This window comes from Burkholderia sp. Tr-862 (assembly GCF_011753085.1).
GTDB classification, from domain to species: domain Bacteria; phylum Pseudomonadota; class Gammaproteobacteria; order Burkholderiales; family Burkholderiaceae; genus Burkholderia; species Burkholderia ambifaria.
This window is the reverse complement of sequence record NZ_VWWG01000020.1, coordinates 1-57,290: the sequence shown is the minus strand read 5'-3', so window position 1 is coordinate 57,290 and position 57,290 is coordinate 1. Positions and strand designations below refer to the sequence as shown.

Below are 57,290 nucleotides of genomic sequence, written 5' to 3'. Positions count from 1 at the left end.
TCAGGCGTTCTTGCTCCTAAACCTTGGGCCGGGGCCGAGAGGCCGCCGGCTGCTCCATCATGTGACGAGTTCGCTGCTGCGGGTTATTCCCAGGACAGCGCGCCACCCGTCTGATACTCGATCACACGCGTCTCGAAGAAGTTGCGTTCCTTCTTCAGGTCGATCATCTCGCTCATCCACGGGAACGGGTTTTCCTCGTTCGGGTACAGCGGATCGAGGCCGATCTGCTGGCAACGGCGGTTGCTGATGAAGCGCAGATAGCTCTTGAACATCGACGCGTTCAGGCCCAGCACGCCGCGCGGCATCGTGTCCTCGGCGTAGCGGTATTCGAGTTCGACAGCCTGCTTGAACAGCTCGCGGATCTCGGCGCGGAATTCCGCGGTCCAGAGATGCGGGTTCTCGAGCTTGATCTGATTGATCAGGTCGATGCCGAAATTGCAGTGCATCGACTCGTCGCGCAGGATGTACTGATATTGCTCTGCAGCACCCGTCATCTTGTTCTGGCGGCCGAGCGCGAGGATCTGCGTGAAGCCCACATAGAAGAACAGGCCTTCCATGATGCAGGCGAACACGATCAGCGACTTCAGCAGCTTCTGGTCCGCTTCGAGCGTGCCGGTCTTGAAGGCCGGATCCGTCAGCGTGTGGATGAACGGGATCAGGAATTCGTCCTTCGCGCGGATCGACGTGACCTCGTGGTACGCGTTGAAGATCTCGCCTTCGTCGAGACCGAGCGATTCGACAATGTATTGATACGCGTGCGTGTGGATCGCCTCTTCGAACGCCTGGCGCAGCAGGAACTGCCGGCACTCGGGCGCCGTGATGTGGCGGTACGTGCCGAGCACGATGTTGTTCGCGGCGAGCGAATCGGCCGTCACGAAGAAGCCGAGGTTGCGCTTGACGATGCGGCGCTCGTCCTCGGTCAGACCGTTCGGGTCCTTCCACAGTGCGATGTCGCGGGACATGTTGATTTCCTGCGGCATCCAGTGGTTCGCGCAACCCGCCAGATACTTTTCCCACGCCCACTTGTATTTGAACGGCACCAGCTGATTGACGTCAGTCTGGCCGTTGATGATGCGCTTGTCCGCAACGTTGACCCGCGCTTCCGAACCGCCAGCGGGAACAGCCGATGCTTGCGGCGGCACCGCAAGATCGCCTTCGAAAATGTCGCGGACCTGATGGGCGGCAGGCGCTGCCGCCTGCATTCCGACAGCCATCCCTGCGGAGGTGCGCAACGCGTTCTGCTGCGCTCCGCTCGCGGGGGTTACGGCAGTCTTCTCGTCATCCCAGTTGAGCATAAATTCTCACCATCAATTTAGAACGGTTTGTACCATCTTTTCCTGAGCGATAAAAGGGTTCGCTCACGAAAAATCCTTTTTTCGATTCGCGTTGCGACCTCGATACAACACTTTGAGCAACGCATCGTCGTTCATGCAGCGCGCGACGCGTGTCGCACGTGTATCGCGAGGTGCGCTCGACGCATCGAACGCTGATCGAAACGCGACGTCGTCGGGGATGTTTCGATCGCTCGTCACTGCCTGCAACGCGAGTGTCGCGTTACAGATTCCTTATCATTTTTTTAGTTGAGAGCGGCGCACACTTCAACCTCGATCGGTTGTCATGCGCGCCGCACGAACCTCAGGTCATACGCGCTGCGTTACTGGCAGGCTTCGCACTCGTCGAAACCCGCATCGCCCGGACGCATCGTGCACACCGGACCGTCTGCTTCGACCGGCGCCAGCGCCGCTGCCGCATTGACCGCGCCCGACGATGCATCGCCGCCTGCCGCACCGAAGCCGCCTGCCGCGCCTTGCGCGCCGCCGCTGCTCGAGCCGCCGCCTGCACCGCCCGTCGGCACTGCGTTCAGCGCGCCGTGCGCGACCGTCGACTTCTCGACGTGCGTCGCCGCCATCGTGCGGAGGTAGTAGGTCGTCTTCAGACCGCGCAGCCACGCGAGCTTGTAGACCTCGTCGAGCTTCTTGCCCGACGCGCCGCCCATGTAGATGTTCAGCGACTGCGCCTGGTCGATCCACTTCTGGCGACGCGATGCCGCTTCGACCAGCCACGTCGGGTCGACTTCGAACGCGGTCGCGTAGATCGCGCGGAGGTCGGCCGGGATGCGGTCGATGCGCGACAGCATGCCGTCGAAGTACTTCAGGTCGGCGACCATCACTTCGTCCCACAGGCCGCGTTCCTTCAGGTCGCGAACGAGGTACTCGTTGACCACCGTGAACTCGCCCGACAGGTTCGACTTCACGTACAGGTTCTGGAAGGTCGGCTCGATGCACGCCGACACGCCGATGATGTTCGAGATCGTCGCCGTCGGCGCGATCGCGACGCAGTTCGAGTTGCGCATGCCGTGTGCCGCGATCCGCGAGCGCAGCGTCGTCCAGTCGAGCGACGCCGACGTGTCGACCTCGACGTAGCCGCCGCGTGCTTCCGTCAGCAGCTTCAGCGTGTCCTGCGGGAGGATGCCGCGATCCCACAGCGAGCCGCGGTAGCTCGAGTAGCGGCCGCGTTCCTCGGCCAGCTCGGTCGACGCGTAGTACGCGTAGTAGCAGACCGCTTCCATCGAACGATCGGCGAACTCGACCGCCGCGTCCGACGCGTACGGCGTGCGCAGCAGGTGCAGGCAGTCCTGGAAACCCATGATGCCCATGCCGACCGGACGGTGCTTCAGGTTCGAGTTACGGGCCTTCGGCACCGCGTAGTAGTTGATGTCGATCACGTTGTCGAGCATGCGCATCGCGACGCTGATCGTGCGCTTGAGCTTGTCGTGGTCGAGCGCGTAGCTGCCGTCGGCCTGCTTCACCAGGTGGGCGACGAGGTTCACCGAGCCCAGGTTGCACACCGCGATTTCGGTGTCGCTCGTGTTCAGCGTGATTTCCGTGCACAGGTTCGACGAATGGACGACGCCGACGTGCTGCTGCGGCGAACGCACGTTGCACGGATCCTTGAACGTGATCCACGGGTGGCCCGTTTCGAACAGCATGCCGAGCATCTTGCGCCAGAGTTGCTGCGCCGGGATCTTCTTGAACAGCTTGATCTCGCCGCGCGCGACCTTGTCTTCGTAAGCCGTGTAAGCCGCCTCGAACTCCGCGCCGAACTTGTCGTGCAGGTCCGGGCAGGTCGACGGCGAGAACAGCGTCCAGTCGGTGCCTTCCATCACGCGCTTCATGAACAGGTCGGGAATCCAGTTCGCCGTGTTCATGTCGTGCGTGCGGCGGCGATCGTCGCCGGTGTTCTTGCGCAGCTCGAGGAACTCCTCGATGTCGAGGTGCCACGATTCGAGGTACGCGCACACCGCGCCCTTGCGCTTGCCGCCCTGGTTGACCGCGACGGCCGTGTCGTTGACGACCTTCAGGAACGGCACCACGCCTTGTGACTTGCCGTTCGTGCCCTTGATATGCGAGCCGAGCGCACGCACGCGGGTCCAGTCGTTGCCGAGACCACCGGCGAACTTCGACAGCAGCGCGTTTTCCTTCAGCGCTTCATAGATGCCGTCGAGGTCGTCCGCGACCGTCGTCAGGTAGCACGACGACAGCTGCGAGCGGTGCGTGCCCGAGTTGAACAGCGTCGGCGTCGAGCTCATGAAGTCGAAGCTCGACAGCACGTTGTAGAACTCGATCGCGCGCGTTTCGCGGTCGATCTCGTTCAGCGACAGGCCCATCGCGACGCGCATGAAGAATGCCTGCGGCATTTCGATGCGGGCGCCTTCGACGTGCAGGAAGTAGCGGTCGTATAGCGTCTGCAGGCCGAGGTAGCCGAACTGCAGGTCGCGGTTCGCGTCCAGCGCTTCGCCGAGACGCTTCAGGTCGAACTGCAGCAGCTTGTCGTCGAGCAGGCCGGCATCGACGCCGCGCTTCAGGAACTGCGGGAAGTATTCCGTGTAGCGGGTCGACATCTCGGCCTGGAGCACTTCCTCGCCGAGGATCTCGCGGCGGATCGTGTGCAGCAGGATGCGGGCCGTGACCTGGCTGTACGCCGGGTCCTTTTCGATCATCGTGCGCGCCGCGAGGATCGCCGAGTCGTAGACCTGGCTCATCGGCACGCCGTCGTACAGGTTCTTCACCGTCTCCGCGACGATCGGCTCAGGGTTAACCGCAGCGCCGAGACCGGCGCATGCCGACACGATCAGCTCGCGCAGCGCGTTCATGTCGAGCGGGCGCGTGACGCCGTTGTCGACGACGTTGATGCCCGCGCTCGCCTCGCCGCCCGCTGCCGCCGCTTCTTCGCCCGCATGCTGGCGCTCGAGGTGGCGCTTCTCGCGATACAGCACGTACGCACGCGCGACGTTGTGCTCGCCGCCGCGCATCAGCGCGAGTTCGACCTGGTCCTGGATGTCTTCGATATGGAACGTACCGCCGTTCGGACGGCTGCGCACGAGCGCGCGCACGACGCTGTGCGTGAGCTGCTCGACCTGCTCGCGCACGCGCGCCGATGCCGCGCCCTGCCCGCCGTTGACGGCCAGGAAAGCCTTGGTCACCGCGATCGCGATCTTCGAAGGCTCGAACGAGACTACGCTGCCGTTGCGGCGGATCACCTTGTAGTCGGCGAACGTGGCCTGCGGCGCGAGCGCCTTCGCGCCCTGTTCGGTCCCGCCGAGCGGACGGCTCGAGGCGCTCTCGTACTGGGACGTCGCGTTGTCGGTGGTTTGCATGTGCAAAGCTCCTGGTGTTGGATGGTGCGGAGAGAACCGCGGATTAAAACGAACGCTGCGCGATGGAGTGCGCGAGCGGTAAGAGGCGAGCGATGCGGCGGGGAAGCCGGTGCGGTCGATGCGCGACAACCGGTCCGGTCGTGTGCTTCGTCATGTGTACCCTGCCCCGTCGAAGTTCGCTGCGCTTGATCGCGACGCCCGGACCGTCCGGCCCTGGCGCGCCGCCCTGAGAACCCTGTCCGCCGGCGTTGGCCGCCGGCCGGTGCCGCTCGGGTTTCCCCTGCGACACACACTATATCTAGTACAGAACCGCTCAACTGGCACCAAGTATAGTGGACATTCGGACGAGGTCAAAACGGATAATTTGCGCTGAAGGTATTGACATCACCCCCGCCCCGCGCAGGCGCAGACGTGACAAGGCATTGGTCGGAAAAAAAATTTTCGCGGGCTCGAAAACCCTGCGCTCAGTGCTGACGGAAAGGAAAGTATTCGGCCGAAAAGCCGGCATCGCCTGCGAAGCGTTGCCAATCGAAATGCGGACCCGGGTCGGTCTTGCGGCCCGGCGCGACGTCGGAATGCCCGGCCACCGCATCGATCGGGTAGCGCGCGGCGAGCGTGCGGGCGAGCACGCCGAGCGTCGCGTACTGCGCCGGGTCGAACGGCACGTCGTCCGCGCCCTCGAGCTCGATGCCGATCGAGAAGTCGTTGCAGCGCGGCCGGCCGAAGAACTCCGACGAGCCCGCATGCCATGCGCGCTCGTCGCACGACACGAACTGCACGAGTTCGCCGTCGCGGCGGATCAGGAAGTGCGCGGACACGCGCACGCCGCGCAGGTGGCTCTGGTAGTAGGGATGCGCATCGCAATCGAGGCGATTCAGGAACAGCGACTCGATCGCGTCCCCGCCGAACTCGCCGGGCGGCAGGCTGATGTTGTGGACGACGACGAGCGTCGGCACCGCGCCCGCGGGCCGCGCCTCGAAATTCGGCGACGGCGCGTGGCGCGCTTCGCGCACCCAGCCGTGTGCGTCGACCGACAGCAGCACTGCGTCGCTCATCGCGCGTCGTGGCCGCTCGCGCGTGCGCCGTGGCGCTGCGCATGCTCGGTGCTGCAGAAGTATTCGCCACCCGCTGCGACGGCGTCGCCCTTCGGCGCATGCACGCCGCATTCGGCGCAGCGCACCATCGGTTCGGGCAGCGAGCGCGTGCCGTCGTTCGGGCGTGCCGCACCCGCGCCGGCGTGACCGGGCGCGCTGTCGGAGCCGTCACCACGGCCGGTGCGCGCCTGCGCTTGCTCCTGGGCCTGGCGCAGCTTGCGCGCGAGCCACGAGCCCGCGAAGAAAAGAAGAATCAGGAGAAGAATCTGTCGCATCGGACACCTGCGTTCAAACCACGGAGCGGTGCAGCAGCACCTCGAAAACGAACCGGCTGCCGACATACGCGAGCAGCAGCGCCGCAAACGACACGAGCACCCAGCGCGCGGCGCCGCGCCCGCGCCAGCCCGACGTCTTGCGGGCGACCAGCAGGCCGCCGAACATCAGCCACGACAGCACCGCGAACACGGTCTTGTGATCGAGCCGCAGCGCGCGTGCATCGACCTGCTCGCTGAACAGGATCCCCGATGCGAGCGTCAGCGTCAGCAGCACGAAGCCGGCGCCGATCAGGCGGAACAGCAACTTCTCCAGCGTGAGCAACGGCGGGAGCGTTTCGAGCCAGCTCGCGATCCAGCCGGTCGAACCGTCGCGCCCGCCGCTCCTCAGCGACTGCAGGCGCCGCTCGACCATCAGCATCAGGACCGCGTGCAGCGCGGCGATCGCAAAGAGGCCGTACGCGATGTTCGCGATCAGGAAGTGCATCTTGAACAGCGGCGCTGCGGCATAAGGCAGCACCCGCACGCCGCCGAACACGAGCGGCAGCAGCGACGCGACGCACGCGAGCGGCAGCACCAGCAGGCGCAGGCTGTCGAGCGGGAAGAAGAAGCTCTCGATCCAGTAGATGCCGGCGCCGAGCCAGAACATCGCGGACAGCGCGAACGCGAACCCGAAGATCATCGCGTCGTGCGGGAAGATCGTCGTGTGCAGCAGCACGCCGTGCGCGACGAGCGCCGCGAACAGCAGCCCGCGGCCGGCCGCGCTCATCCCCGACGCGGCGGACGCCGGAACCGGCACGGCCGGCACGCTCGCGACGAGCGGCGTCGCACCCTGGCGGTGCGTGCGCCAGCCTGCGACGGCGAGGCCGCCGTACAGGAATGCGGTGAGGGCATACAGTACAATATCCATGTTCGAAGTTTACACTAGGCCCCCTCCCCGCGACGGCTCCCTTTGTTCGGTTCCGTTGCGCCTTCGGGCCCCACTGTCCATCGCTCCCCATGCTCGACAATCTCACTCAACGGATGGCACGCGTCGTCAAGACGCTGCGCGGCGAGGCCCGGCTTACCGAGGCGAACACCCAGGAAATGCTCCGCGAGGTGCGTCTCGCGCTGCTCGAGGCCGACGTCGCGTTGCCCGTCGTCCGCGAATTCATCGCCAAGGTCAAGGAAAAGGCGCTCGGCGAGGAAGTGATCAGCAGCCTGTCGCCGGGTCAGGCGCTCGTCGGCGTGGTCCAGAAGGAGCTGACCGCCGTGATCGGCGGCGACTACGAAGGCAAGGCCGCCGAGCTGAACCTCGCGGTCACGCCGCCCGCCGTGATCCTGATGGCGGGCCTGCAAGGCGCCGGCAAGACCACGACCGTCGGCAAGCTCGCGAAGCTGCTGCGCGAGAAGCACAAGAAAAAGGTGCTGACGGTCTCGTGCGACGTGTATCGCCCGGCCGCCATCATGCAGTTGAAAACGGTGAGCGAACAGGTCGGCGCCGACTTCTTCCCGTCGACGCCGGACCAGAAGCCCGTCGACATCGCGGTCGCGGCCGTCGACTGGGCGAAGCGCCACTACCATGACGTGCTGATCGTCGACACGGCCGGCCGCCTCGGTATCGACGAGGCGATGATGCAGGAAATCGCCGCGCTGCACGGCACGCTGAAGCCGGCTGAAACGCTGTTCGTCGTCGACGCGATGCTCGGCCAGGACGCGGTCAACACCGCGAAGGCGTTCAACGACACGCTGCCGCTCACCGGCGTCGTGCTGACCAAGCTCGACGGCGATTCGCGCGGCGGTGCCGCGCTGTCGGTGCGCCACATCACGGGCAAGCCGATCAAGTTCGTCGGTGTCGCCGAAAAGCTCGACGGCCTCGAGGTATTCCACCCGGATCGCATGGCGAACCGGATCCTCGGCATGGGCGACATCCTCGCGCTCGTCGAGGAAGCGCAGCGCGGCGTCGACGTGCAGGCCGCGCAGAAGCTCGCCGACAAGGTGAAGAAAGGCGGCGACTTCGACCTGAACGATTTCCGCGCGCAGATCTCGCAGATGAAGAACATGGGCGGCCTGTCGTCGCTGATGGACAAGCTGCCAGCGCAATTTCAGCAGGCGGCGGCCGGCGCCGACATGGGCCAGGCCGAGAAGTCGATCCGCCGGATGGAAGGCATCATCAGTTCGATGACGCCCGCCGAGCGCGCGAAACCCGAAATCATCAAGGCGACGCGCAAGCGCCGCATCGCAGCCGGCGCGGGCGTGCCGGTGCAGGAAGTCAACCGGATGCTGAACCAGTACGACCAGATGCGTACGATGATGAAGAAGCTGAAGGGCGGCAACATGCAGAAGATGATGCGCGGCCTGAAGGGCATGATGCCCGGCATGCGCTGATTCCGCCCATCGGCCGGCGCGCGGGTTTTTGCTGTAGCGCGCGCCGTCCGTTCTGCTTCATTCTTATTTGTATACCGACTGCTCGCCAGAACACATGAACCGCGAAGAAGCCCTCCACATTTTCGACCACTCCGAAGAGATCGTCTCGGCTGACGCCGTCAACGCCTCGATCTCCAGAATGGCCGACGCGATCCGCGCCGAGATCGGCGACGCGTTCCCGCTCGTTCTTTCGGTGATGGGCGGCGCCGCGGTGTTTACCGGGATGCTGCTGCCGCATCTCGATTTCCCGCTGGAATTCGACTACATCCACCTGACCCGCTACCGCAACACGACGCAGGGCAGCCCGGAGATGCACTGGCGCGTCGCGCCGCGCGAATCGGTGAAGGACCGGATCGTGCTCGTGCTCGACGACATCCTCGACGAAGGCGAGACGATGGCCGCGATCCGCGACCGCATCCTCGACATGGGCGCGAAGCGCTTCATGTCCGCCGTGCTGTGCGAGAAGACGCTCGCAAAGTCGAAACCGCTGCATCCCGACTTCTGCGGCTTCCCGGTACCGGACCGCTACGTGTTCGGCTGCGGGATGGACGCCAAGGGCTACTGGCGCAACCTGCCGACGATCCGCGCGCTGACCGCGAACGTCTGACCGCCCTGCCCGCCTTAAAGAAAAGCGGCGCTCCGGTTTCCCGGAGCGCCGCTTTTTTTCGTCGGCCGCGCCACCCGTGCTACAGCTGGTGCACGAACGCCCGGACGCCGGCCAGCAGCATCTCGACCGAGATCGCGACGAGCACGAGGCCCATCAGCCGCTCGAACGCCGCGACGGTCCGCTCGCCGAGCCACTGCTGGATCCGTTCGGCCAGCACCAGCGTGATCGCGCAGACGATCATCGTGACCGTCAGCGCGCCGACCCACTCGAACATCTTGCCCGGCGCCTGCGACGTCAGCAGCATCACCGTCGCGAGCGCGGACGGCCCGGCGAGCGCGGGAATCGCGAGCGGCACGATGAAGGGTTCGCCGCCCGCGCGCGGATCGCTGCCGAGCGCGCCGTCCGGATGCGGGAAGATCATCCGCAGCGCGATCAGGAACAGCACGATCCCGCCGCCGAGCCGCAGCGACAGGTCGGTGAGGTTCATCATCCGCAGGAAGCGGTCGCCGACCACCATGAAGAACAGCAGGATCACGAACGCGATCCCCACCTCGCGCAGGATCAGCTTCACGCGCCGCTCGCGCGGCACGTCCCGCATCGCCGTGATGAACAGCGGGATGTTGCCGAGCGGATCCGTAATCAGCACGAGGAGCACGGTGGCCGACAGGAAGGTGTATTCCACCGTGTCCCCCGGTCGCAGCGCTTAGTGCGCGAGCGCGGCGCGGATCTTCTCCGTCACCGTCGCCGCAGCTTCGTTCGCCGGCAGCAGCGTCGCTTCGGCGTCGCGGCGGCCCTGGTACTCGATCTTGCCTTCCTTCAGGCCGCGCTCGCCGATCACCAGGCGATGCGGAACGCCGATCAGTTCCCAGTCGGCGAACATCACGCCCGGGCGCTCGCCGCGATCGTCGAGGATCACGTCGATGCCGGCGGCGACCAGTTCCGCGTACAGCTTGTCGGCGGCCTCGCGGACCATGTCGCTGCGATCGTAGCCCATCGGGCACAGCACGACCTCGAACGGCGCGATCGACTCGGGCCAGATGATGCCCTTGTCGTCGAAGTTCTGTTCGATTGCCGCGCCGAGAATCCGCGTGACGCCGACGCCATAGCAGCCCATCAGCATCGGCTGCGGCTTGCCCGATTCATCGAGGAACGTCGCGCCCATCGCTTCCGAATACTTGGTGCCGAGCTGGAACACGTGACCGACTTCGATGCCGCGGCAGATGTCGATCGTGCCCTTGCCGTCCGGCGACGGATCGCCCTTCTTCACGTCGCGCACATCCGCGACTTCCGGTTCCGGCAGGTCGCGGCCCCAGTTCACGCCCGCGATGTGATAGTCGACCTCGTTCGCGCCGACGACGAAGTCGCTCATGTTCGCGACCGTGCGATCGGCGATCACCTTCACCGGCTTCTTCGTGCCGACCGGGCCGAGATAGCCCGGCGGCGTGCCGAACCAGTCGACGATTTCCTGCTCGGTCGCGAAGCGGTGGTTCTTCAGCCCCGGCAGCTTCGACACCTTGATCTCGTTCAGGTCGTGGTCGCCGCGCAGCATCACGAGCCAGATGGTCGGCTCGGCGCCTTCGTTCTCGGTGGCGAGCACGATCGACTTTATCGTGCGCTCGAGCGGGATCGCCAGCAGTTCGGCGACCGCTTCGCACTTCGCCTTGCCGGGCGTCGCGACCTTCTCCATCGCTTCGGCCGGCGCAGCACGCTCGGCGATCAACGGCAGCGCTTCGGCCGCTTCAACGTTCGCCGCGAAGTCGGACGTCGGGCAGTAGGCGATCGCGTCCTCACCGGTATCGGCGATCACGTGGAACTCGTGCGAGAAGTTGCCGCCGATCGAGCCGCTGTCGGCCGCGACCGCGCGGAACTCGAGGCCGAGGCGCGTGAAGATGCGAACGTACGCGTCGTACATCTTGCGATACGACTCGTTCAGGCCGGCCGTGTCCTTGTCGAACGAATACGCGTCCTTCATGAGGAATTCGCGGCCGCGCATCACGCCGAAGCGCGGACGGATCTCGTCGCGGAACTTCGTCTGGATCTGGTAGAAGTTCACCGGCATCTGTCGGTAGCTCTTGATCTGGTTGCGCGCGATGTCGGTGATCACTTCCTCGTGCGTCGGCCCGATCACGAAGTCGTTGTCCTTGCGGTCCTTGAAGCGCAGCAGCTCGGGGCCGTACTGTTCCCAGCGGCCCGACTCCTGCCACAGTTCGGCCGGCTGCACGGCCGGCATCAGCAGCTCGATGGCGCCTGCCCGGTTCATTTCCTCGCGCACGATCGCCTCGACCTTGCGAATCGAACGCAGGCCGACCGGCAGGTAGTTATAGATGCCGCCGGCGACACGACGGATCATGCCGGCGCGCACCATCAGCTTGTGGCTGACGATCTCTGCGTCGGCCGGTGCTTCTTTGAGGGTGCCGATAAAGAAACGGGAAGCTTTCATGCGGACGGTTCCAAATACGGCGCCCCCAGGCGGGGCGCCCGAAAAAGTTTCAAGGTGAAAAAGCTGCGCGCGACGAACGACGATGGCGCAGATGACGTAGCAGACAAATCAGGGACAATTCAGCCGCCGTACCCCGCGCGGATTCGCTCCGTCACGGTGCGCAGCGCCCGTTATCTGTTTATAATCAAAGCAATTTTAAAGGATTCGAAGGTGGTTGTATGCTGGATCGTGAAGGCTTTCGCCCGAACGTCGGCATCATCCTCTTGAACGCGCGCAACGAGGTGTTTTGGGGCAAGCGGCTCCGCGAGCATTCCTGGCAGTTTCCTCAAGGTGGGATCAAGTACGGCGAGACCCCCATGCAGGCGATGTACCGGGAGCTGCACGAGGAAACCGGCCTGCACCCGGAACACGTCAAGATAATCGGCCGCACCCGCGACTGGTTGCGTTACGAGGTGCCTGACAAGTTCATCAAACGCGAAGTACGCGGCCATTACCGCGGCCAGAAGCAGATCTGGTTCCTGCTGCGGATGGTCGGACGCGATTGCGATATTTGCTTGCGCGCGACCGATCACCCGGAGTTCGATGCGTGGCGCTGGAACGAGTACTGGGTGCCACTCGATGCGGTGATCGAGTTCAAGCGGGATGTCTATCAGTTGGCGCTGACGGAACTGTCGCGCTTCCTGCGCCGCCCGGCGCAGCGAGCCGACAAGCCGCAGGGGCCGCGTCTGTCGCGCTATCCGCGCGTCATCGGCGCGCAGTCCCAGCAGACGCTGACGATTGTCGACACATCGGTAGTCTGTTCGGAGATCGAAGTGGAGGCGAGCACGCTCGATGAGATGCCGCCCCGCGAGATCGTCGGCAAATGACGAGTCGGACTGCATGACCGGGCGCGACCTTGGTGTCGCGCCCTTTTTTTACGAGGAATGCATATTGAAAGCGATTGCTCTCGCGCTCGCATCGGTTGTCGCGGCGGCCACGCTGGCCGGTTGCGCCAATTCGAAAGCGCCGTCCAACAAGGACGACAGCGAGTTCGTCTATCTGCTCGACCGTAAGGGTGAGTGGAAGGAAAACCCGGTCGAGACGTTGCCGCCGCTGCCGCAAGCGGGCGATCTGCTGCCGTTCACCGTGTCGCAGAACACGCCGCTCAAGTTCTCGGTCGATGCGAAGTCGCTCGCGGTCGGCACCGACGGCGTCGTGCGCTACGCAGTCGTCATCACGAGCCCGGCCGGTGCGCGCAACGTGAACTATGAAGGCATCCGCTGCGACACCTACGAATGGCGTCAGTATGCGGGCCTGAATTCGGATCACGACGGCTGGGATCGCACGGTCGAGAACGACTGGCGTCGCATCGAGAACGGCGAACTGAACTCGTATCACTCGGCGCTGTACCAGGACTACTTCTGCTCGAACAAGATGCCGCAGGGCACGACCCACCAGATCCTCGAGAACATCAAGTTCCATCGTACCGCGATGAGCCAGCTGCGCTGACGGCGCCACGCAGGCCGCCTGGCCGGTCCTGCTCCGCCCCGTCGCAACGAAAAAGCCCGCGCAATGCGGGCTTTTTTACTTTTTTCTGCTGTCTCGCGACGCCAGGCCGAACAGTTACACGAGCACGAGGTTGTCGCGGTGAATCAGCTCCGGCTCCAGCATGTAGCCGAGCACCGTCTCGATCTCGCCGCTCGGCTTGCGATGAATCAGCTTCGTTTCCGCGCTGCTGTAATTAGTGAGGCCGCGCGCCACTTCACGCCCGTCGGGGCCGACGCACGCGATCACCTCGCCGCGCGCGAACGCGCCCTGCACGCCGATCACGCCGATCGGCAGCAGGCTCTTGCCGCCGGCCGTCAGCTTCTCGACCGCGCCCGCATCGATCACGACGTGCCCGCGCACCTGCAGGTGATCGGCCATCCATTGCTTGCGCGCGGCCATCCGCGCGGTGCGCGCGATCAGCTGCGTGCCGATCGCCTCACCGGCCGCCAGCCGCACCAGCACGTCGGTTTCGCGGCCGCTCGCAATCACGGTGTTCGCGCCGCTGTGCGCCGCGCGCTTCGCCGCGAGGATCTTCGTCAGCATCCCGCCGCGGCCGAGACTCGAGCCTGCGCCACCCGCCATCGCCTCGAGCTCCGATGCGCCCGCGCTGGCTTCCGCGACGAGCGTCGCGTTCGGATCCTTGCGCGGATCGGCGGTGAACAGCCCCGACTGGTCGGTCAGGATGATCAGCGCATCGCCTTCGATCAGGTTCGCGACGAGCGCACCGAGCGTGTCGTTGTCGCCGAACTTGATTTCGTCGGTGACGACCGTGTCGTTCTCGTTGATGATCGGCACGACGCCGAGCCGCAGCAGCGTCAGCAACGTTGAGCGCGCATTCAGGTAGCGTTCGCGATCCGCGAGGTCGGCGTGCGTGAGCAGGATCTGTGCGGTGCGGATGTCGTGCTCGGTAAAGCGGCTTTCATAGACTTGCGCGAGCCCCATCTGGCCGACCGCGGCGGCAGCCTGCAGCTCGTCGATCTCGCGCGGACGCTTGCTCCAGCCGAGCCGCTGCATCCCTTCGGCAATCGCACCCGAACTGACGAGCACCACTTCCTTGCCCTGCGCGCGCAGCGCGGCGATCTGGGCCGCCCAGCGGCCGATCGCAGCATGATCGAGCCCCTTGCCGTCGTTGGTCACGAGGCTCGAGCCCACCTTCACCACCAATCGCTTCGAATCCGCGATGATCGAACGCATCGTGCGCCGTCTCCTGTATCTGATGCCTGCCCGGCCGGGCGCGATTGAATTCCGGCACCGGGCGCGATGCCCGGTGCGTTTCGGGTCCGCTCAGGCGTCGTCGCCGGGCGTCGCACCGCCATCGGCGGGCGGCGCATCCCGGAACCGCACGTCCGTGGCCAGATCTTCCTCTTCCGCCGCGCGATGCGCGTCCGAATGCTCGGCGAGGTAATCGTAGATTGCGTAGCACAGCGCTTCGCAGCCCTGGCCCGTCAGCGCCGAAATCTCGAACACCGGGCCGTCCCAGTCGAAACGGGCGAGGAAATCGGCGACGCGCGCCTCACGCTCGTCTTCCGGCACCATGTCGAGCTTGTTGAGGACGAGCCAGCGCGGCTTCTCGTAGAGCGCCTCGTCGTACTTGCGCAGTTCGCCGACGATGGCCTTCGCTTCCGCGACCGGGTCGACGTTTTCGTCGAACGGGGCCAAATCGACGAGATGCAGCAGCACGCCCGTGCGCTGCAGATGTCGCAGGAACTGGTGGCCGAGGCCCGCGCCTTCGGCGGCGCCTTCGATCAGCCCCGGGATGTCGGCGATCACGAAGCTCTTGCTCGGGCCGACCCGTACGACGCCGAGGTTCGGCGCGAGCGTCGTAAACGGATAGTCGGCGATCTTCGGCTTCGCGTTCGACACCGACGAGATGAAGGTCGACTTGCCGGCGTTCGGCATGCCGAGCAGCCCGACGTCGGCGAGCACCTTCAGCTCGAGCCGCAGCATGCGCCGTTCGCCGGGCTTGCCGTCGGTCTTCTGGCGCGGCGCACGGTTCGTGCTCGACTTGAAATGCAGGTTGCCGAGACCGCCGGCGCCACCGTTCGCAAGCATCACCTGCTGGCCGTGCTCGGTCAGGTCGGCGATCAGCTCGCCGGTATCCATGTCGGTCACGACCGTGCCGACCGGCATGCGCAGCGTGACGTCGTCACCGCCCTTGCCGTAGCAGTCCGAGCCGCGACCGTTTTCGCCGTTGCGCGCCAGGTGCTTCTTCGCGTAACGGTAGTCGATCAGCGTGTTGATGTTGCGGTCGGCAATCGCGTAGACGTTGCCGCCCCGGCCACCGTCGCCGCCGTCCGGCCCGCCGAACGGAACGAACTTCTCGCGGCGCATCGACGCGCTCCCATCACCTCCGTCGCCGGCGATGACTTCGATTCGTGCTTCGTCAATGAACTTCATTCGTTACTCCGACCAGTATTTCCGCTATTGTGCCGCGCGCCGGCACGCTTGAACAATCTGCCGTTCGGCCGATTGCCCGCCGTTTCGCGACAGCCGCCGGCGCGCACATGCGCCCGGCGGCCAAATAAAAAAAGGCCCCGCGAAGACTGCGGGGCCTTTCGGCTACGAAGCCCGTGGGTGCCTAACTTAGGCAGCCGCCGGGACAACGATGACCAGATGCTTCTTGTCCGCGCCCTTGGTCGCGAACTTGACGTGACCGTCGACCAGCGCGAACAGGGTGTGATCCTTGCCCATGCCGACGTTCTCGCCAGCGTGCATGCGCGTACCGCGCTGACGCACGATGATGCCGCCAGCGTTGATCGCCTGGCCGCCGTACACTTTCACGCCGAGACGTTTCGACTCGGAGTCGCGGCCGTTCCGGGAAGAGCCGCCTGCCTTTTTGTGTGCCATCTGATTGCTCCTTTACCGAGGCGCTTACGCGTTGATCGCGTCGATGCGCAGCTCAGTGTAGTTCTGGCGGTGGCCGCCGTGCTTTTGGTAGTGCTTCCGGCGACGCATCTTGAAGATGGTGACCTTGGCATGACGACCGTGCGACACAACGGTGGCCTTGACGGAAGCCCCACTGACCAGCGGCGTACCGAACTTAATCGATTCGCCTTCGCCCACTGCGAGAACCTGGTCGAGCGTGATTTCAGCGTCAATGTCAGCCGGTATCTGTTCTACTTTGAGTTTTTCGCCAACGGCAACCTTGTACTGCTTGCCGCCGGTTTTTATGACCGCGTACATTGAGAACCTCACTCTGGATCCAAATTTTCCGCACACCACGCGCGGAAAACACGTGATTATACATGGGGTTAGCACCCAAGTCAAAGCCGATCCGCGATTGCCGCGCGCAGGCCCTTGCCGGACGGCCAAAATCACGGTGCGGGCGCGTCCGACAGACCGGGATATCGCGGATTGGACTTATAATCCGCCGCATCACCCATTTCGATCATCATGTCGTCGTCCACCGCCTCCCCCACCCTCAGCGCCGCCCACCTGCTCGCCCCGATCACAAGCGACATGGAGCAGGTGAATCGCGTTATCCGGCAAAGCCTCGCGTCCGACGTGCTGCTGATCAACCAGATCGCCGAGTACATCATCGGCGCGGGCGGCAAGCGGCTGCGTCCGGCCCTGCTGTTGCTCGTCGCCGGCGCGCTCGGCGAGACGTCGCACCAGCGGCACGTGCTGGCCGCCGTCGTCGAGTTCATCCACACGGCCACGCTGCTGCATGACGACGTCGTCGACGAATCCGAACTGCGGCGCGGCCGTCAGACGGCCAACGCGCTGTTCGGCAACGCGGCGAGCGTGCTGGTAGGCGACTACCTGTATTCGCGCTCGTTCGAGATGATGGTCGGCGTCGGCAAGATGCGCGTGATGGAAATCCTGTCGGAAGCGACGACGATCATTTCCGAAGGTGAAGTGCTGCAGCTGCTGAACATGCACGACGCGGACGTCGACGAGACGCGCTACATGCAGGTGATCCGTTACAAGACGGCGAAGCTGTTCGAAGCATCGGCCCGCCTCGGCGCGGTGCTCGCGGGCGCCGATGCGCCGACCGAAGCCGCCGCGGCCGAATATGGCCGCCGGATCGGCACCGCATTCCAGATCATGGACGACTGGCTCGACTACGCGGGCACGGCCGAAGCGATGGGCAAGAACGCCGGCGACGACCTGCGCGAAGGCAAGCCGACGCTGCCGCTCATCTATCTGATCGAACGCGGCACGCCCGAACAGTCGGCGCTCGCACGCGAGGCGATCGAACAAGGCGGCACCGATCGCTTCGACACGATTTTCGACGCCATCACGCGTTCGGGCGCGCTCGACCATACGCTCGAATGCGCGCGCCAGGAAGCACAGGCCGCTGCTGCCGCGATCACTGCGTTCCCGGATTCGATCTACAAGGAAAGCCTGCTCGGGTTGTGCTCGTACTCGACGTCGCGGCAGTCGTAAGCGCGAGGAAAACACGAGGCGATATCCGGTCTCGAAAAATTTCTGCACCAAGGTATTCCCTTTTCGAAAAAACATCGCTATAGTTATGTTCTTGCTCGACGACGCAGCGGTCTTGAAGAAGACGGCGAACTCGGAAGAGTCCAAATCGGGGTGTAGCTTAGCCTGGTAGAGCGCTACGTTCGGGACGTAGAGGCCGGAGGTTCGAATCCTCTCACCCCGACCAGATTTAAAAAAACCGTGCACCGTGTGCACGGTTTTTTTTTGCCTGCTTTTTGCCTGGTCGCGCGGGCCCTCGTGCCGCGCACGACACATCACGGCCGCCGGCCTCTGCTATATTCCCTCCATCCCTGTCCTTCACTGCCCTTTCTGACGCGTGGACCAAATTCCCTTATGGGCGCAAATCGGCGCCGTCTTCCTGCTTCTCCTCTGCTCCAGCTTCTTTTCCATTTCCGAGACCGCGATGATGGCGCTCAACCGTCATCGGCTGAAACATCTCGCCGGCCAGGGCGTGCTCGGCGCGAAAACCACGCAGGGTCTGCTCACACGCACCGACCTGCTGCTCAGCGTGATCCTGATCGGCAACAACCTGTTCAACACGATCATCCCGGTCCTGACGACGTCGCTCGCGCTGCACACGTTCGGCCGTAACAACCTCGCGCTGTCGATCGCGACCGGCATCGTCGCGTTCCTGATCATTGTGTTCGCGGAAATCGCGCCGAAGATCGTCGGCGCGACGTTTCCCGAGCGCATCGCGCTGCCCGCAAGTCTCGTGATCGCGCCGCTAATGCGCGTGTTCAAGCCGGTCGTCTGGTTCGTCAACGCGCTGGCGAACGGCGTGCTCTGGGTGCTGCGCATCAATACGAAGAAGGGCCGCGACCAGCGGATGTCGGCCGACGAATTGCGCGCGATCGTGCTCGAGTCGAGCAGCTTCATGCCGACCAAGCACCGCAGCATCCTGCTCAACCTGTTCGACCTCGAGAACATCACGGTCGACGACGTGATGGTGCCGCGCCGCCAGATCGAGTCGCTCAACTTCTACGCGCCGCTCGACGACATCCTGCATCAACTCGAGACCTGCTATCACAACCGTCTGGTCGTCTATGAAGGCGACATCGACAAGGTGCTCGGCGTGCTGCATGTGCGCAAGACGCTCACAGCGCTGCACAACCAGGATTTCGACCGCGAAACGTTGCGCACGCTGCTCGCCGAGCCGTATTACGTGCCGTCGGGCACGCCGGTCGTCCAGCAGCTGCAGTATTTCCAGGAAAGCCGGCAGCGCACCGCGCTCGTCGTCAACGAGTACGGCGAACTCGAGGGGCTCGTCACGCCCGAGGACATCATCGAGGAACTGATCGGCGAATTCACGACGTCGATGCCGCGCGGCGAACGCGCGGGCGGCTGGGACGAAAACGGCGAATGCATCGTCGCCGCCAGGATGCCGCTGCGTGAACTGAACCGCTGGCTGCACCTGCAACTGCCGACCGACGGGCCGAAGACGCTGAACGGCCTGATCCTCGAGATTCTCGAGGAAATTCCCGACGGCGACGTATGCCTGAAAATCCGCGACGTGATGCTCGAAGTCATGCGCAGCGACGACCAGGCCGTGCGCACCGTCAAGCTCTTCAAGCCGCGCAGCCCGCGCGCACGCGCCGCCGCGCGCTAGCCGAACGGCCGACTGTCGGCACCGCTCGCGATACGCGACCATTGGCCGGTCACGATCAACAGGCGGCCGAGCGCCGGCTCACATGCACTTCCCACCTCCCGGGGCGCCGCTGCGCACGCAGCGGCCACCTGCCCCCACCGACGCATCGCCCGTCGACGCGGCCCATTCACTCGATGCGGCGCAACTCGACGACTCGCCCGCCGTACGGCTGCTGACTGATACGCTTCACGCCGCCCGCGTGCGCGACGCGTCCGACATCCACGTCGAACCATTCGAAGCAGGCTGGCGCCTTCGCCTGCGCATCGACGGCGTCCTGCATGAACACGCGCGACCGCCCGTCCATCTGCGCGACGCGCTCGTGACGCGGATCAAGGTGCTCGCACGCATGGACATCGCCGAGCGCCGGCTTCCGCAGGACGGCCGGCTGCGCATCACGGTCGACGGAGGCCTGCGCGGCGATTACCGGGTTAGTTCGCTGCCCACGCTGTTTGGCGAGAAACTCGTGTTGCGCCGCCTCGAAACGCTGCCGCCCGACCTCACGCTCGCGCGCCTCGGCTTCGACGCGCGGCAGGCCGCGGCAATGGAGGCCGCGATACGCGCGCCGCACGGTCTCGTGCTCGTCACCGGCCCAACCGGCAGCGGCAAGACGCTGTCGCTCTATTGCGCGCTGCAGATGCTCGATCGCGACGCGCACAACGTATGCACGGTCGAGGATCCGGCCGAGATTCAGCTCGACGGGATCAACCAGGTCGGCGTGGCGGAGAAAGCCGGGCTGACCTTCGCCACGGCGCTGCGCGCGCTGCTGCGGCAGGATCCGGACGTCATCATGGTCGGTGAGATTCGCGATGCGGAGACGGCCGACGTTGCGATCAAGGCCGCGCAGACCGGGCACCTCGTGCTGTCGACGCTGCATACGAACGACGCGCCGGCCGCGGTCGCGCGACTGCTCGATATCGGCGTCGCGCCGTATAACCTGGCCGCCGCGTTGCGCCTCGTCACCGCGCAGCGGCTCGTCCGGCGTCTGTGCGTGAGCTGCCGCGCGCGTTCGGACGCGCCGGCGCACGCGCTGCGCGATGCGGGCTGCGATTCGGCGGCACTGGCATCCGGATGGCGCCCGTTCGTCCCACGCGGCTGTGCCGCCTGTCACGGTATCGGTTATCGAGGCCGGATCGGCCTGCATCAGACGATGCCGGTTTCACCGGAGATGGCCGAACGCATCGTCGCGCGCGCAAGCGTCGGTGCGCTCACGCAATGCGCGGCGGCCGAAGGCGTGCGCAGTCTGCGTGACGCGGCACTCGTGCACGTTCGCGACGGCACGACGAGCGTCGCGGAAGCCCTGGCCGCGACGCCCGACGCGTGATCGCAATGCATGCACCGCCTCACGAAACCCGCTTCGCGTGGCGCGGCCGTCGTCGCGACGGCACGCCGTGCCGCGGGAACGTCATCGCATTCGATGCAACCGCCGCACGTGCAGCGCTCGCGCGCGACGGCGTCGCGGTGCTGTCGCTCGACATCCGCGGCACGGCCCGGCCACCGGCGGCCGGCGCGCGGGAGGTCACGCGCTTCACGCGTCAGCTCGCGAGCCTGCTGCAAGCCGGACTGCCGCTCGCACCGTCGCTCGAGATGCTTGCCCGCACCCGTACGCGCGACGGGCTGCCGCGCATCGCCGCAGGTCTCGCACGCGAGATCGTCGGTGGCCAGCGCTTCGCCGCCGCGCTGGCACGCTATCCGTCCCAGTTCGGCACACTGTATCGCCAGTTGATCGAGGTGGGCGAAGCATCGGGTGCGCTCGGCACCGTGCTGACCCGCGTCGCGGAGCACCGCGAACGCGCCGACGCGCAATGGCGCAAGCTGTGTGCCGCGCTCGCCTACCCGGTCGCCGTCATCGTGTTCGCGCTCGCGATCTCGGCCGCGCTGATGGTGTGGGTCGTGCCAACATTCCGGCAGATCTTCGACGGCTTCGGCGCAGCACTACCGGCGCCGACCCGCGCCCTGCTCGCCCTTTCCTCCGCGACATCGGCCTGGGGCGGCACGTTCGTCGCCGGTGCCGCGGTGGCAGGGCTCGCCGCACGCCACGCGCTGCGGCACTCGCCGTCGCTGCGCTACACGGCCGCGCGGCACGTGCTGAATGCGCCGTTGGTCGGCAGCGCGCTCACGCGGTTCGCGGCCGCGCGCTGGTGCCGCTCGCTTGCCACGCTGCTCGGTGCCGGCGTACCGCTCGCCGACGCATTCGCCACGCTCGAACGCACGGCCGGCCATCCGGTGTTCGAGCAGGCCACCGCGCAAATCGCGGCGCGCGTGCTGCGCGGCGCGCGTCTTGCCGATGCGATGCACGCGGCGGGCTGCTTCCCGGACGACGTGGTACAGCCAATCGCCGTCGCCGAGGAAACCGGCGCACTCGACACGATGCTCGCCGACATCGCCGCGCTCTGCGAGCGTCAGCTCGACGCGCGTCTCGATGCGCTCACCGCACTCGGCGAGCCGCTGATCGTGATCGTGCTGGGTGCACTCGTCGGCGGCCTCGTGATCGCGATGTATCTGCCCATCCTTCAGCTGGGCAACGTGGTGTAGCATCGCAACCGATTCTGTCGCCTTTCAAGCCCGAACCCGAGCCCATGACGCCCGCGCCCCTGACCACCGTTTTCGATTCGCCCGACAGCACGTTGCTCGCGCTGGCGATGCTGCCGCCTGCGGTGCAATATGCATTCGCCGTCGTGCTCGGGCTGTGCGTCGGCAGCTTCGTGAACGTCGTCGTGCACCGGATTCCGGTGATGATGCAGCGCGCATGGCAGGCCGAAATCGCCGAAGCGACCGGCAGCGCGAGCGCGGCGCCGGACGACGGCTATCCGCCGCACTACGATCTGTGGCGCCCGCGCAGCGCATGTCCGCACTGCGGCCACGTGCTGCGCGCGTGGGAAAACATCCCGCTCGTCAGCTACCTGATGTTGCGCGGGCGCTGCCGCCAGTGCGGCCATGCGATCGGTGTGCGCTATCCGCTCGTCGAGCTCGCGGGTGCGCTGCTCGCCGCCGGGTCGCTCGCCGCGTTCGGCCCCACCGCCGCCGCACTCGCCGCGTTCGGGCTCTGCGCCGCGCTGCTGGCGATGAGCGCTATCGACATCCGGACCGGCTACCTTCCCGATTCGATGACGCTGCCGCTGCTGTGGGCAGGGCTCGCACTGAACCTCGGCGGCACGTTCACGTCGCTGCGTTCGGCCGTGGTCGGCGCGATGGCCGGCTACCTGTTCCTGTGGTCGATCTACTGGCTGTTCAAATGGCTGCGCGGCATCGAGGGCATTGGCTTCGGCGACCTGAAGCTGCTCGCCGCGCTCGGCGCCTGGATGGGCTGGGCCGCGCTGCCGCAGGTCGTGCTGTTCGCCGCGGTGACGGGCGCGATCGTCGGGCTCGTCGCGACCTGGCGCGGGCGCATGCGCTTCGAGGAGCCGATTCCGTTCGGCCCGTTCCTCGCGGCAGGCGGCGTCGCGACGCTGTTTTTCGGCACCCCTTTCTATTTGGCGCTCGGCGGCTGACATGACGCACCGACCCCGTCCGACTTGTTCGCTGCGTCGCGGGGAGGAGGCTCGTTTCCTCGTGGCGGCCCGGCGGAGGCTCACATGTTTGCAATAGGACTCACCGGCGGCATCGGCAGCGGCAAGACGACCGTCGCCGACATGTTCGCCGCACGCGGTGCATCGCTCGTCGATACCGACCTGATCGCGCACCGCATCACCGCACCAGGCGGTCTCGCGATGCCGGCGATCGAACACGCATTCGGACCGGACTTCGTCGCGGCCGACGGCTCGCTCGATCGCGCGAAGATGCGCGCACTGATTTTCAGCGACGACGACGCACGCCGGCGCCTCGAAGCGATCACGCATCCGCTGATCCGCGCGGAGACCGATCGCGAGGCCCGTGAAGCGCGGGGCCCGTACGTGATCTTCGTCGTACCGCTGCTCGTGGAGTCAGGTAACTGGAAGGCGCGCAGCGATCGTGTGCTGGTCGTCGACTGCCCGGTCGAAACGCAGATCGCACGTGTGATGCGGCGCAATGGTTTCACGCGCGAACAGGTCGAAGCGATCATCGCAAGACAGGCGACGCGCGAAGCGCGTCTCGCGGCGGCCGACGACGTGATCGTCAACGATGCGACGGCGCCCGATAGGCTCGCCGCGCAGGTCGATGCACTGCACCAACGCTATCTCGGATTCGCGGCCGCCGCGCACTGATCGCCGCATGCGATCGTGATGGTGCACGAAATTGGCGCGTTGCTAGGGTAGACAGTGAGCATTAGAATGTCCTGCATTGTTTCAATCCCTACCCCGAGAGGCGAGCGCGCTTGATTCTTTACGAGTATCCGTTCAACGAGCGAATTCGCACGCTGTTGCGCCTCGAAGACTTGTTCGAGCGCTTCGCGTTCTTTTTGGCTCAGGAGGACCCGCGTGAACATCACGTCGCGCTGACGACGCTGTTCGAAATCGCCGAGGTCACGGGCCGCGCGGACCTGAAATCGGATCTGATGAAGGAACTCGAACGTCAACGCCAGACGCTCGCTCCCTTTCGCGGCAATCCGGGCATCGAACAGAATGCGCTCGAAGCCGTGCTCGGTGAAATCGAGCAGACGCTCGCCAATCTTGCGCAGATGCAGGGCAAGACCGGGCAGCACCTGGTCGACAACGAGTGGCTCGCCAGCATCCGCAGCCGCGCGGTGATTCCCGGCGGCACGTGCAAGTTCGACCTGCCGTCGTACTATGCGTGGCAGCAATGGCCCGCGGAACAGCGGCGCCAGGACATCGCTAAATGGATCATGCCGCTGCTGCCGCTGCGCGACGCGGCGGCAATCGTGCTGCGGCTCGCTCGCGAATCGGGTCAGGCGTCGAAGGTGATGGCGATGCAGGGCAGCTACCAGCAGATGCTGTCGGGGCGCAGCTACCAGCTGATGCAGGTGCGCGTGCCGCCCGAACTGCGCGTGATTCCCGAAGCGAGCGCCAACAAATACATGCTGTGGGTACGGTTCACCATGCAGGACGGCGACGTGCGGCCGCGCGCGGTGGACATCGACGTGCCGTTCCATCTGACACTCTGCAATCTGTAACGGCCGTGCGCCGGTTCGACGCTTTCGTATGACTACCGTTGTGAAATGTCCTTCGTGCGGCGCAGAAGTGCGCTGGACACCTGAAAACAAGTTCCGCCCGTTCTGTTCGGCCCGCTGCAAGCAGCTCGACCTCGGCGCATGGGCCGCGGAAAAGTACCGGATCGGTGGCTCCTCCGACGAAGGTCCGTCGTCCGAGGAAGAAGACGGCACCGACGGCCGCCGCGACAGCTGAGCGGCGCGCGGTACCCCGCAGGCGGATACGGCCCGCTTTTCAGGCGAGCCACCGCGGCGTCATTGCGACGCCGCTTCCTTCTCGAGCAATTCCAGCACCGGCAGCGCCGCCGGCAACAGCGGCGCGACGTCGACCGGCAGTTGCTGCCACACGAACGCCTGGCCTTCCTTGCTGTGCGGCTCGCCCGTCCAGCCCGTCACCTTGCAGAAATAGAGCCGCACGTACGCATGCGGATAGTCGTGCTCGAGCGTATGCCAGCGGTGGCTGGCGGTGACGACGATGCCGAGTTCCTCGTGCAGCTCGCGCGCCAGCGCGTCCTCGACGCTCTCGCCGGCTTCCAGCTTGCCGCCCGGGAACTCCCAGTAGCCTTCGTACGGCTTGCCCTGCAGCCGCTGCGCAAGCAGGTAGCGGCAGCGGCCGACCGGACCGCCCGGCTGTACCATCACGCCGACCGCGACTTCCGTCACCTTGCGGCCGTCGGGCGCGCGCACGGCGCCCACTGCGGAATCCGTGCTCATACCTGCTCCCTGCGACCCGACCAATCGCGCGCGAACTGCCACGCGACGCGCCCCGAGCGCGAACCGCGCTCGAGCGCCCAGACGAGCGCGTCGCCGCGCGCCGTCTCGATCTCGCCGTCCGCGCAGCCGAAATGGCGCAGCCAGTGCGCGACGATGTCGAGATAGTCGTCCTGCTTGAACGGGTAGAAGCTGACCCACAGGCCGAAGCGCTCCGACAGCGAAATCTTCTCCTCGACGACTTCACCGGGGTGGATCTCGCCGTCCGGCAGATGCTTGTACGACTCGTTGTCGCTCATGTACTCGGGCAGCAGATGGCGGCGGTTCGACGTCGCGTAGATCAGCACGTTGTCGGACTGCGCGGCGATCGAGCCGTCGAGCGCGACCTTCAGCGCCTTGTAGCCCGATTCGCCTTCCTCGAACGACAGATCGTCGCAGAACACGATGAACCGCTCCGGACGCTGCGCGATCAGCTCGACGATGTCGCCGAGATCGTGCAGGTCGTCCTTGTCGACTTCGATCAGGCGCAGCCCGTCCTTCGCATAGGCGTTCAGGCACGCCTTGATCAGCGACGACTTGCCGGTGCCGCGCGCACCGGTCAGCAGCACGTTGTTCGCCGGCTTGCACCGCACGAACTGTCGCGTGTTTTGTTCGATCACCCCTTTCTGCCGATCGATGTTGTGCAGATCGTCGAGCGTGATCGACGACGCGGCCGGCACCGGCTGCAGATAGCCGCGCCCCTGGCGCTTGCGCCAGCGGAACGCGGTGGCGGCATTCCAGTCGACAGCCGCCGCTGCGGGCGGCAACATCCCCTCGAGGCGACCGAGCAGCGCTTCGGCACGCGTCAGAAACTGTTCGAGCTTGTCCATGTCGTCCGAGCGCTCCCGATCAGGAGCGGTAATCCGCGTTGATGCTCACGTAATCGTGCGACAGGTCGCACGTCCAGACGGTAGCCTGCGCATCGCCGCGGCCGAGCAGCACGCGGATCGTGATTTCACTCTGCTTCATCACGCGCTGGCCGTCCTCTTCCTGGTAAGCCGGGTTGCGGCCACCGGCCTTCGCGACGAGCACGTCGTCGAGATAAAGATCGATCTTGTCGACGTCGAGATCCGTGACGCCCGCATAGCCGATCGCCGCGAGAATCCGGCCCAGGTTGGGGTCGGATGCGTAGAAGGCCGTCTTCACCAGCGGCGAATGACCGATCGCGTAGGCGATCTGGCGGCACTCGGCGACGCTCTTGCCGCCTTCGACCTGCACCGTCATGAATTTCGTCGCGCCTTCGCCGTCGCGCACGATCAGCTGCGACAGCACCTGGGCGACCTGCGTGACCGCTTCGCGCAGCGCCGCATAGGCCGGCGAGTCGGTGGACGTGATCGCGGGCAACGTGCTCTTGCCCGACGCGATCAGGATGAACGAGTCGTTCGTCGACGTGTCGCCGTCGATCGTGATGCAGTTGAACGAGCGATCGGCCACGTCCTTCACGAGCGTGTCGAGCACCGGCTGCGCGACGTTCGCATCGAACGCCAGGAAGCCGAGCATCGTCGCCATGTTCGGCTTGATCATGCCCGCGCCCTTGCTGATGCCCGTCAGCGTGACCGTGTGACCGTCGATCGTCACCTGGCGCGACGTGGCCTTCGGCAGCGTGTCGGTCGTCATGATCGTCTGCGCGGCGTCGTACCAGTTCGCGGCCTTGCGGTTCGCGAGCGCGGCAGGCAGGCCTGCCTTCAGGCGGTCGATCGGCAGCGGCTCGAGAATCACGCCGGTCGAGAACGGCAGCACCTGTGCGGCGTCGATGCCCGCGAGGCGCGCGAGTTCCGTGCAGGTCTCACGCGTGTTCGCGAGGCCCGGCTCGCCGGTGCCCGCATTCGCATTGCCCGTATTCACGACGAGCGCACGGATGCCCGCGCCGCCCGCACGCACGTTGGCCAGGTGCTCGCGGCACACGATCACCGGTGCGGCGCAGAAGCGGTTCTCGGTGAATACGCCGGCGACCGTCGCCCCTTCCTCGACGGAGATGACCAGCACGTCCTTGCGATTCGGCTTGCGGATGTTCGCTTCCGCCCAGCCGAGCGTGACGCCGGCGACGGGATGCAGTTGGGCGGGATCGATCGACGGAAAATTGACAGCCATGGGGCACACCTGCCGGATGGAAAATGCCGGCACGCGCCGGCATTGATTGGAAGAACCGACGGCCGCACGAGCGGGCCGCCGCAACTCACTTCACTGACTCGAAGCTGCGGATGAAGCGGCACGCCGATGCGCGCCGCCGCCGATCATGACAGCTTCCCGTGACATTGCTTGTACTTCTTGCCGCTGCCGCACGGGCACGGGTCGTTGCGGCCGACCTTCGGCATCTCGCCGCCGGGGCCGCTGTGGGTCATCGCGCTGCCGACCATGTCGGCCGTCGCGGTGGCCGCCGTGGCGGCCGCGACGTTCGCCACCGGCGCACCGGATTCCGCGTAGTCGGCGTGCTGGTACTCGACGTTCTCGAGATGACCGCTGCGCTCCTCGATCTGCTCGGCGGCTTCCTCGAGCTGCTCGGGCGACTGGATCTGCACGTTCATCACGATGCGCGTGACTTCCTGCTTGATCGCATCGAGCATCGCGGCGAACAGCTCGAACGCTTCGCGCTTGTATTCCTGCTTGGGGTTCTTCTGCGCATAGCCGCGCAGGTGGATGCCCTGGCGCAGGTGGTCGAGCGCAGCGAGGTGCTCGCGCCAGAGGCGGTCGACCGTCTGCAGCATCACCGAACGCTCGAACGCGCTGAACGATTCACGGCCGACCATCGCGACCTTCGCCTCGTACTGCTCGTCGGCGGCGGTCGTCACGGCGTCGAGAATCTCCTCGGCCGTGATCGACGACGACTCGTTCACCATTTCCTGGATCGCGAGGTCGAGCTGCCAGTCGTTGCGCAGCGCTTCCTCGAGCTCGGGCACATCCCACTGTTCCTCGATGCTGCCTTCCGGCACGAACTGGCGGACGACTTCAGTGACCACACCGTGACGCATCGCCGAGATCGTTTCGGTGATGTCGTGGGCTTCGAGCAGTTCATTGCGCTGCTGGTAGATCACCTTGCGCTGGTCGTTCGACACGTCGTCGTATTCGAGCAGCTGCTTGCGGATGTCGAAGTTGCGTGCTTCGACCTTGCGCTGCGCGGATTCGATCGAACGCGTGACGATGCCGGCCTCGATCGCCTCGCCTTCGGGCATCTTCAGGCGATCCATGATCGAACGCACGCGGTCGCCCGCGAAGATGCGCAGCAGCGGATCGTCCAGCGACAGATAGAAGCGCGACGAACCCGGGTCGCCCTGGCGGCCCGCACGGCCGCGCAGCTGGTTGTCGATCCGGCGCGATTCGTGGCGCTCGGTGCCGATGATGTGCAGGCCGCCTGCGGCCTTCACCTGCTCGTGCAGCGTCTCCCACTCGTCGTGCAGTTGCTTGATGCGGCGCGCCTTTTCGTCGGCCGGAATCGCTTCGTCGGCTTCGATGAACGCCGCCTGCTTCTCGGCGTTGCCGCCGAGCACGATGTCGGTACCGCGGCCGGCCATGTTGGTCGCGATCGTGATGCGGTTCGGACGGCCGGCTTCCGCGACGATCGCGGCTTCACGCTCGTGCTGCTTCGCGTTCAGCACTTCGTGCGGCAGGCCGGCCTGCTTCAGCAGGTGCGACAGCAGTTCCGAGTTCTCGATCGACGTCGTGCCGACCAGCACCGGCTGACCGCGCTCGTAACACTCGCGAATGTCGCGGATCACCGCGTCGTAGCGCTCCTTGGCGGTCTTGTAGATCTGGTCCTGCTTGTCGATCCGCTTCGGCGGGCGGTTGGTCGGAATCACGACCGTCTCGAGACCGTAGATCTCGTTGAATTCGTACGCTTCGGTGTCCGCCGTACCCGTCATGCCCGCGAGCTTCGCGTACATCCGGAAGTAGTTCTGGAACGTGATCGATGCGAGCGTCTGGTTCTCGCTCTGGATCTTCACGTGTTCCTTCGCCTCGACCGCCTGGTGCAGGCCGTCGGACCAGCGGCGGCCCGCCATCAGGCGGCCCGTGAATTCGTCGACGATGACCACTTCGCCGTTCTGCACGACGTAGTGCTGGTCCTTGTAGAACAGCGTGTGCGCGCGCAGCGCCGCGTACACGTGGTGCATCAGCGTGATGTTCTGCGGCGCGTACAGGCTCTCGCCCTCACCGATCAGGCCCCACTCGGCGAGCAGTCGCTCGGCCTTCTCGTGGCCCGACTCCGTCAGGAACACCTGGCGTGATTTTTCGTCCAGCGTGTAGTCGCCCGGTTTCTCGACGCCGGTGCCGTCGGCCTTCTCCTCGCCGATCTGGCGCTCGAGCAGCGGCGGCAGCGCGTTCATCCGCACGTACAGTTCGGTGTGATCTTCCGCCTGGCCCGAGATGATCAGCGGCGTACGCGCCTCGTCGATCAGGATCGAGTCCACTTCGTCGACGACCGCGAAGTTCAGTGCCCGCTGCACGCGCGCTTCGGTCTCGTAGACCATGTTGTCGCGCAGGTAGTCGAAGCCGAACTCGTTGTTCGTACCGTAGGTGATATCCGACGCGTAGGCCTGCTGCTTCTGCTCGTGCTCCATGCCGGACAGGTTGATGCCGACCGACAGACCGAGGAAGTTGTAGAGACGCGCCATCCATTCGGCGTCGCGCTGGGCAAGATAGTCGTTGACCGTCACGACGTGCACGCCGCGGCCCGCCAGCGCATTCAGGTACACGGGCAGCGTCGCGACGAGCGTCTTGCCCTCGCCGGTGCGCATTTCCGCGATCTTGCCGTAGTGAAGCACCATGCCGCCGATCAACTGCACGTCGAAGTGGCGCATCTTCAGCACGCGGCGGCTCGCCTCCCGGCAGACCGCGAACGCCTCGGGCAGCAGCTTGTCGAGCGACTCTCCGGCCGCGACCCGCTGGCGGAATTCATCCGTCTTGCCGCGCAACTGGTCGTCCGTCAGCTGCTCGATCTGCGTTTCGAGCGCATTGATCGTCGCGACGGTCTTTTGATATTGCTTGACGAGCCGCTGGTTGCGGCTGCCAAAAATTTTCTGGAGAAAACCGGTTGTCATCGGATCGGATCCTGCGTCGCAGCACCGGCGCCCGGCGCGTATTGCGCGCCCCGACGCCCGAGCCTCGGCGGCTTAGCGAATTAGTGGAATCAAACGAGGAATTTTAGCACGCGGGGACGCATGCGCCCGTGTCCCGGCTGGACGCGCGCCGCGCGCCGAACCCGCGCGGGCAACCGGGTGCACGGCCCGAAAGCCGCCCGTGCGCGGGCCGGCGCGGGTACAATCGGCGTCAACGTCCGCGCACGTGCGCGCCCGAAGAATGCCTCGATGAACCGATTTTCCAAGCGTTTCGGCCCACTCTCCGCGTATCGCCCCCAACCCGTGTCCGAAGTGCTCAACCGCACCGACGCGTTCGCCGCGCTGCGCGCCGGCGTCGAACAGGTCGCGTCGCTGCAGCGCGACCTCGTCGCGCTCCTGCCCGACTATCTGGCGAATCATGTCGAGCCGGGCTCGATCAAGGACGGCACCCTGACCCTCTTTGCCGCACACAATGCACTCGCTGCCCGGCTGCGGCAGGTCGAGCCGCGGCTGCTCGCCGAGCTGCAGAAGCGCGGCTGGCCGGTTTCGGCGCTGCGCGTGCGCGTGCGTCCGAAGGACGCGCCGGAGCCGCCGCACGTGAAGCACGCGCGCATGACGACCGTCGGCGCCGCCGCGTTGCGCGAACTCGCCGATCACCTCGAGCCGTCGCCGCTGCAGGCCGCGCTCGCGCGGATGGCCGCGCGGCACGGCGCGAAGTCATCACGCTGAGCGCGCTGTCGACCGCGCGCCGCCCAACAAAAAAGCGACCCGAAGGTCGCTTTTTTATTCGCTCGTGACGGACGCCGATCAGGCGAAGGCCGTCTGCGTGTCGAACGCGAAACCGCTCGGCGCGGCTTGCGGATCGTCGAACGTGACGATCTCGTACGCGTCTTCGTGGGCGAGCAGCTCGCGCAGCAGCGCGTTGTTCAGCCCGTGACCCGACTTGTATGCCGTGTACGACGCCAGAAGCGGATGGCCGACCACGTACAGGTCGCCGATCGCGTCGAGCATCTTGTGCTTCACGAACTCGTCGTCGTAGCGCAGCCCGTCGTTGTTCAGGATCCGGTATTCGTCGAGCACGATCGCGTTGTCCATGCTGCCGCCGCGTGCGAGACCCAGCTCGCGCATCATTTCGACTTCGTGGGCAAAACCGAACGTGCGCGCGCGCGCGATCTCGCGCACGTACGACGTGTTCGCAAAGTCGACCTCGAGCTCCTGGCCGGTCTTGTCGACCGCCGGATGACGGAAGTCGATCGTGAACTTCAGCTTGAAACCGAAATACGGCTCGAGACGCGCGAACTTGTCGCCGTCACGGATTTCGACCGGCTTCGTCACCTTGATGAAGCGCTTCGGCGCGTTCTGCTCCTCGATGCCCGCGGACTGGATCAGGAACACGAAGGACGCGGCGCTGCCGTCCATGATCGGGATTTCCTCGGCCGTCACGTCGACATAGAGGTTGTCGATGCCGAGGCCGGCGCATGCCGACATCAGGTGCTCGACGGTCGACACGCGCGCGCCATCCTTCTGCAGCACCGACGCGAGCCGCGTGTCACCGATCGACATCGCGGATGCCGGGATGTCGACGGGCGTGGGCAGGTCGACGCGCGAGAAAACGATCCCCGTGCCCGGCGCGGCCGGACGGAGCGTCAGTTCGACCTTGCGGCCCGAGTGCAGACCGATACCCACGGTCTTCACGATCGATTTGATGGTGCGCTGCTTCAGCATGGTCTTCTTCAACTTGATTGAGAATATCAATCAGGAGTTATATTCGATAGGTGGGATTATAGCGTAATTCCCTATTCAACGCTGTTTGAAACTGCGTATCAATCTGTTTCGACTGTTTACCCGCGTTGATACGGGACGGGCCGATGCCCGGAACGGAGGCGTTTCCGGTCATCGGCCCGTGTTACAACTGCCCCGACGGCGGTGAGCAGCGTTGCCGACAGGCAACGGCGCACCGCACGATCAGGACGTCAACGTCGCGAGAACACTCGCCGCATCGCTTACTTCGAACTTGCCCGGCGCTTCGACAGCCAGCGTCTTGACCACACCGTCGTCGACCACCATCGCGTAGCGCAGGGAACGGATTCCCATGCCACGCGCGGACAAATCCTGCGTCAGGCCCAGCGCATGAGTGAAAGCAGCGCTGCCGTCCGCCATCATGCGCACCTTGCCCGCGGTGTGCAGATCACGTCCCCATGCGCCCATCACGAATGCGTCGTTGACGGACACGCACCAGAGCTCGTCGATGCCCGCCGAGCGCAATTGCTCGGCGTGCTCGACATAGCCCGGCACATGCTGCGCCGAACAGGTCGGCGTGAAAGCACCCGGCAATCCGAAGATCACCACCCGCTTTCCCGCCACCTGGTCGCGCACGCTGAAGGCGTTCGGCCCCAGCGTGCAGCCTGCGCGCCCGTCGTCGATAAACTCGAACAATTGCGCGTCGGGCAGCGCGTCGCCCACTTGAATCATGGCTGGTCCCTCATAGCGATACGGTTTTTCAGCGTATTGCGGACAGCACGTCCCATCCCGCTCCGCTCATGCGAAGAGGGCACGTTTCCCGGCCCGGCGTCGCATCCGACGCGGCCTGTCGTGGTCCGTGGCATCCGTCACGCCGGCGTTACCGCGGCGACCTCGCCGCGGCTTCGCCTGTGTGCGTCGTCAGTCAGCCTGCTTGCGCAGGAAAGCCGGGATGTCGTACGTATCGACACCCTTCTCCTGCAGCGCCTGCACGTGCGATGCCGCGGTTTCGCGCGAGTTGCGCCACACCGCCGGCGTATCGAGCGCGCCGTAGTCGGCCGTGCTGACGTGTTGCGGCTGCGCGTAACCGTGCGAGACCGCGCTGACCGGCTGGTTGTCGGTACCCGTGCGCAGCAGCGTCATCGGAGCCGATTGCTGCTTCTTCGCCGCACGGCCCAGACCCGTCGCCACGACCGTCACGCGCAGTGCATCGCCCATCGCGTCGTCGTACACCGCACCGAAGATCACCGTCGCATCTTCCGCCGCGTAGCTCTTGATCGTGTTCATCACTTCGCGCGTTTCCGACAGGCGCAGCGAACGGCTCGACGTGATGTTCACCAGCACGCCACGCGCGCCCGACAGATCGACGCCTTCGAGCAGCGGGCTCGCCACGGCCTGTTCCGCCGCGAGGCGTGCGCGATCGACGCCGGCGACCGTCGCCGTGCCCATCATCGCCTTGCCCTGCTCGCCCATCACCGTCTTCACGTCTTCGAAGTCGACGTTCACGAGACCATCGACATTGATGATTTCGGCAATGCCTGCGACCGCGTTGTTCAACACGTCGTCCGCGCACTGGAAGCACTTGTCCATCTCGGCGTCATCGCCCATCACGTCGAACAGCTTGTCGTTCAGGACGACGATCAGCGAGTCGACGTGATCCTCCAGTTGCTGCGAGCCTGCTTCCGCGACGCGCATGCGCTTGCCGCCTTCGAATTCGAACGGCTTGCTGACGACGCCGACCGTCAGAATGCCCATCTCCTTCGCGATCTGCGCGACCACCGGCGCCGCGCCCGTGCCCGTGCCACCGCCCATGCCGGCCGTGATGAACACCATGTGCGCGCCACGCAGTGCATCGGCGATGCGCTCACGCGCTTCTTCCGCCGCGGCACGGCCCATTTCCGGCTTCGCACCGGCGCCGAGGCCCGTGTTGCCCAACTGGATCACCGACGATGCGCGCGAACGCGACAGCGCCTGGGCGTCCGTGTTCATCACGATGAAGTCGACGCCCTGCACACCGCGGTTGATCATGTGCTGAACGGCATTGCCGCCAGCGCCGCCAACGCCGACCACCTTGATGATGGTGCCGTTGGTTTCGGTTTCCAGCATTTCGAATTCCATTGTTGCCTCCGTCAAGAAAATAAGACTACTCGGCCGTTATTCGGCAGGAGATCGGGCAACCCCCTGTCGCGCGCCAGCCGCCGGCACCAGCGCGAATTTCGATTCAGTTCATCTTCAGGACAACGTCGGGCCGCCCCGCGTTTTCCTGGCCCCCTCGGGGGCAGGCTCGGCGTACCGAGCCGTGGGGTACTCAAAAATTGCTCAGGAACCATTCCTTCATCCGCGAGAAGATCTGCCCCGCGTTGCCGGACTGCACGGCGACCTTGCGGCCGCGCATGCGCTGCGCACTGCCTTCGACGAGCAGGCCCATCGCCGTCGAATAGCGCGGATTGCGCACCACGTCGGCGAGGCCGCCCGCGTATTCCGGCGCGCCAATGCGCACCGGTTTCAGGAAAATGTCTTCGCCGAGCTCGACCATGCCCGGCATCATCGAAGCCCCGCCGGTAATGACCACGCCGGAGCTCAGCAGTTCTTCGTAACCCGACTCGCGCACGACCTGCTGCACGAGCGAGAACAGTTCCTCGACGCGCGGCTCGATCACCGCCGCGAGCGCCTGGCGCGACAGCGTGCGCGGACCGCGTTCGCCGAGGCCCGGCACTTCGACCATCTCGTCCGGATCGGCGAGCGCCTGCTTGGCAATGCCGTAGCCGACCTTGATGTCTTCCGCGTCCGGCGTCGGCGTGCGCAGCGCCATCGCGATGTCGCTCGTGATCTGGTCGCCGGCGATCGGAATCACCGCGGTATGGCGGATCGCGCCTTCGGCGAAGATCGCGATGTCGGTCGTGCCGCCGCCGATGTCGACCAGCACCACGCCGAGATCCTTCTCGTCTTCCGTCAGCACGGCCAGCGACGACGCGAGCGGCTGCAGGATCAGGTCGTTCACTTCCAGCCCGCAGCGGCGCACGCACTTGACGATGTTCTGCGCGGCGCTGACCGCGCCCGTCACGATGTGCACCTTCACCTCGAGGCGGATGCCGCTCATCCCGATCGGCTCGCGCACGTCTTCCTGGCCGTCGATGATGAATTCCTGCGTGAGGATGTGCAGCACCTGCTGGTCGGTCGGGATGTTGATCGCCTTCGCGGTCTCGATCACGCGCGCGACGTCGGTCTGCGTGACTTCCTTGTCCTTGATCGCGACCATCCCGCTCGAGTTGAAGCTGCGGATGTGGCTGCCGGCAATCCCCGTGAACACGTTGGTGATCTTGCAGTCGGCCATCAGCTCGGCTTCCTCGAGCGCGCGCTGGATCGACTGCACGGTGGCCTCGATGTTGACCACCACGCCCTTCTTCAGACCTTTCGATTCGCTCTGGCCGAGGCCGATGACCTCGTAATGGCCTTCGCCCTTCAGCTCGGCGACGATGGCCACCACCTTCGACGTGCCGATGTCGAGGGAAACCAGCAGATCCTTGTAGTCTTTGCTCATAAAGTGCTCTTGCGTGTGATCTCTCGTTACTTCTTGCGCTTGTCGGTATCGGTCAGGAACCGCATGCCTGCCGCACGAATCGCGAATCCGTTCGGATAACGCAGGTCCGCGTACTCGATGTCGTTGCCCCAACGCTCCGTGACAGCCGGCCACGCGGCGACGAGGCGCTGGCTCCGGTCATGCAGGGTCTCGCTGGTGCGCTCCTTGCCCAATTCGACCTGCATGCCGTTCGACAGCTTCACCGTCCACGCGTAGCGCGCCGACAGCGTCACTTCTTCCGGCGCCGCCTTCAGCGGCGCAAACCAATTCGCGAAGTCGCGATACCGCGTGACGACTTCCTTCGCACTGCCCTCCGGGCCGTCGAACGCCGGCAGTTCCTGATCGAGCTCGCCCTGGTTCGCGGTGAACAGCTCGCCGTCGACGCTCACGAGCTGCGCGCTGCCCCAGGTCCCGAGCGGTTTGTACTCCTCGAGCGTGACAGCCAGCGCATTCGGCCACACCCGGCGCACGCTCGCGTGACGCACCCACGGCATCTGCTCGAACGCGGCACGCGCCGAGTCGAGATCGACCGTGAAGAAATTGCCTTTCAGCCGGCCGACCACACCCGCGCGCACCGTCGGCGAGTTGATGTGCTCGGTGTCGCCGTCGATCCGGATCTCGCGCAACGCGAACGTCGGACGCTGGATCAGCCAGTAGCAGCCGGCCGCCGCCAACACGAGCAGCAGCAGCGCGTACAGCGCGCTGGCGGCAAGGTTGAGTTGGCGAACGTTGTTCCACATACGTCGTTCCGTTCCTGCGTCAGTCGTTGAGCGTAAGCGACAGCACCTTCACGACCAGCTCCGAATAGCCGATGCCGATCGAGCGCGCGGCCTTCGGCGGCAGCGAATGGTCGGTCATCCCGGGGGCCGTGTTCACTTCCAGGAAATACGCATTGCCGGCGGCGTCGAGCATGAAATCCGCCCGGCCCCAGTCAGTGCAGCCGAGCACGTCGAACGCGCGGCGCGCGATGCGCTTCAGTTCGGCTTCCTGTTGCGCCGGCAGCCCGCACGGAATCAGGTACTGCGTATCGTCGGCGACATACTTCGCGTGGTAGTCGTAGAACTCGCCCGCCGGCACGATCTTGATCAGCGGGAGATCGAGATCGCCGGCGATGCACGCGGTGTATTCGCCGCCGCCTTCGATGCTCTTCTCGACGATCACGATCTTGTCGTGCGTCGCGGCTTCCGACAGTGCGGCGGGCAACGCGTCAGCCGTCTTGACCTTCAGCACCGCGACGCTCGAGCCTTCGCTCGCCGGCTTCACGAACAGCGGCAGGCCGAGCTTCGCGACGATGTCCGTCGCGCGCGCCGCGTAGTCGTCGCCGCGCATCACCGTCTCGAACGGCGGCGTCGGCACGCCCGTTTGCTGCCACACGAGCTTCGTGCGGAACTTGTCGAGGCCGAGCGCCGACCCGAGCACGCCGCTGCCCGTGTAGCGGATCCCGTAGAAATCGAGCGCGCCCTGGATCTGGCCGTTCTCGCCATAGCCGCCGTGCAGCGCGTTGAACGCGCGCACGAAACCTTCATCCTTCAGCGCCGACAGCGGCCGCTCGGCCGGGTCGAACGGATGCGCGTCGATACCCGCGTCGCGCAGGCCCTGCAGCACGAGGCGGCCCGAGGTAAGCGACACCTCGCGCTCGGCGGATTCACCGCCGAACAACACTGCCACCTTGCCGAAACGTTTCGGATCGATCCCGCTCATGTCATCCCTTCTGTTGCGTGTTCTGCACGATCTTCGCCGGCACGCCGCCGATCGAACCCGCGCCCATCGTGATCACCACGTCGCCGTTCCGCGCGACCCCCGCCAGTGCGTCCGGCACGTCGTCGACCGTCGCGACGAATACCGGGTCAACCTTCCCCACCGCACGCAGCGCACGCGACAGCGCGTCGCCGTTGGCCGTCGCGATCGCCGCTTCGCCGGCGGCATAGACTTCCGTCAGCACCAGCGCGTCGACCGTCGACAGCACGTTGACGAAGTCGTCGAAACAGTCGCGCGTGCGCGTGTAGCGGTGCGGCTGGAACGCCAGCACAAGGCGGCGGCCCGGAAACGCGCCGCGCGCAGCGGCAACCGTCGCGGCCATCTCGACCGGATGGTGGCCGTAGTCGTCGATCAGCGTGTACTGGCCGCCGTCCGCGCTCGGCACCTCGCCGTAGCGCTGGAAGCGCCGGCCGACGCCGTTGAATTCCGCCAGCGCCTGCTGGATCGCGTCGTCCGACACGCCGAGATCGGTCGCGATCGCGATCGCCGCGAGCGCGTTCTGCACGTTGTGCAGGCCCGGCAGGTTCAGCACCACCGCGAGCGGCGCACGGCCTTCGCGGATCACCGTGAAGTGCATGCGGCCGTCGCGCGCGTCGATGTCTTCGGCGCGCACCTGCGCATCCGGCGACAGGCCGTAGCGCACGACCGGCTTCGAGATGAACGGGATGATCTGCCGCACGTTCGGATCGTCGACGCACACGACCGCGCTACCGTAGAACGGCAGGCGCTGCGTGAATTCGATGAACGCCTGCTTGAGCCGCGCGAAATCGTGGCCGTAGGTGTCCATGTGGTCGGCGTCGATGTTCGTGATGACTTCGATCACCGGATACAGGTTCAGGAACGACGCGTCCGACTCGTCGGCCTCGGCGACGATGAAGTCGCCCGTGCCGAGCCGCGCGTTCGCGCCGGCGCTGATCAGCCGGCCGCCGATCACGAAGGTCGGATCGAGGCCGCCCGCTGCGAGCACGCTCGCGACGAGGCTCGTCGTCGTGGTCTTGCCGTGCGTGCCGGCAATCGCGATCCCCTGCTTCAGACGCATCAGCTCCGCGAGCATCACCGCGCGCTGCACGATCGGCACACCCTGGTGCCGTGCGGCCAGTACTTCGGGATTGTCCGAGCGCACGGCCGTCGACACGACGACCGCGTTCGCGCCCGCGATGTTCGCCGCGTCGTGGCCGATCGCGATCCGCGCGCCGAGCGCCTCGAGACGATCGGTCACCGCGTTGCGCGACAGGTCCGAGCCGCTGACCTCGTAGCCGAGGTTGACGAGCACTTCGGCGATGCCGCTCATGCCCGCGCCGCCGATCCCGACGAAATGAATCTGTTTGACGATGTGTTTCATGTCAGCCTCCGCCGGGCCGCCCCAAGAAGGCTGACCGCCCCCTTGGGTGACAGCCAACGAAGTGAGCGTAGGGGTTGTTTCATTTAATTTCTTCCAGGTTCGCGCCAGCCACCTTCGCGCAGATGCGCGCGACTTCGTCGGTGGCCTCGGGCTTAGCCAGCGAGCGCGAACGCTCCGCCATGTCCGCGAGCGATGCCCGCGACTGGCCGCGCAGCCAGTCGGCGAGCAACTCCGCCGACAGGTCTCGTTGTTGCACCAGCACCGCCGCGCCCGCATCGGCGAGGAACGCGGCGTTGGTCGTCTGGTGATCGTCGACCGCGTACGGGAACGGCACGAACAGCGCCGCCACGCCCACCGCTGCGATCTCCGACACCGTCATCGCGCCGGACCGGCAGATCACGAGATCCGCCGCCGCGTACGCGCTCGCCATGTCGTCGATGAACGGCACGAGCCGCACGGCGTCGCCGCCCGCGAAACCGGCCGCTTCGTAATTCGCCTTCAGCGCGTCGATGTGCTTCGCGCCGGCCTGGTGCACGACGCGCGGGCGCTCGCCCGGCGCCAGCAGCGCCAGCGCGCGCGGCACGACTTCGTTCAGTGCGGCCGCGCCCAGGCTGCCGCCGACCACCAGCAGGTTCAGCGGGCCGCTGCGCGATGCATAGCGTGCTTGGGGCGTTTCCGTGCGCGCAAGTTCCGCGCGAATCGGGTTGCCGGTCCATTCCGCGTGCGGCAGTGCGCCGGGGAACGCGACGAGCACGCGCTTCGCGAATTTCGCGAGCACCTTGTTCGCGAGGCCGGCAATCGAATTCTGCTCGTGCAGCACGAGCGGACGGCCCGACAGCGCCGCCATCACGCCCGCCGGGAACGTGATGTAGCCGCCCATCCCGAGCACGACGTCGGGCCGCACGCGGCGCAATGCGCCGAGGCTCTGCCAGCACGCGCGCAGCAGGTTGAACGGCAGCGTCAGCTTGGTCTTCAGGCCCTTGCCGCGCAATCCGCCGAAGCGCACGTATTCCATCGGAATGCCGTGTTTCGGCACGAGCGTCGCTTCCATCCCGGCCGGATTGCCGAGCCATACGACGCGCCACCCCGCCGCTTCCATCCGGTGCGCGACAGCGAGCCCCGGGAACACGTGGCCCCCGGTGCCGCCTGCCATCACCATCAGCGTGCGTCGCGACGCGGTCATACCTTCCCTCCGCGCATCAATACGCGATTTTCGTAATCGACCCGCAGCAGCACCGCGAGCGCGACGCAATTCAGCAGAATGCCCGAACCGCCGTAACTCACGAGCGGCAGTGTCAGGCCCTTGGTCGGCAGCAGGCCGAGGTTCACGCCCATGTTGATGAACGTCTGCGCACCGAACCAGATGCCGATGCCCTTCGCGGTCAGGCCCGCGAACGTGCGGTCGAGCGCAAGCGCCTGGCGGCCGATCTCGAACGCGCGGCGCACGATCCAGTAGAACAGCAGGATCACGACCAGCACGCCGACGAAGCCGAGTTCCTCGCCAATCACCGCGAGGATGAAGTCGGTATGTGCTTCGGGCAGGTAGTTCAGCTTCTCGACGCTGCCGCCGAGGCCGACGCCGAACCACTCGCCGCGGCCGAACGCGATCAGCGAGTGCGTGAGCTGGTATGCCTTGCCCTGCGCGTAGCGTTCGTCCCACGGATCGAGATACGCGAAGATCCGCTCGCGACGCCACGGCGACAGCCACACGAGCATCGTGAACGTGCCGACCGCCGTCGCGACGAGGCCGCCGAACAGCTTGCCGTTCACGCCGCCGAGGAACAGCACGCCCATCGCGATCGCGGCGACCACCATGAACGCGCCCATGTCCGGCTCGAGCAGCAGCAGCGCGCCGACGAGACCGACCGCGAATGCCATCGGCAGGAAGCCCTTCGCGAAGCTCTGCATGTATTCCTGCTTGCGCACCGTGTAGTTCGCCGCGTAGATCGTCACCGCGAGCTTCATGATTTCCGACGGCTGCATGTTCGTGATGCCGAGCGGAATCCAGCGGCGCGCGCCGTTCACGCCCTTGCCGACGTGCGGAATCAGCACGATCACGAGCCCGACGAGTGCGATCAGGAAGAGATGCGGCGCGTACTTGTCCCACGTCGACACCGGTACGCGGAACGCGATCACCGCCGCGATGAACGCGACGCCGAGCGACACGCAGTGACGCATCAGGAACGCGTAATCGTGATAAGCCGCGTATTTCGGCGAATCGGGCATCGCGATCGACGCCGAATACACCATCACGACGCCGAGCCCGAGCAACGCGATCGCGACCCACAGCAGCGAGTAGTCGAAGTCCAGCATCCGCGAGCGGCTCGGCCGCACGCCGTTGACGACGCTGGCGAGGCCGCCCGTCGCGGCGCGCGTGGCCGACGCGACGCGGCCGCCCGCGGCATTGCCGCCGGTGCTGCGCCGGTCGTTGAAACGGGAGACGAGGCGATCGGACCAGCTCATGTCGTCGCTCCTTTGTCGATGGCGATTTCGTCCACGGCTGCGCGGAACACATCAGCGCGGTGGGCGTAGTTCCTGAACATGTCGAGGCTCGCGCACGCGGGCGACAGCAGTACCGCGTCGCCCGGCTCCGCGAGGTCGGCCGCCGCATGCACCGCCGCCTCGAGCGTCGTGTGGTCGGCAAGCGGCACCCCCGTCTCGGCGAGCGTGTCGCGGATCGCCGGCGCGTCGCGGCCGATCAGCATCACCGCGCGGCACCACCGCGCGACGGGCGCGACGAGCGGCGCGAAATCCTGCCCCTTGCCGTCACCGCCCGCGATCAGCACGATCTTCTGCGCGAGTCCGTCGAGCGCGGCCACTGTCGCGCCGACGTTCGTTCCCTTGCTGTCGTCGACGTAGTCCACGTCGTCGATCGTCGCGATCACTTCGACGCGATGCGCTTCGCCGCGGTATTCGCGCAGCGCGTGCAGCAGCGGCGCGGCCGGCAGGTCGATCGCACGCGCGAGCGCGAACGCGGCCAGCGCGTTCGCCGCGTTGTGCAGCCCGCGGATGCGCAGCGCGTCGGCCGGCATCAGGCGCTTCTGCGCGATGTCGGGCGTATGCGCGCCGTCGCGCTTGCGCCGGCGGCTCGTCGTCTCGTCCGGCGCGTCGCGGTCGACCGCCTCGACCAGCCATGCGATGCCGTTGTCGCGCGACAGGCCATAGTCACCCTCCTGCACCGGTTCGTTCAGGCCGAACGTGACCGTGCGCGCCGCATCGGCCGCGCCGGCGGCCGGCGCGAACTTCATCACGGCCGCATCGTCGCGATTGAGCACGCGCGTCGTCGTCGCGCCGAAGATCCGGCCCTTCGCCGCCGCATACGCGTCGAAGCTGCCATGCCAGTCGAGGTGATCCTGCGTGATGTTGAGAATCGCGGCCGCATCGGGCGCGAACGTACGCGCCGTCTCGAGCTGGAAGCTCGACAGTTCGAGCACCCATACGTCGGGCAGCGCCGTCTCGTCGATCGCGCCCGCGAGCCGGTCGAGCATCGCCGGGCTGATGTTGCCGGCGACGGCAACCTTCTTGCCCGAACGCTGGCACAGCAGGCCCGTGAGGTTCGTCGTCGTGGTCTTGCCGTTGGTGCCGGTGATCGCGAGCACCTTCGGCTGGTAGCCGCTCGTGCCGAGCGCGCGCAGCGCCTGCGCGAAGAATTCGAGTTCGCCCCACACCGAGATCGCGCGCTCGTTCGCGGCCGCAATCAGCGCGGCGAGTGCCGGTTCGAGCGGCGACAGGCCAGGGCTCAGGCCGACGATCTCGACGCCGCCGTCGAGCAGCGCGGGCGTGAACGGCCCGCTGACGAACTCCGCATCGATGCCTTCGGCCTGCAGCGCAGCAAGGTTAGGCGGCGCCTCGCGGGTATCGGCAATACGCAGCCGGCACCCGTGCCTCGCGCACCATCGCGCGATCGCGAGGCCCGATTCCCCGAGCCCCAGTACGAGCACCATCGGCCGCTGCCGATCTCCAAACATCTCGCCAGACATCCTTTTACCTTTCCTTTACCGCAACTTGAGGGTGGACAGACCGAACAGGCACAGCATCAGCGTGATGATCCAGAAACGCACCACCACCTGCGTTTCCTTCCAGCCGGACAATTCGAAATGGTGATGCAGCGGCGCCATCTTCAGCAGGCGGCGCCCTTCGCCGTAACGCTTCTTCGTGTACTTGAACCACGACACCTGCAGCATCACCGACAATGTTTCCGCGACGAAGATGCCACCCATGATGAACAGCACGATTTCCTGGCGCACGATCACCGCGACCGTGCCGAGCGCGCCGCCGAGCGCCAGCGCGCCGACGTCGCCCATGAACACCTGCGCGGGGTGCGTGTTGTACCAGAGGAACGCGAGCCCTGCCCCGCCCATCGCCGAACAGAAGATCAGCAGTTCGCCCGCGCCCGGAATGTGCGGGAACAACAGGTATTTCGAATAGACCGAGCTGCCCATCACGTATGCGAACACGCCGAGCGACCCACCGACCAGCACGACCGGCATGATCACGAGGCCGTCGAGGCCGTCGGTGAGGTTCACCGCGTTGCTCGCGCCGACGATCACGAAGTAGGTCAGCACGATGAAGCCCCACACGCCAAGCGGGTAGCTGATCGACTTCAGGAACGGCAGCATCAGGTCGGCACGCGCGGGCAGCCCCATCGACAGGCCGCTGCGCACCCATGCCATGAACAGGTCGAACACGCGCACGTTGTTCGCCTCGGACACGCTGAAGGCCAGGTAGACCGCCGCGAACAGCCCGATCACCGATTGCCAGAAATACTTTTCGCGCGACGACATCCCGCGCGGGTCCTTGTAGACGACCTTGCGATAGTCATCGACCCAGCCGATCACGCCGAAACCGAACGTGACGAGCATCACGATCCAGATGAAACGGTTGGTCAGGTCGCCCCACAGCAGCGTCGCGACCGCGATGCCGATCAGGATCAGCACGCCGCCCATCGTCGGCGTGCCGGACTTCACGAGGTGGCTCTGCGGGCCGTCCTTCCGCACGGCCTGCCCGACCTTCATTTGCGTCAGCTTGCGGATCACCCACGGTCCGCACACGAGCCCGATCCCGAGCGCGGTGATGGTAGCCATCACCGCACGGAACGTCAGGTACGTGAACAAGCGCAAAAAGCTTGCGTCGCCCTGCAGCCATTGCGCCAGCGCCAGCAGCATGCTTCCTTCCTTCTACTCAGTGTGCGGCGGGCACCGTGCCCGCCGCGGATTGGTTCGTCAGCGCGTCAACCACGCGCTCCATCTTCATGTACCGCGAGCCCTTCACGAGCACCGTCGCCTGCGCGCCGTAGCCCGCCGCGAGCAGCGCCGCCACCAGCGCGCCGACGTCGCCGAAATGGCGGGCCGTGTCGCCGTACGCCGTGCACGCATCGCGCGACGCGTCGCCGAGCGCGAACAGCGCATCGATGCCGCGCTCGCGCGCATACGCACCGATCTCGCGGTGGAATGCCGGGCCTTCGTCGCCGACCTCGCCCATGTCGCCGATCACCAGCACGCGCGGCGCCGGTTGCGCGGCCAGCACGTCGATCGCCGCGCGCATCGAGTCGGGGTTCGCGTTGTAGGTGTCGTCGACGACCGTCGCGCCCGCGAGGCTGCCGACGTCCGCCTGCCGGACCTGCAGACGCCCCTTGACCGGCTCGAACGATTCGAGGCCCTGCTTGATCGCGGCCAGTTCGATGCCCGCCGCGAGCGCAGCAGCCGCCGCCGCCAATGCGTTGCGTGCGTTGTGCTCGCCGAGCGCGCGCAGCCGCACCGTCACCGCGCCCGACGGCGTGTCGATCGCAAGCTCGCCGCCGTGCAGACGGCCCGTGACCTGCGCTTCGACCTGCCGTTCGGCATCGTGCAGCGCGAAATCGAGAATCCGGTTGCCGGTCGCCGCGACGCGCCAGATGCCCGCGTACGCATCGTCGGCCGGAAACACCGCGACGCCGTCCGGCGTCAGCGCGTGGATCACGGCCGCGTGCTCGAGCGCAACGGCTTCGACCGTCGCCATGAATTCCTGGTGCTCGCGCTGCGCGTTGTTGACGAGCGCGACGGTCGGTGCCGCGAGGCGCGCGAGGATGTCGGTCTCGCCCGGGTGGTTCATCCCGAGTTCGATCACCGCGACGCGATGCGCGCCAGACAGGCGCAGCAGCGTCAGCGGCACGCCGATGTCGTTGTTCAGGTTGCCGGCCGTCGCCAGTCGCGCGTCGGCGCCGACTGCCGCCGCGAAGATCGACGCGATCATTTCCTTGACGGTCGTCTTGCCGTTGCTGCCCGTCACCGCGACGAGCGGCACCGCGAAGCGCTTGCGCCAGCCGTGTGCGAGCGCGCCGAGCGCGGCACGCGTTTCACCGCCCTCGACGACCGGCATCGCGAGACCCGCCGGCACGTGTGCGACGAGGGCCGCAGCTGCACCACGCGCGGCCACGTCGCCCAGGAAGTCGTGCGCGTCGAAGCGGTCTCCCTTCAGCGCGACGAACAAGTCGCCCGGGCCGACCGTGCGGCTGTCCGTCGACACGCGCTCGAACGTCGTGTCCGGATCGCCGTGGACGGTGGCGCCGGGAATCAGGCGGGCGGCTTCGCCGAGACTGAGCATCGTCATTCGCCGCCTCCCTTGCCGTGCGTCGCGCGTGCCGCGAGCGCGAGCCGTGCGTGATCCTGATCGGAAAACGCGCGCTTCTTGCCCATGATTTCCTGCGTCGCCTCGTGACCCTTGCCGGCCAGCACGACGACATCCTCGCGGGCGGCGCCCCTCACGGCCTGCAGGATCGCGCTTGCGCGATCCTCGATGCGGCGCGCGTGATCGGGCGCCGTCATGCCCGCGATGACCTGGTCGATGATGCGCTGCGGATCTTCGCTGCGCGGGTTGTCGCTCGTGACGACGACTTCGTCCGCGAGCCGCTCGGCGATCGCGCCCATCAGCGGGCGCTTCGTCGCATCGCGATCGCCGCCGCAGCCGAACATGCACACGAGCCGGCCGCCGCGCGCGGCCGCGATCGGGCGCAACGCGTCGAGCGTCTTCTCGAGCGCATCGGGCGTATGCGCATAGTCGATCACGACCAGCGGTTCGTCGTTCTGCAGCCGGCCGCCCAGGCGCTGCATGCGGCCATTGACGGACTCGAGCCGTGCGATCTCCGCGACCGCCGCGTCGAACGGCACGTCGGCCGCGAGCAACGAGCCGAGCACCGCGAGCAGGTTGCTGACGTTGAACGCGCCAAGCGTGCCGACCTCGACATGCGCGTCGCCCCACGACGAACGCAGGTGGAACGCCGTGCCCGTGGCGGTGGCGCGCACGTCGAGCGCGACCAGCTCGCGATCGGCGTCGGGCGCCTGCGCGTCGCCGATCCCGTATGCGATCGTGCGCACGCGGCCGGCCAGCTTCTCGAGCAGGCGGCGTCCGGCTGCGTCGTCGCGATTGACGACCGCCGCGCGCAGGCCGCGCCACGCGAACAGCTTCGCCTTCGCGGCTTCGTACGCGTCGAACGTGCCGTGATAGTCGAGGTGATCCTGGGTGAGGTTCGTGAAGACGGCGATGTCGAATGCCGTGCCGTTCACGCGCCCCTGATGCAGCGCATGCGACGACACTTCCATCGCGACGGCCTTCGCGCCCGCGTCGTGCAGTTGCGCGAGACTGCGCTGCAACTGCGGCGCGTCCGGCGTCGTGAAGCCGGTCGGTACCAGATGCCCGTGCATGCCGCTGCCGAGCGTGCCGATCACCGCGCACGGCTGGTGCAGCGCCGTCAGAGCGGCGGCGATCCATTGCGTGCACGACGTCTTGCCGTTCGTACCGGTCACGCCGATCGCGAGCAGGCTGTCGCTCGGGTCGCCGTACCAGCCGCTGGCAATTTCGCCGGCCAGTTGGTCGAGCGCCGGCACCGCGAGTGCGACGGGCACGGCCGGTGCGGCCGCGAGGCCTTCCGGCTGATACAGCACGGCGGCCGCGCCACGGGCGACGGCATCGGCAATGAAGGCGCGATTGTCTGCCCCGTCGACCGCATAGCCGAGAAACACGTCGCCGGCCCGCAGGCTGCGCGTGTCGGCATGCAGTTGCGCCGCGGGGGCCACATGCTGGCGCAGCCACGCAAGCGCGGCTGCGATCTGCTGATGCGCCGGATGGGAACTGCGGGCGGCGCTCATCGAACAACTCCTGGTGAATTACGTGTCGTGCTGGATACGATCATATGCTTCGCACCGCCGCCCGCGGCGAGCTTTTGCGGACCCGGCTTGGCGGGCGCGCCCGGCGCGTCGTCGGACACGACCAGCTGCTTGATCGGCATGTTCGGCGGCACATTCAGCGCGCGCATCGTATCGCCCGCGATCGCCGAGAATACGGGGCCCGACACCTGGCCGCCGAAGTGGCTGCCGGCGGTCGGTTCGTCGACCGACACCGCAACGACGATGCGCGGATTCGGCATCGGCGCCATCCCGACGAACGACGCGCGGTACTTGCGCGTGTAGCCGTGGCCTTCATGCTTGTACGCGGTACCGCTCTTGCCGCCGACGCGATAACCCGGCACCGCAGCGTCCGGGGACGTACCGCCCGGCGCGACCACGGTTTCGAGCATCGTGCGCACTTCACGCGCGGTGGTCGGCGTGAATACCTGCGTGCCGGTGATCTGCTGGTTGGGGTCGGTCTTGAAAATGGTGACCGGCATCATCTCGCCGTCGTGCGCGATCGCGGTGTATGCGCGCGCCAGCTGGAACAGCGACACCGACAGGCCATAGCCGTACGACATCGTCGCCTGCTCGATGCGGCGCCAGCTCTTCCACGGACGCAGGCGGCCGGCCGCGGCGCCCGGGAAGCCGACCTTCGGCGCCTGGCCGAGGCCGATGCTCGTATACAGATTCCACATTTCCTCGGGCCGCATCGTCATCGCGATCTTCGTCGCGCCGATGTTGCTCGACTTCTGGATCACGCCGCCGACCGTCAGCGTGCCGAAACCCGCATCGTCGGTGATCGGCGCGCCGTCGAGCACGAAGTGGCCGTTGCCCGTCTCGACGAGCGTGTTCGGCGTCACGCGATGCAGGTCGAGCGCGAGCGACACCGTGAACGGCTTCATGATCGAGCCCGGCTCGAACACGTCGGTGAGGATCCGGTTGCGCAGCTGCTCGCCCGTCAGGCGCGTACGGTCGTTCGGGTTGTAGGTCGGATAGTTGACCAGCGCGAGCACCTCGCCGGTGCGCACGTCGACGACCATCGCCGCGCCGGCCTTCGCCTTGAACTTCTCGACGGCGGCCTTCAGGTTCGCATAGGCGATGTACTGGATCTTGCTGTCGATCGACAGGCCGACGTCCGTCCCGTTGTGCGGGGGAATCTGTTCGGCGACGTCCTCGACGATGTGCCCCAGCCGGTCCTTGATCACGCGGCGCACGCCGGACGTGCCGGACAGCATCTTCTGGTCGCCGAGCTCGACGCCTTCCTGACCTTCGTCCTCGACGTTCGTGAAGCCGATCAGGTGCGCGGTGATCTCGCCTTCCGGATAAAAGCGCTTGTACTCGTTGCGCTGATAGATACCGGGGATATCGAGCGCGGCGACCTTGTCCGCGACGTCGATCGGCACCTGGCGCTTTACATAGACGAAACCCTTGTCTTCCGACAGCTTGACGCGCAGTTCCTTCGGCGTCATGCCGAGGAGCTTGCCGAGCTGGTTGACCTTGTCCGCGCCGAGATCGTCCGGCACGGCGTCCGGAATCGCCCAGATCGCGCGCACGGGCAGACTCGTCGCGAGCACGAGCCCGTTACGGTCGAGGATCTTGCCGCGCGTGGCGGGCAGCTCGAGCGTGCGCTGATAGCGGCTTTCGCCCTGCTTCTGATAGAACGCGTTGCCGGGCCCCTGGATCCAGAACGCCCGCGCGGCGAGCGCGACGAACGCCATGAACAGCATGAACACGACGAGTTTCGAGCGCCACATCGGCAGGTGCACGCCGAGCACGGGGCTCGACGAGAATTTCACGTCCTGGCGCTTTTGCGACGGCTTCATCGCGCGCCCCCCTTACCCTTGGTGGCCGCGTCGGCCGAGGCGGGAATCGGCGCGTCGATCGCCTTCACGGCGCCCGGCGGCAGCGTCAGGTATTGGGTGCGGCCCGTCGTAATCGGCTGCATCTTCAGCGAATCGTTCGCGAGTTGCTCGATGCGCGAGGTCTTCGACAGCGCGCTCTGCTGATATTGAAGCTGCGCATAGTCCTGCTGGAGCTGACGCTCCTGCGACTGCGCGCGCTGCAGCTGAATGAAGATCTGGCGCTGCTGGTTCGTCGAGTTGACGACCGACAGCGCGCAGCCCATCACGATGATCAGCAGGAAGATATTGAAGCGGCTCATGGCGTGACGCGCTCCGCGATGCGCATCACGGCCGACCGGGCGCGCGGATTCGCGACGACTTCCGCTTCGCTCGGGAATTGACGACTGATTATCTTGAGCGGCGGGCTCGGGAGGTCGACGGCACGGATCGGCAGGCGACGATCGACCGCGGGCGCACTCGCGTGCGCCTGCATGAATCGCTTGACGATCCGGTCCTCGAGTGAATGAAAGCTGATGACCACCAGCCGCCCCCCTTGCTCCAGCAACGACAATGCCGCGTCTAGTACGACTTGCAGGTCCGCAAGCTCTTGATTGACGTGAATCCGTATAGCCTGAAAGGTGCGGGTTGCCGGATCCTTGCCCTTCTCACGGGTTTTGACGACGTGACCCACGATTTGGGCAAGCTCGCCCGTGGTGTTGAGAGGCCCAAGACGGTCGGACTCTGCCCGGCGAGCAACAAGCGCCTTTGCAATCTGAAAAGCAAACCGTTCTTCCCCATAATCCCGTATCACCTCCGTCAATTCCTGCACCGAAGCCCGCGCGAGCCACTCGGCCGCCGACTCCCCACGCGTCGGATCCATTCGCATGTCCAGCGGGCCATCGGCGCGAAAGCTGAAGCCGCGCGCCGGATCGTCCACCTGCGGCGAGGACACGCCTAGGTCCAGCAACACACCCGACACCTTCTCGATACCGCGCGCCGCAAGCGCGTCGCGCATCGATGCAAAGCTGTCATGCACGATCGAGAAGCGCGCATCCTCGATGCGCTGCGCCGTCTCGATCGCCCTCGGATCCTTGTCGAACGCGATCAGCCGGCCGGCCTCCGCCAGTCGCGCGAGTACCGCGCGGCTATGACCGCCGCGCCCGAACGTGCCGTCGACATAAATACCGTCCGGCCGCGTCACGAGCGACTCGACTGCTTCGTCCAACAGCACGGTCCGATGCTGCAATTCATTTCCCATCGCGGGCGTCTCCGTCACCGCAATCAGAACGTAAAGTTCTTCAGCGCATCGGGCATGCCCTGCGCCATCGCTGCCTGCTCCTTCGCGATGTAGGTCTGCGAATCCCACAGCTCGAAGTGACTACCCATTCCCAACAACATGACTTCCTTTTCCAATCCGGCTGCCATCCGCAGCTCGGGCGATACGAGAATCCGGCCCGCGCTGTCGAGATCGACATCCATCGCATTGCCGAGAAAAATCCGCCGCCACCAATGGGCGTCCATCGGCAGCGCTGCGATCTTGGCGCGGAATACTTCCCATTCGGGGCGCGGAAACAGCAACAGGCAGCCGTCCGGGTGCTTGGTCACAGTCACCCGTCCTTCTGCCTGTCCTTGCAGCGCTTCGCGATAGCGAGACGGCACCGACATCCGCCCTTTCGCATCGAGCGTCAGCGCCGACGCCCCTTGGAACACTTTCCGCTCTCCCGTTCAGGGCACCGAAGCACCCGCCCAACGCTCAAGAATTTAGCCGGAATAGCCCGCCAAATCACACAAAAATACACTTTCTCACACTGTCTCCCACTTTAGAGGAAGGGTTTGGCACGGTCAAGGGAGCGGCCCGGTTTTTTGACGAATTTTGTTAGTTAGAACAAGGACTTACGCGCACATGCTCATGCCACCCCTCATTCCAAAAACCGTTATAAATGAATGGGCTAGGTCAGCTTGTGAAGGTGATACGTGAGAAAGGCGGGCCAGACTCGCGTGCGGACGGGACTTTCGGGGGCGGGAAAACGCGGAAAAAACGGGCGGTATCGGGATCGGCGAACCGGGGCGGCGTCGCGCATCGCCCCGGTCCGGATTTCAGAGATAGTACGCCGTGCTCGTCATGACTTTCGACGCGGCGCGCATCAGCATCCGCGCCGGCAGCGGCAGTTCGATCCCGCCGGCGTCGGTCGCGGCCTTGCCGTGCTTGACCTCGTCGAGCCGCATCTGTTCGACGATCGCGCGCGACGCCGTGTCGGTGGCCGGCAACTCGGAAAGGTGCCCGTCGAGATGGCTCTCGACCTGACGCTCCGTCTCCGCCATGAAGCCGAGGCTGACCTTGTCGCCCAGCGTGCCGGCCGCGACGCCGACCGCGAGCGCGCCGGCGTACCACAGCGGGTTGAGCAAGCTCGGACGCGAATCGAGTTCCTTCAGCCGATGCGCGGTCCACGCGAGGTGATCCTCCTCCTCGCGCGCGGCTTCCTCGAACATCGCCTTCGACGAGGACGAGCGCGCGGTCAGCTTCTGCGCCTGATAAAGCGCCTGCGCACAGACCTCGCCGACGTGGTTCACGCGCATCAGCCCGGCGGCATGCGCGCGCTCCGCGGGCGTCAGTTCGCCGGCGGGCGGCTCCACCGGCACGGGCACCGGGCGGCTCATCCGGCTAATGCCGGTCAGCGATCGCAAGCCGCGATCGAATTCGCTGATCAGTTCATCCAACACCATCCTGTTCTCCTGGCTGCGTGTGCCGCCGCGGGCGGCAAAGGCACGTGCTCCGCTGCGTAACCGACTTGATTATTCAGCGGAAATTGCGGTTAACCCGTGATTTTAACCATTGTTGCATAAAGGAAACATGGCGGCCTTGAGCCACGGCATTTCGCTTTGTCCGAAAAATCGGTTTTGCTACATTACGTGCGACTTCCTGCGAAGTTGATGGGGCCCGTCAACACAACATAACTATCCGCCCCGCCAAAAAAATTCAGTGATTCTTGGAGATCCGTTAATGAAAAAGTCGCTTCTCGCGCTCGTCGCGCTGGGCGCGTTCGCTGGCGCAGCTCATGCGCAAAGCAGCGTGACGCTTTACGGCATCATCGATGAAGGCTTCATCTTCAACAACAACGCGAAGGGCGGCCACCTGTACGGTCTGTCGAGCGGCGTGATGCAAGGCAGCCGCTTCGGCCTGCGCGGCACTGAAGATCTGGGCAGCGGCCTGAAGGCGATCTTCGTGCTCGAGAACGGTTTTGACGTCAACTCCGGCAAGCTCGGCCAAGGCGGCCTGATGTTCGGCCGCCAGGCTTACGTCGGCCTGTCGGGCCAGTTCGGTACGGTCACGCTGGGCCGTCAGTACGACTCCGTCGTCGACTTCGTCGGCCCGCTCGAGGCAGGCGACCAGTGGGGCGGCTACATCGCTGCTCACCCGGGCGACCTCGACAACTTCAACAACGCGTACCGCGTGAACAACGCGGTCAAGTACACGAGCCCGACCTACGGCGGCTTCTCGTTCGGCGGCATGTACAGCTTCGGCGGCCAGGCCGGCCAGTTCTCGAAGAACCAGGTCTGGTCGCTCGGCGCCGGTTACAACAACGGCCCGCTGGTGTTGGGTGTCGGCTACTTGAACGCACGCACGCCGGCGAACTTCGGCGGCATGTTCAACACCGGCGCGTCGGCTGCCGCGACGGCCGTGTCGTCGCCGGTCTACGGCGCGTACGCGAACAGCGCGAACACGTACCAGGTCATCGGCGCGGGCGGTGCGTATACGTTCGGCGCAGCGACGATCGGCGCGACGTACTCGAACACGAAGTTCAAGGGCTTCTCGGTTGGTCCGTTCGTGAACCAGACCGCGACGTTCAACAACGGCGAAATCAACTTCAAGTATCAGCTGACCCCGGCGCTGATCGTCGGCGCCGCGTATGACTACACGCAAGGCAGCAAGATCGACGGCAACTCGGCAGCCAAGTACCACCAGGGCTCGCTGGGCGTCGACTACTTCCTGTCGAAGCGCACGGACGTCTACGTGATCGGCGTGTACCAGCATGCATCGGGCAACGCGCTCGACGCGGCAGGCAACGTCGTTCAGGCACATGCTTCGATCAACGGTCTCGACCCGTCGACGACCAGCAACCAGGTCGCAGCCCGCGTCGGCATCCGTCACAAGTTCTAATCAGCTTGCCTGACAAGCCGCAGCATATTGAAGGCGCCTTCGGGCGCCTTTTTCTTTGTGGAATCGGGAAGCGAAGCGGTGAGCGGAACGGTCGCAGCACACCGCGTTGACTGCAACGTACCGTTCGCGGGGCACCATCGACGCGCGCGCCTTAGCCGATTGCTCGCGGAATGCGCCGAGCACCCCCGGTTGAGGCGTTCCATCGGCTGCGACGCGCCCGGTCGAACGCGCGTGGTTCCGGCGATAGCCGAAGCGATGCGCCGCAACCCCGATGTCGGGATCACAAACAAAAAAGCCCGGCACAGGCCGGGCTCGTTGTTCGACTTCGGTGTTACGCGCGTCCGTCGCGCAATTCGCGCCGGAGGATCTTGCCAACGTTCGTCTTCGGCAGCTCCGTGCGGAACTCGACGAGTTTCGGCCGCTTGTAGCCAGTGAGCCGCTCCTTGCAGTACGCGAGGATGTCCTTGTCGGTAAGCGCAGGATCCTTCTTCACGACGAACAGCTTCACAGCTTCGCCCGAGTGCTCGTCCGGTACGCCGACCGCCGCCACCTCGAACACGCCCGGGTGGGACGCCACCACGTCCTCGACCTCGTTCGGATACACGTTGAAGCCGGATACCAGGATCATGTCCTTCTTCCGGTCGACGATCTTCACGTAACCGCGCGCGTCCATCACGCCGACGTCGCCGGTCTTGAAGAAACCGTCCGGGAACATGACCTTCGCGGTTTCATCCGGACGGTTCCAGTAGCCGGCCATGACCTGCGGTCCGCGGATGCAGATCTCGCCCGGCTCGCCGAGCGCGACGTCGGTGCCGGCATCGTCGCGAATGGCAATCTCGGTCGACGGCAGCGGCAGGCCGATCGTCCCGCTGTACTCGGTCGCCGTCACGGGATTGCAGGTGGCAACCGGCGACGTTTCGGACAGGCCATACCCTTCGACGATCGCCGTCTGGGTCTTCTCATACCAGCGCTTCGCGACGCTTTCCTGGATCGCCATGCCGCCGCCGTTGGCGATCGCGAGCTTCGACAGGTCGAGCTGGTTGAATTCGGGATGGTTCAGCAGCGCGTTGTACAGCGTGTTGACGGCCGGGATCGTCGAGATCTGGTAACCCTTCAGCTCCTTGATCATGCCGCCGATGTCGCGCGGGTTCGGAATCAGGATACCCATGCCGCCCGTGCGCATCGTCAGGAACCCGCAGACCGTCAGCGCAAACACGTGATAGAGCGGCAGCGCGACGACCGTCACGAACTGCTTCACGTCGGGGTACTTCTCGTGCGCGGGATGGTGCCACGCGCCGGCCTGCAGCACGTTCGACACGATGTTCCGGTGCAGCAGCGTCGCGCCCTTCGCGACACCCGTCGTACCGCCCGTGTACTGGAGGAACGCGACGTCGTCGGGGCCGAGCTTCTGCGGCTTGAAGGTCTGGCGCGCGCCTTCCGACAGCGCGGCCTTGAAGCGCGTGAATGACGGAAGCTGCCAGGCCGGCACCATCTTCTTCACGTTGCGCACGACGTAATTGACTAGCCAGCCCTTGATGCCCAGCAGGTCACCCATCGACGCGACCACCACATGCTTGACCGCGGTATTGGCGATGACGGCCTGCAACGTCGACGCGAAGTTCTCGAGGATGACGATCGCCTCCGCCCCGCTGTCCTTCAGCTGATGTTCGAGCTCGCGCGGCGTATAGAGCGGGTTGACGTTGACGACGGTGTAGCCTGCGCGCAGCACCGCGACGATCGCCACCGGATATTGCAGCACGTTCGGCATCATCAGCGCGACGCGCGCGCCGCGCGTCAGGCCGCGCGACTGCAGCCACGCGCCAAACTGGCGCGACAGCGCATCGAGCTCGCCGTACGTGATGCTCTTGCCCATGCAGACGAACGCCTTGCGGTCGCGATACTGCCTGAAGCTTTCGTCGAGGAGATCCGGAATGGAAGGATACGGGGACGCGTCAATTTCGGCTGGAACGCCGGGTGGGTACGATTTCAGCCAAATTTTGTCCATACTGCGCGTCTCCTCACAGATTTTCGAATGGTCGTGCTAAAACGCATCGTAACGGCTCGTCCGTCCCGAGACAACAGGGTTAGATGCCCACTTCCAACTTTCGCATGATTTCGTCTGATCATATCTCGAAGTTCGGTCAAATCCGCTCAACTTCGACGAGACAATCGTAAAACGTCGCCGAGTTGCCGAGATCGGTCAGCGCCTGGCTCGTCACTTCGTTCGCGTTGCGCCCATCCGCCGATAATTTCTTCCACCAGATCGACAGCCCGACGACGAGCCCCTCCCGCGCGCGATCGGTCACTCTCGCAACCGCCTGCATCGAGCCGCGGTCGTTGAAGATGCGTACGACATCGCCCTCCCGGATGCCGCGCGCATCGGCATCGGCCGGGTTCAAGTCGAGATGCGGCTGGCCTTCCGTGCTGCGCAGGCTGTCCACGTTGACGAACGTGCTGTTCAGGAAGTGCCGCGCCGGCGGCGAAATCATGGCGAGCGGATAGCGGGCCGCGAGTTCGGGCGCGGCCTCAGCCGATTCGAACGGCGGCAGGTAATCGGGCACCGGGTCCATGCCCATCTGTTCGAGTCGCGCGCTATGGAACTCGCATTTGCCGGACGGCGTACGGAAGCCGCCATTGGCGAAAGGCGCGTCCGCCACCTTGAGCTTCAGCCAGCCGACACGCTTCAACGTATCCCAATTGCTGTCGAGCGTCGGGTCGTCCCAACGGAGCGCGGCCTGCGCGACCTCTTCATCGCTGTGGAAAAGCGCGGGCTCGTCGAGCCCCATGCTGCGGGCAATGCCACGAAAGATTTCGGTGTTCGGCCGTGCGTCACCGACTGGCGGAATCGCCGGCAGATTCGCCATTACATAGGTGTGGCCGTACGACTTGTGGACGTCGAGATGCTCGAGCTGGGTCGTGGCCGGCAACACAATGTCGGCGAAATCGGCCGTATCTGTCTTGAAGTGCTCGAGAACGACCGTGAACAGATCGTCGCGCGCGAACCCCGCCGCTACTTTCGAGGAGTCGGGGGCGACCGCGACCGGATTCGAGTTGTAGACAATCACCGCTTCGATCTTCGGCCCGAAAGCCGCGTCGCCCGGATTCAGTAACGCGTCGCCGATCGCATTCATGTTGATGATGCGCGGCAGCTTGTGCGGCCAGCCGGGCATCAGATCGGGGCGCAGCAGCGCCGCCCGATTGACCGGCGCGGATTCCGACGACGACAGCAGCAGCCCGCCGGCCCGATCGCGCCACGCGCCCGTGAGCGCAGGCAGGCTCGCGATCGCGCGCACGGCATTGCCGCCGCCGCGTACGCGCTGCATGCCGTAATTGAGGCGGATCGCTGCCTTGCGGGTCGCGCCGTAACGACGTGCGAGTTCGATCAGCTCCGACGCTTCGACGCCGCAGATCCGTGCGACACGTTCCGGCGGATAGGACAGGGCTCGCGCCTTGAGCGCATCGAAGCCGAGCGTATGACACGCGATGTAGTCGTGATCGAGCAGATCTTCGGTAATCAGCACATGCATCATCCCGAGCGCGAACGCACCATCGGTGCCTGGTTTCACAGCGATGTGCTGGTGACATTTCTCCGCCGTCAGCGAGCGGTACGGGTCGATCGCAACCAGACGGGCGCCGCGACGCTTGGCTTCCTGCGCGCGGGTCCAGAAATGCAGGCTCGATGCGATGGGATTGGCGCCCCAGATCAGGATCAGCTCGCTTTCCTCGAAATGCTCAAGATGCATGCCGACGCTTCCGCCGTACGTATAGCGCAGCCCTGCCGCGCCGGCCGCGGAGCAAATTGCCCGCTCGAGCCGCGACGCGCCGAGTTTGTGGAAGAACCGCTGCGCGATGCCTTCGCCCTGCACGAGCCCCATCGTTCCCGCATAGCTGTACGGCACGATCGCCTCCGGCGCGCGCGCGGCGATTTCACCGAGGCGGCGACCAATCTCGTCGAAGGCTTCGCTCCAGCTGATCGGCGCGAAACGCCCTTCTCCCTTCGCGCCGATGCGCTTGAGCGGAACGGTAAGACGGTCCGGATGATGAACGCGGTCCGCATATCGGCTGACTTTCGTACACAACACGCCTTGCGTGGGCGGATGGTCGGGATCGCCCGTGACCTTGATCGCCCGGCCGTTTTCGACGGTCACGCGCATTGCGCACGTGTCCGGACAATCGTGCGGGCATACGGCCCGAGCTATCTGAGTGGCGGCGTTCATCGTTCCGAATGCATCTGGGTAGAGAGGATTCGCAAATTTTACGTGGACGGGCCGAATAAGACGTCAATTCGTACGAATTTCCCGTCTATTTTGGATAAAAGCAGTAACGGAGGATGGTGAATATCGACGGTGGACCGGATTCGAACGGCCGGTGCGGCGGTACGGGTGTGCAAGCAACCTTGATGGCTGCTTCGCTACGTCGACCCGGATTGCAGGTTTGATCGGAGATAGAGATGAATAGGCCCGTGAACTGATCAGGATGACGGAATATGACGGGTGGGCGTAGCAACTTGAGCGACAAAAGGGGAATCCGATTGCTTGAGCACACTCGGAATACTGCGCTCATTTGCATCAAGGAGGCGACATGGCCGGGCCGCCGGCGCCCCCACCTCGCTTCGATTGGTCTTTCCGCCGCCGCAAATGCAAAAACCCCCGCCTTTCGGGCGGGGGTTTCTGGCTTAGGGAGCCTGACGATTACCTACTTTCACACGGGAATCCGCACTATCATCGGCGTAGAGTCGTTTCACGGTC

At 65.7% G+C, this 57,290-nt stretch carries 50 protein-coding genes and 1 tRNA gene (1 of these 51 running past the window's edge); 15 read left to right on the top strand and 36 right to left on the bottom strand.

The features are described from left to right. The 6 genes from F3J14_RS09325 to ccsA form a co-directional block, all read right to left on the bottom strand. A protein-coding gene (locus tag F3J14_RS09325) for a hypothetical protein (protein ID WP_166722723.1) crosses the window boundary here: on the bottom strand, window position 1 shows a 1-nt sliver of it. Its footprint begins 326 nt before the window's first position; only 1 of the gene's 327 nt is visible here; only part of the start codon is in view: it crosses the left edge, with 1 base visible at window position 1; its stop codon lies beyond the left edge, outside the window. 82 nt (window positions 2–83) lie between these two features. Beyond that, entirely contained in the window at window positions 84–1,295 is a 1,212-nt protein-coding gene (locus F3J14_RS09320; protein WP_166722722.1) for a ribonucleotide-diphosphate reductase subunit beta, read from the bottom strand. Between the two features lie 359 nt (window positions 1,296–1,654). After that, the gene (locus F3J14_RS09310; protein ID WP_166722720.1) at window positions 1,655–4,657 is read right to left on the bottom strand and encodes a ribonucleoside-diphosphate reductase subunit alpha; all 3,003 of its coding nucleotides are present in this window, start codon (window positions 4,655–4,657) and stop codon (window positions 1,655–1,657) included. 464 nt (window positions 4,658–5,121) lie between these two features. Further along, the gene (ampD, locus tag F3J14_RS09305) at window positions 5,122–5,712 is read right to left on the bottom strand and encodes a 1,6-anhydro-N-acetylmuramyl-L-alanine amidase AmpD (RefSeq protein ID WP_166722719.1); all 591 of its coding nucleotides are present in this window, start codon (window positions 5,710–5,712) and stop codon (window positions 5,122–5,124) included. Continuing rightward, complete coding sequence (locus F3J14_RS09300) at window positions 5,709–6,026, bottom strand: PP0621 family protein (protein ID WP_166722718.1); 318 nt, start codon at window positions 6,024–6,026, stop codon at window positions 5,709–5,711. Before F3J14_RS09300 ends, ampD begins: the two co-directional genes overlap by 4 nt. A gap of 13 nt (window positions 6,027–6,039) precedes the next feature. Continuing rightward, window positions 6,040–6,933, bottom strand: coding sequence for a cytochrome c biogenesis protein CcsA (ccsA, locus tag F3J14_RS09295; RefSeq protein WP_166722717.1), 894 nt, complete (start codon window positions 6,931–6,933; stop codon window positions 6,040–6,042). A gap of 89 nt (window positions 6,934–7,022) precedes the next feature. On the opposite strand from ccsA, the gene ffh reads away from it, so the two are divergent. Further along, entirely contained in the window at window positions 7,023–8,390 is a 1,368-nt protein-coding gene (gene ffh, locus F3J14_RS09290) for a signal recognition particle protein (RefSeq protein ID WP_006752240.1), read from the top strand. Window positions 8,391–8,484: 94 nt separating this feature from the next. Continuing rightward, window positions 8,485–9,036 carry a hypoxanthine-guanine phosphoribosyltransferase gene (locus tag F3J14_RS09285; protein ID WP_166722716.1) on the top strand — a complete coding sequence of 184 codons (552 nt, stop codon included), beginning with the start codon at window positions 8,485–8,487 and terminating at the stop codon, window positions 9,034–9,036. A gap of 79 nt (window positions 9,037–9,115) precedes the next feature. Here F3J14_RS09285 and F3J14_RS09280 read toward each other — a convergent pair whose 3' ends face one another. Both F3J14_RS09280 and F3J14_RS09275 read right to left on the bottom strand, forming a co-directional pair. Then, window positions 9,116–9,718 carry a MarC family protein gene (locus F3J14_RS09280; RefSeq protein WP_006752238.1) on the bottom strand — a complete coding sequence of 201 codons (603 nt, stop codon included), beginning with the start codon at window positions 9,716–9,718 and terminating at the stop codon, window positions 9,116–9,118. Window positions 9,719–9,739: 21 nt separating this feature from the next. Continuing rightward, complete coding sequence (locus F3J14_RS09275; protein WP_166722715.1) at window positions 9,740–11,476, bottom strand: proline--tRNA ligase; 1,737 nt, start codon at window positions 11,474–11,476, stop codon at window positions 9,740–9,742. A 218-nt stretch (window positions 11,477–11,694) separates the two neighbouring features. Between F3J14_RS09275 and F3J14_RS09265 the strand changes: the two genes are divergently transcribed. Together F3J14_RS09265 and F3J14_RS09260 are read left to right on the top strand one after the other, a co-directional pair. Continuing rightward, window positions 11,695–12,342: an RNA pyrophosphohydrolase gene (locus tag F3J14_RS09265; protein ID WP_166722714.1), complete on the top strand. Its 648-nt coding sequence runs from the start codon at window positions 11,695–11,697 to the stop codon at window positions 12,340–12,342. A 13-nt stretch (window positions 12,343–12,355) separates the two neighbouring features. Then, window positions 12,356–12,964: a CNP1-like family protein gene (locus F3J14_RS09260; RefSeq protein ID WP_166722713.1), complete on the top strand. Its 609-nt coding sequence runs from the start codon at window positions 12,356–12,358 to the stop codon at window positions 12,962–12,964. A gap of 114 nt (window positions 12,965–13,078) precedes the next feature. Here F3J14_RS09260 and proB read toward each other — a convergent pair whose 3' ends face one another. The 4 genes from proB to rplU all read right to left on the bottom strand — a co-directional run bounded on the left by proB (window position 13,079) and on the right by rplU (window position 16,186). Beyond that, window positions 13,079–14,197 carry a glutamate 5-kinase gene (proB, locus tag F3J14_RS09255; protein ID WP_166722712.1) on the bottom strand — a complete coding sequence of 373 codons (1,119 nt, stop codon included), beginning with the start codon at window positions 14,195–14,197 and terminating at the stop codon, window positions 13,079–13,081. A gap of 90 nt (window positions 14,198–14,287) precedes the next feature. Next, window positions 14,288–15,400, bottom strand: a complete 1,113-nt coding sequence (obgE, locus tag F3J14_RS09250) for a GTPase ObgE (protein WP_105786145.1) — start codon at window positions 15,398–15,400, stop codon at window positions 14,288–14,290. A 186-nt stretch (window positions 15,401–15,586) separates the two neighbouring features. Next, on the bottom strand, window positions 15,587–15,850 hold the full coding sequence (gene rpmA / locus F3J14_RS09245) for a 50S ribosomal protein L27 (protein WP_006476999.1): 264 nt from the start codon (window positions 15,848–15,850) through the stop codon (window positions 15,587–15,589). Between the two features lie 24 nt (window positions 15,851–15,874). Beyond that, window positions 15,875–16,186, bottom strand: coding sequence for a 50S ribosomal protein L21 (rplU, locus tag F3J14_RS09240; RefSeq protein ID WP_006025184.1), 312 nt, complete (start codon window positions 16,184–16,186; stop codon window positions 15,875–15,877). Window positions 16,187–16,396: 210 nt separating this feature from the next. Between rplU and F3J14_RS09235 the strand changes: the two genes are divergently transcribed. The 9 genes from F3J14_RS09235 (at window position 16,397) to F3J14_RS09195 (ending at window position 24,373) form a co-directional block, all read left to right on the top strand. Continuing rightward, a complete protein-coding gene (locus F3J14_RS09235) occupies window positions 16,397–17,392 on the top strand; it encodes a polyprenyl synthetase family protein (protein WP_006756837.1) in 996 nt (331 codons plus the stop codon). Between the two features lie 146 nt (window positions 17,393–17,538). Then, window positions 17,539–17,615: transfer RNA gene (locus F3J14_RS09230), tRNA-Pro, on the top strand. Between the two features lie 150 nt (window positions 17,616–17,765). Beyond that, the gene (locus F3J14_RS09225; protein ID WP_166722711.1) at window positions 17,766–19,055 is read left to right on the top strand and encodes an HlyC/CorC family transporter; all 1,290 of its coding nucleotides are present in this window, start codon (window positions 17,766–17,768) and stop codon (window positions 19,053–19,055) included. A gap of 82 nt (window positions 19,056–19,137) precedes the next feature. Further along, window positions 19,138–20,415, top strand: a complete 1,278-nt coding sequence (locus tag F3J14_RS09220) for an ATPase, T2SS/T4P/T4SS family (protein ID WP_166722710.1) — start codon at window positions 19,138–19,140, stop codon at window positions 20,413–20,415. A gap of 5 nt (window positions 20,416–20,420) precedes the next feature. Further along, a complete protein-coding gene (locus tag F3J14_RS09215) occupies window positions 20,421–21,626 on the top strand; it encodes a type II secretion system F family protein (protein ID WP_166722709.1) in 1,206 nt (401 codons plus the stop codon). Window positions 21,627–21,670: 44 nt separating this feature from the next. After that, window positions 21,671–22,582: an A24 family peptidase gene (locus tag F3J14_RS09210; RefSeq protein WP_006756833.1), complete on the top strand. Its 912-nt coding sequence runs from the start codon at window positions 21,671–21,673 to the stop codon at window positions 22,580–22,582. A gap of 84 nt (window positions 22,583–22,666) precedes the next feature. After that, the gene (coaE, locus tag F3J14_RS09205; RefSeq protein ID WP_166722708.1) at window positions 22,667–23,275 is read left to right on the top strand and encodes a dephospho-CoA kinase; all 609 of its coding nucleotides are present in this window, start codon (window positions 22,667–22,669) and stop codon (window positions 23,273–23,275) included. A 110-nt stretch (window positions 23,276–23,385) separates the two neighbouring features. Then, window positions 23,386–24,141: a cell division protein ZapD gene (gene zapD, locus F3J14_RS09200; protein ID WP_006754990.1), complete on the top strand. Its 756-nt coding sequence runs from the start codon at window positions 23,386–23,388 to the stop codon at window positions 24,139–24,141. Between the two features lie 28 nt (window positions 24,142–24,169). Next, a complete protein-coding gene (locus F3J14_RS09195) occupies window positions 24,170–24,373 on the top strand; it encodes a DNA gyrase inhibitor YacG (protein WP_006754989.1) in 204 nt (67 codons plus the stop codon). Between the two features lie 59 nt (window positions 24,374–24,432). On the opposite strand, the gene F3J14_RS09190 is transcribed toward F3J14_RS09195, so the two are convergent. The 4 genes from F3J14_RS09190 to secA all read right to left on the bottom strand — a co-directional run bounded on the left by F3J14_RS09190 (window position 24,433) and on the right by secA (window position 29,960). After that, on the bottom strand, window positions 24,433–24,891 hold the full coding sequence (locus F3J14_RS09190) for an NUDIX domain-containing protein (RefSeq protein WP_166722707.1): 459 nt from the start codon (window positions 24,889–24,891) through the stop codon (window positions 24,433–24,435). Further along, window positions 24,888–25,757, bottom strand: coding sequence for an ATP-binding protein (locus tag F3J14_RS09185; protein WP_166722706.1), 870 nt, complete (start codon window positions 25,755–25,757; stop codon window positions 24,888–24,890). Before F3J14_RS09185 ends, F3J14_RS09190 begins: the two co-directional genes overlap by 4 nt. 19 nt (window positions 25,758–25,776) lie before the next feature. After that, window positions 25,777–27,018 carry a bifunctional glutamate N-acetyltransferase/amino-acid acetyltransferase ArgJ gene (gene argJ, locus F3J14_RS09180; protein WP_166722705.1) on the bottom strand — a complete coding sequence of 414 codons (1,242 nt, stop codon included), beginning with the start codon at window positions 27,016–27,018 and terminating at the stop codon, window positions 25,777–25,779. Between the two features lie 143 nt (window positions 27,019–27,161). Further along, window positions 27,162–29,960 carry a preprotein translocase subunit SecA gene (secA, locus tag F3J14_RS09175; RefSeq protein WP_166722704.1) on the bottom strand — a complete coding sequence of 933 codons (2,799 nt, stop codon included), beginning with the start codon at window positions 29,958–29,960 and terminating at the stop codon, window positions 27,162–27,164. 267 nt (window positions 29,961–30,227) lie between these two features. Between secA and F3J14_RS09170 the strand changes: the two genes are divergently transcribed. Beyond that, a complete protein-coding gene (locus tag F3J14_RS09170; RefSeq protein ID WP_166722703.1) occupies window positions 30,228–30,707 on the top strand; it encodes a DUF721 domain-containing protein in 480 nt (159 codons plus the stop codon). 78 nt (window positions 30,708–30,785) lie between these two features. Here F3J14_RS09170 and lpxC read toward each other — a convergent pair whose 3' ends face one another. The 18 genes from lpxC to coq7 all read right to left on the bottom strand — a co-directional run bounded on the left by lpxC (window position 30,786) and on the right by coq7 (window position 51,107). Next, entirely contained in the window at window positions 30,786–31,703 is a 918-nt protein-coding gene (gene lpxC / locus F3J14_RS09165; RefSeq protein ID WP_166722702.1) for a UDP-3-O-acyl-N-acetylglucosamine deacetylase, read from the bottom strand. Between the two features lie 240 nt (window positions 31,704–31,943). Beyond that, window positions 31,944–32,450: a peroxiredoxin gene (locus F3J14_RS09160; protein WP_166722701.1), complete on the bottom strand. Its 507-nt coding sequence runs from the start codon at window positions 32,448–32,450 to the stop codon at window positions 31,944–31,946. Window positions 32,451–32,639: 189 nt separating this feature from the next. Beyond that, entirely contained in the window at window positions 32,640–33,836 is a 1,197-nt protein-coding gene (gene ftsZ / locus F3J14_RS09155) for a cell division protein FtsZ (protein ID WP_006752448.1), read from the bottom strand. A 190-nt stretch (window positions 33,837–34,026) separates the two neighbouring features. Continuing rightward, window positions 34,027–35,259, bottom strand: coding sequence for a cell division protein FtsA (ftsA, locus tag F3J14_RS09150; protein ID WP_006752447.1), 1,233 nt, complete (start codon window positions 35,257–35,259; stop codon window positions 34,027–34,029). A gap of 26 nt (window positions 35,260–35,285) precedes the next feature. Further along, window positions 35,286–36,038, bottom strand: coding sequence for a cell division protein FtsQ/DivIB (locus F3J14_RS09145; protein WP_006752446.1), 753 nt, complete (start codon window positions 36,036–36,038; stop codon window positions 35,286–35,288). A 19-nt stretch (window positions 36,039–36,057) separates the two neighbouring features. Beyond that, window positions 36,058–36,999, bottom strand: coding sequence for a D-alanine--D-alanine ligase (locus F3J14_RS09140; RefSeq protein WP_166722700.1), 942 nt, complete (start codon window positions 36,997–36,999; stop codon window positions 36,058–36,060). A gap of 1 nt (window position 37,000) precedes the next feature. After that, complete coding sequence (murC, locus tag F3J14_RS09135) at window positions 37,001–38,398, bottom strand: UDP-N-acetylmuramate--L-alanine ligase (protein ID WP_166722699.1); 1,398 nt, start codon at window positions 38,396–38,398, stop codon at window positions 37,001–37,003. Window positions 38,399–38,477: 79 nt separating this feature from the next. Further along, window positions 38,478–39,581, bottom strand: coding sequence for an undecaprenyldiphospho-muramoylpentapeptide beta-N-acetylglucosaminyltransferase (gene murG / locus F3J14_RS09130; RefSeq protein ID WP_166722698.1), 1,104 nt, complete (start codon window positions 39,579–39,581; stop codon window positions 38,478–38,480). Then, window positions 39,578–40,861 (bottom strand): putative lipid II flippase FtsW, encoded by a 1,284-nt coding sequence (ftsW, locus tag F3J14_RS09125; RefSeq protein WP_166722697.1) that lies wholly within the window; start codon window positions 40,859–40,861, stop codon window positions 39,578–39,580. Before ftsW ends, murG begins: the two co-directional genes overlap by 4 nt. Beyond that, on the bottom strand, window positions 40,858–42,366 hold the full coding sequence (murD, locus tag F3J14_RS09120) for a UDP-N-acetylmuramoyl-L-alanine--D-glutamate ligase (RefSeq protein ID WP_166722731.1): 1,509 nt from the start codon (window positions 42,364–42,366) through the stop codon (window positions 40,858–40,860). Before murD ends, ftsW begins: the two co-directional genes overlap by 4 nt. A 27-nt stretch (window positions 42,367–42,393) precedes the next feature. Then, entirely contained in the window at window positions 42,394–43,563 is a 1,170-nt protein-coding gene (gene mraY / locus F3J14_RS09115; protein WP_006752439.1) for a phospho-N-acetylmuramoyl-pentapeptide-transferase, read from the bottom strand. A 16-nt stretch (window positions 43,564–43,579) separates the two neighbouring features. Then, window positions 43,580–44,986, bottom strand: coding sequence for a UDP-N-acetylmuramoyl-tripeptide--D-alanyl-D-alanine ligase (gene murF, locus F3J14_RS09110; RefSeq protein ID WP_166722696.1), 1,407 nt, complete (start codon window positions 44,984–44,986; stop codon window positions 43,580–43,582). Then, on the bottom strand, window positions 44,983–46,521 hold the full coding sequence (locus tag F3J14_RS09105) for a UDP-N-acetylmuramoyl-L-alanyl-D-glutamate--2,6-diaminopimelate ligase (RefSeq protein WP_166722695.1): 1,539 nt from the start codon (window positions 46,519–46,521) through the stop codon (window positions 44,983–44,985). The genes murF and F3J14_RS09105 overlap by 4 nt, the downstream gene beginning before the upstream one ends. Beyond that, entirely contained in the window at window positions 46,518–48,365 is a 1,848-nt protein-coding gene (locus tag F3J14_RS09100) for a penicillin-binding protein 2 (RefSeq protein ID WP_166722694.1), read from the bottom strand. The genes F3J14_RS09105 and F3J14_RS09100 overlap by 4 nt, the downstream gene beginning before the upstream one ends. After that, window positions 48,362–48,703 carry a cell division protein FtsL gene (gene ftsL / locus F3J14_RS09095; protein ID WP_166722693.1) on the bottom strand — a complete coding sequence of 114 codons (342 nt, stop codon included), beginning with the start codon at window positions 48,701–48,703 and terminating at the stop codon, window positions 48,362–48,364. The genes F3J14_RS09100 and ftsL overlap by 4 nt, the downstream gene beginning before the upstream one ends. Continuing rightward, window positions 48,700–49,641: a 16S rRNA (cytosine(1402)-N(4))-methyltransferase RsmH gene (rsmH, locus tag F3J14_RS09090; RefSeq protein ID WP_166722692.1), complete on the bottom strand. Its 942-nt coding sequence runs from the start codon at window positions 49,639–49,641 to the stop codon at window positions 48,700–48,702. Before rsmH ends, ftsL begins: the two co-directional genes overlap by 4 nt. A 23-nt stretch (window positions 49,642–49,664) precedes the next feature. After that, entirely contained in the window at window positions 49,665–50,093 is a 429-nt protein-coding gene (gene mraZ, locus F3J14_RS09085) for a division/cell wall cluster transcriptional repressor MraZ (RefSeq protein ID WP_006752433.1), read from the bottom strand. A 387-nt stretch (window positions 50,094–50,480) separates the two neighbouring features. Next, a complete protein-coding gene (gene coq7 / locus F3J14_RS09080) occupies window positions 50,481–51,107 on the bottom strand; it encodes a 2-polyprenyl-3-methyl-6-methoxy-1,4-benzoquinone monooxygenase (protein WP_166722691.1) in 627 nt (208 codons plus the stop codon). A 277-nt stretch (window positions 51,108–51,384) separates the two neighbouring features. Between coq7 and F3J14_RS09075 the strand changes: the two genes are divergently transcribed. Further along, entirely contained in the window at window positions 51,385–52,542 is a 1,158-nt protein-coding gene (locus F3J14_RS09075) for a porin (protein ID WP_166722690.1), read from the top strand. A 331-nt stretch (window positions 52,543–52,873) separates the two neighbouring features. Here F3J14_RS09075 and F3J14_RS09070 read toward each other — a convergent pair whose 3' ends face one another. Further along, window positions 52,874–54,547, bottom strand: coding sequence for a long-chain fatty acid--CoA ligase (locus tag F3J14_RS09070; protein WP_166722689.1), 1,674 nt, complete (start codon window positions 54,545–54,547; stop codon window positions 52,874–52,876). A 136-nt stretch (window positions 54,548–54,683) separates the two neighbouring features. After that, window positions 54,684–56,759 (bottom strand): molybdopterin oxidoreductase family protein, encoded by a 2,076-nt coding sequence (locus F3J14_RS09065; protein WP_166722688.1) that lies wholly within the window; start codon window positions 56,757–56,759, stop codon window positions 54,684–54,686. Window positions 56,760–57,290: the final 531 nt, after the last annotated feature.

Excerpts from the sequence above, each read along its gene's own strand:
- F3J14_RS09170 (WP_166722703.1), top strand. The coding sequence starts at position 30,228 with ATGAACCGATTTTCCAAGCGTTTCGGCCCACTCTCCGCGTATCGCCCC.
- F3J14_RS09160 (WP_166722701.1), bottom strand. The coding sequence starts at position 32,450 with ATGATTCAAGTGGGCGACGCGCTGCCCGACGCGCAATTGTTCGAGTTT.
- argJ (WP_166722705.1), bottom strand. The coding sequence starts at position 27,018 with ATGGCTGTCAATTTTCCGTCGATCGATCCCGCCCAACTGCATCCCGTC.
- F3J14_RS09320 (WP_166722722.1), bottom strand. The coding sequence starts at position 1,295 with ATGCTCAACTGGGATGACGAGAAGACTGCCGTAACCCCCGCGAGCGGA.
- rsmH (WP_166722692.1), bottom strand. The coding sequence starts at position 49,641 with ATGGGAAATGAATTGCAGCATCGGACCGTGCTGTTGGACGAAGCAGTC.
- rpmA (WP_006476999.1), bottom strand. The coding sequence starts at position 15,850 with ATGGCACACAAAAAGGCAGGCGGCTCTTCCCGGAACGGCCGCGACTCC.
- F3J14_RS09285 (WP_166722716.1), top strand. The coding sequence starts at position 8,485 with ATGAACCGCGAAGAAGCCCTCCACATTTTCGACCACTCCGAAGAGATC.
- F3J14_RS09065 (WP_166722688.1), bottom strand. The coding sequence starts at position 56,759 with ATGAACGCCGCCACTCAGATAGCTCGGGCCGTATGCCCGCACGATTGT.
- proB (WP_166722712.1), bottom strand. The coding sequence starts at position 14,197 with ATGCGTTCGATCATCGCGGATTCGAAGCGATTGGTGGTGAAGGTGGGC.
- F3J14_RS09215 (WP_166722709.1), top strand. The coding sequence starts at position 20,421 with ATGCATGCACCGCCTCACGAAACCCGCTTCGCGTGGCGCGGCCGTCGT.
- secA (WP_166722704.1), bottom strand. The coding sequence starts at position 29,960 with ATGACAACCGGTTTTCTCCAGAAAATTTTTGGCAGCCGCAACCAGCGG.
- F3J14_RS09260 (WP_166722713.1), top strand. The coding sequence starts at position 12,356 with ATGACCGGGCGCGACCTTGGTGTCGCGCCCTTTTTTTACGAGGAATGC.
- ftsW (WP_166722697.1), bottom strand. The coding sequence starts at position 40,861 with ATGAGCTGGTCCGATCGCCTCGTCTCCCGTTTCAACGACCGGCGCAGC.
- F3J14_RS09275 (WP_166722715.1), bottom strand. The coding sequence starts at position 11,476 with ATGAAAGCTTCCCGTTTCTTTATCGGCACCCTCAAAGAAGCACCGGCC.
- F3J14_RS09100 (WP_166722694.1), bottom strand. The coding sequence starts at position 48,365 with ATGAAGCCGTCGCAAAAGCGCCAGGACGTGAAATTCTCGTCGAGCCCC.
- F3J14_RS09220 (WP_166722710.1), top strand. The coding sequence starts at position 19,138 with ATGCACTTCCCACCTCCCGGGGCGCCGCTGCGCACGCAGCGGCCACCT.
- ftsL (WP_166722693.1), bottom strand. The coding sequence starts at position 48,703 with ATGAGCCGCTTCAATATCTTCCTGCTGATCATCGTGATGGGCTGCGCG.
- F3J14_RS09210 (WP_006756833.1), top strand. The coding sequence starts at position 21,671 with ATGACGCCCGCGCCCCTGACCACCGTTTTCGATTCGCCCGACAGCACG.
- coq7 (WP_166722691.1), bottom strand. The coding sequence starts at position 51,107 with ATGGTGTTGGATGAACTGATCAGCGAATTCGATCGCGGCTTGCGATCG.
- F3J14_RS09140 (WP_166722700.1), bottom strand. The coding sequence starts at position 36,999 with ATGAGCGGGATCGATCCGAAACGTTTCGGCAAGGTGGCAGTGTTGTTC.
- F3J14_RS09310 (WP_166722720.1), bottom strand. The coding sequence starts at position 4,657 with ATGCAAACCACCGACAACGCGACGTCCCAGTACGAGAGCGCCTCGAGC.
- F3J14_RS09145 (WP_006752446.1), bottom strand. The coding sequence starts at position 36,038 with ATGTGGAACAACGTTCGCCAACTCAACCTTGCCGCCAGCGCGCTGTAC.
- lpxC (WP_166722702.1), bottom strand. The coding sequence starts at position 31,703 with ATGCTGAAGCAGCGCACCATCAAATCGATCGTGAAGACCGTGGGTATC.
- ftsA (WP_006752447.1), bottom strand. The coding sequence starts at position 35,259 with ATGAGCAAAGACTACAAGGATCTGCTGGTTTCCCTCGACATCGGCACG.
- F3J14_RS09075 (WP_166722690.1), top strand. The coding sequence starts at position 51,385 with ATGAAAAAGTCGCTTCTCGCGCTCGTCGCGCTGGGCGCGTTCGCTGGC.
- mraY (WP_006752439.1), bottom strand. The coding sequence starts at position 43,563 with ATGCTGCTGGCGCTGGCGCAATGGCTGCAGGGCGACGCAAGCTTTTTG.
- F3J14_RS09235 (WP_006756837.1), top strand. The coding sequence starts at position 16,397 with ATGTCGTCGTCCACCGCCTCCCCCACCCTCAGCGCCGCCCACCTGCTC.
- F3J14_RS09070 (WP_166722689.1), bottom strand. The coding sequence starts at position 54,547 with ATGGACAAAATTTGGCTGAAATCGTACCCACCCGGCGTTCCAGCCGAA.
- F3J14_RS09190 (WP_166722707.1), bottom strand. The coding sequence starts at position 24,891 with ATGAGCACGGATTCCGCAGTGGGCGCCGTGCGCGCGCCCGACGGCCGC.
- murG (WP_166722698.1), bottom strand. The coding sequence starts at position 39,581 with ATGACCGCGTCGCGACGCACGCTGATGGTGATGGCAGGCGGCACCGGG.
- coaE (WP_166722708.1), top strand. The coding sequence starts at position 22,667 with ATGTTTGCAATAGGACTCACCGGCGGCATCGGCAGCGGCAAGACGACC.
- obgE (WP_105786145.1), bottom strand. The coding sequence starts at position 15,400 with ATGAAGTTCATTGACGAAGCACGAATCGAAGTCATCGCCGGCGACGGA.
- ftsZ (WP_006752448.1), bottom strand. The coding sequence starts at position 33,836 with ATGGAATTCGAAATGCTGGAAACCGAAACCAACGGCACCATCATCAAG.
- ampD (WP_166722719.1), bottom strand. The coding sequence starts at position 5,712 with ATGAGCGACGCAGTGCTGCTGTCGGTCGACGCACACGGCTGGGTGCGC.
- F3J14_RS09300 (WP_166722718.1), bottom strand. The coding sequence starts at position 6,026 with ATGCGACAGATTCTTCTCCTGATTCTTCTTTTCTTCGCGGGCTCGTGG.
- murD (WP_166722731.1), bottom strand. The coding sequence starts at position 42,366 with ATGTTTGGAGATCGGCAGCGGCCGATGGTGCTCGTACTGGGGCTCGGG.
- F3J14_RS09105 (WP_166722695.1), bottom strand. The coding sequence starts at position 46,521 with ATGAGCGCCGCCCGCAGTTCCCATCCGGCGCATCAGCAGATCGCAGCC.
- F3J14_RS09185 (WP_166722706.1), bottom strand. The coding sequence starts at position 25,757 with ATGGACAAGCTCGAACAGTTTCTGACGCGTGCCGAAGCGCTGCTCGGT.
- F3J14_RS09265 (WP_166722714.1), top strand. The coding sequence starts at position 11,695 with ATGCTGGATCGTGAAGGCTTTCGCCCGAACGTCGGCATCATCCTCTTG.
- rplU (WP_006025184.1), bottom strand. The coding sequence starts at position 16,186 with ATGTACGCGGTCATAAAAACCGGCGGCAAGCAGTACAAGGTTGCCGTT.
- murF (WP_166722696.1), bottom strand. The coding sequence starts at position 44,986 with ATGACGATGCTCAGTCTCGGCGAAGCCGCCCGCCTGATTCCCGGCGCC.
- ffh (WP_006752240.1), top strand. The coding sequence starts at position 7,023 with ATGCTCGACAATCTCACTCAACGGATGGCACGCGTCGTCAAGACGCTG.
- F3J14_RS09195 (WP_006754989.1), top strand. The coding sequence starts at position 24,170 with ATGACTACCGTTGTGAAATGTCCTTCGTGCGGCGCAGAAGTGCGCTGG.
- murC (WP_166722699.1), bottom strand. The coding sequence starts at position 38,398 with ATGAAACACATCGTCAAACAGATTCATTTCGTCGGGATCGGCGGCGCG.
- ccsA (WP_166722717.1), bottom strand. The coding sequence starts at position 6,933 with ATGGATATTGTACTGTATGCCCTCACCGCATTCCTGTACGGCGGCCTC.